The following is a 57,671-nucleotide window of genomic DNA, read 5'->3' as shown; positions in this document are numbered from 1 at the left end:
CTCCTGCATCCTGATTGAAGGAGGCATTTGAAAGAGACAGGACAGATGAGAAACTGGATATTTTCCCAGTATCTTTTGAAAATCGACACAAGCCACTTTCTGTTCCAAGCCAGTAATATTCATTTACTCTGGTAATACTATTCACAAAATTACTTGACAAGCCGTCACTTACTGTATATTGATCTGCTTCACCGCTTTCAAGATTGTAACTTACAAGCCCTCCTCCGCTGGTAGCGCACCATACAAGTCCGTTATCTATGAGAAAATCATGAATAATATAACCATTGAGCAAAACGTTTATTCCCCCCTCCTCGGTGTTCATCATTACCAAACCGTAAGAACAACCGAGTAAGATTTGATCTTCATCAATCTGCTCAAGCACATAAACAGGTTGAGAGCCATAACGCCTATACCTGCCTGTCTCACTTTCATAACGAACAACGTCTTCCACCACCCCGCCAATCCACAAATCCTCTCTCTTTCCAGCTGCAATATCAAAAATAAAATCTCCCACATCGCCGTTTTGAGCAGATTTGCCTCCGGGTTGCATTAGCTCATTTCCCGTCTCTCTATCAAAAACAAATATACCTGCCCCCCAGGTTCCTGCCCACATACGTCCCTGATTGTCCTCAAAAAGGGAAAGAAATACCCTTGCCTCTCCACTGGTATTCTCAAAAAAGGTGCTCCAGTTGTCTCTTTCTACATCCCACTTGCTGATGCCATTATTGGTGGCAAACCATATATTATTTTCACTATCCTCATAAACATCATTCACCACATTGTTTACAAGAGAGTTTGAATTATTGATCTGATGCTTTATCTCTTTTACAGTGCGAGCTGTCTGTTCATAAAAGGATACTCCCCCGCTATAGGTGCATATCCAGACTCTATTCTGTCTGTCCAGAAAAATGTCATAAACCCCGTTACCTGCCAACGAGTTTTGATCATCCACATCTTCCCTGTAAACATTCAGCACTTCTGTGCCTCTTTTATTCAATTCCCATACACCCTGACCATCGAAACCCAACAACATTGTACTATCTGTGTTGGCTTCAATAGCCAAAACCGGCTGATTAGGAAAATTGTTTATTTCAACAGACATTAACCGATCAAAACGAATATCATATAGAAATACATCGCCTGAATTGGTGCCAATCCACAAGTAGCCTGTAGCTTTATCAAAATAAAGCATTGACATTTGCATGGATGCACGATTCTCAAAGGTGTGTAAAAGTTCTGTTTTTCCTGATTCAGCCTCCACAATATGCAGACTTCCCGGGCGACCCAGAAAGAAATAATCCTCATCATACCACTCTACAAAATGCTCTTCCTGATCAGACTCACTCAGAAGATCGAGTTCGTTGTTTCCGGAATACTTATACAAGCCAAATGTGGTGGCAATAAAAAAGGTGCCGTCTTCATCAATGAGTGTATTCTGAACTACCAGATAATTATTATTCAGCACACTTCGCATATCCAAAGTCAGATCGAAACGATCAAATAAAGGATCATATTGAAAAAACTGACCGTTATTGGTATAAGCATACAGTGTAGAGTTCCTGTAGAGCAAATCCACACTAATTACATCCGGAGTTACATATGGTAACAAATACTGTCTTTTATCTTCCTCCGTAAACCTGTAAACACCTGCTTTCGAAGAAACCCAGATAAATCCTTTTTCATCTTCACATACCGAATTGGCTCCCCTTATAGAGATGTCATAGATATCATTAACATTATAAAAGACTTTATTTTGTGAAATGGCTGTAAATTCCACTCCCTGCAAAAGAAAGATCAGATTGATTATTAATAGTATTCTAAACATTTGTTTCTTTCTCATCTATAAAAAATTCTCTCTAATATAAAAATTTTATACTTCCCTCAATATCATTACAGCTATTGACAACCTCAAAAGTATTTAATTCTGTTTTAATCATCAATAAAACCCTAAATTAAATGTAATCTTTACTTTTCATTTTAATCAACCAGATTATCCAACCACATTCAAGAGTGACTTTCCCGATATTTCAGCCAACACGCTCACAATCATCCTTCATAAGGTCTCAAAATTATAGATTTCAGTCATAATGATTTCGAATTCAGCTACGGGCACAAATCGTTAACAAAAAAAAACAATACAACATTCCCAAACCACCAATAAACATCTCTATTTCCGGCTCCGTCTATTTTACTCAAATGACACACAATCAAAGATAAACAGCCAAATCAAAATATCCACATACTTAATAATCATATCTGAATTCCAAAATGGAAAATTAAAGTATAGGTTACTTTTGATTAATATTTTTTTTGATTTGTTGATGCTTTTTGACGACTGCTTAATAATACCAACTACAAACCCTTAAAATCTCTTCACAAAGCACAATCGATCGTAAAACTCTTCAAATCAAATATTTTGTCTTACTAATTCTTTAAACCTAAAGTTTATGAAGAAAATGAAGTATTTGAAGAAGGAAGCACTAACTTTTGTTATCTTCTTTTTATGTTTTAGTATCAGCATACTGGCACAAAATGTCAGTATAAGCGGAACTGTTAATGACAACACCGGGCAACCACTGCCAGGAGTGAATATCATTGTAGAAGGAACCACCAGAGGTACAATTACCGATATTGATGGCAACTACTCACTGGAGGCGCCTTCAGATGGAGCATTGGTATTTAATTTTATTGGTTTCTCATCTCAGACTGTTCCTATTAATGGAAGAACAGAAATCGACGTTGTTTTGGAACCAACCGATGTTAGTTTGTCAGAGGTTGTAGTTGTTGGTTATGGAACACAACGAAGAGAAAATTTAACAGGCGCTGTTACAGATGTTCGTGCCGAACGAATGCAAAACAAGCCGGTTAGCAGTCTCACATCGGCACTTCAGGGTGAAGCAGCAGGTGTTTCCATTGTAAATAGTGGTGGCCCGGGACAGGAACCCAACATAAGAATAAGGGGGATTGGCTCCGTAAATCTCTCATCTTCACCGCTGTTTGTCGTAGATGGCATGCCTGTGGGAAGTATTGAGGGTCTTGACCCCAACTCCATACAATCAGTCTCCATCCTTAAAGACGCATCGTCAGCAGCCATTTATGGTTCGCGTGCAGCCAACGGAGTTCTTCTGATCACAACAAAGAAGGGAAATCGTGGCGGAGAAATAACCATCAATGTTGATGCATCTACCGGAACACAGGAAATGTGGAAAACACTGGATCTAATGAACCGGGAACAATACATGGATTTTGCAACGGAATATTTGACCAACGCCGGATCTGATTTGCCCGCAAGATTTTCAAATATGAATGACCACGTTTATCCGGGTGCATCGCAAACTTTTGCTGAAACGGATACCGACTGGCAGGATGAATTGTTTCGTAGCGCCCCAATCTCAAAGGTCAATGTTGACCTGACCGGTGGAAATGACAAATTCCGTTTTTTTACCTCTTATGGTTTCATCGACCAGGAAGGAATCATGGTTGGAACAGACTACACCCGACACAGTACAACTTTCAATGCCGAATTTAAAGTAAACGATTTTCTGACCATTGGAGAAAATGTGACCGGATCTTACGGTATAAGAAACAACGAAAAAGAATCGGGTGGTCGGACGATGATAAAACACATTGTCAACCAGATACCCTACATCCCCGCCAGTGTTCCAGTTGGAACAGAGGGTTATGAGCATGGATATCGCACAACATCGCAGGTGGACGATACTGACCCTGAAAACCCGTTAAGAATCGCGGAACAGGATAAAAACATTTACAAAAGAGCCAATATTATTGGTAATGCTTATGCCGAATTGTCTTTTACGGATTGGTTGACATTTAAATCTGTTTTTGGAATGGAGTACACCAGCGATCAGACAATTATTGACAGTCCAAAGTATAAAGACGACTACAATGAAAGAGTAAATCATGAACTGGAGGACAACCGCTATAAATTCTATTCTCGTATTTACACAAATCAACTCACCTTTGACAAAAGTTTTAATCAGCATGACATCAACGCAGTTGCAGTTGTTGAAGAACAAATTACAACAGGAAGCAGACTCATAGGCCGGGGTGAGCATGAAACCAACCTGCTAAACCAGCTGGATGGCACAATCAATCAATCGGTTGCAGGAAACCTAAATGAGACAATGCTTATTTCTTACACAGGAAGAATAAACTATTCTTTTGCCGACAAATATTTGTTAAGCGCTTCATTCCGCAGAGACGGTTCGTCAAAATTTGCACCTGGAAATAAATGGGGAGACTTCCCCGGAGCTTCCATTGGTTGGGTATTAAGCAAAGAAACCTTTATGCAGGATATAGATTTAATATCTAATCTAAAATTCCGTGCAAGTTACGGAAAGGTTGGAAACAATGCTCTTGGAGCCTACGACTGGCAATCTACCATCAATCAGAATACCTGGGCAGTCTTTAACAGCAATGCTGAAAATAACCCGGGCGCATACTATGGCAAACTTCCAAACGAAGAGTTGGAGTGGGAGATTACCACCATGCAAAACTTTGGTTTTGATTTATCTTTATTAGATTATTCAGTCACCTTTTCTGCTGAATACTTTAAAAGAGAGGTTGATAATCTGCTTTTGCAAAAGAATCTGCCTGCGTCACTTGGATACATTGATAACCCCTGGACCAATGTGGGTGCTATGGAGAACTCGGGATTTGAGTTCAGTGCAGGTTATCACAAGCGCGATGGTAATTTTCAATTCTCAGTGATGGCCAACCTTGGAACCATCAATAACGAGGTAACTGACCTGGACGGGAAAGTGTATGATCAGGTCGCCGTCACAGGAGACTATGGAGGAGGCACCATTACAAGAACACAAGAGGGACATCCCGTTCAGGGTTTCTATGGTTACAAGGTTGACGGCATTTTCCAGTCACAAAATGAAATTGATGCATTAAATCAAACAGCATTACAACAATACAATGAAGGAAATGTCACCAAGCAAGTTTACCAAAATGAAGGCACATCGCCTGGTGATATCAAATTCAAGGATCTGGATGGAAATGGAGTTATCAACGAAGAAGACCGGACTGTAATCGGTAATTTTCTGCCTGATTTCAGTTATGGGCTCAACTTCTCGGGATCATACAGAAACTTAGATTTCTCAATGCAGCTCCAGGGTGTATATGGAAATGATATCTACAGCGGAACCAAAGTACTGACTCAGGGTATGATGCGGTTGTTTAACTCAGATGTTGCCGTTTTGGATGCATGGACTCCCTCAAATACAAATACCGATATCCCCCGTGCTGTAAATGCTGACCCCAACAACAATGCCCGTACATCAGACCGGTTCATCGAAGATGGATCATATATGCGCATTAAGAACTTAACCATAGGTTACAATTTCTCAGACAATGTTCTGTCCGGTATATCAGGCAACTCTATCAAGGGGCTTAAACTTTATGTTACAGCACAGAACCTGCTCACTTTAACCGATTATTATGGTTATGATCCGGAAATTGCACACCGTGGTGACAATAACATGATGAATGGTGCCGACTTTGGGCAATATCCTCAACCACGCACATTCCTCTTTGGGATTAAGGCAACTTTTTAATGATAAAATGAACACTAAAAACCAATAGTTATGAAACTAAAATATATTCTATCAATTCTGATTGCAGGCCTGCTGTTTTTTCCTTCCTGTGATGAGGAAGAACTTGATAAAACCAATCCTAACGGATTTACCACCAGCTCTTATTATCAGAATGGATTGCACCTTGAGAAAGCAACCAACGCCATATATGGTCAATTCACAGGTGCCGACCTTTATGGCCGAATGATAAAGTATCTGTCTGCCTGTCGTTCTGACGAACATGCATCAGGCGGCCCTCAGCTTGAAGTTCATAACGCTCAACTAATTGCAGGCACGTACGACAACACCATTTACACTCTGACAGGCCCATGGCAGGGACTGTACCGCTTAATTCACCGGGCAAATGCTGTTATAGAGTTCGGACCAGCCATTGAAGATCCGACTCTCGATGAGGATATTAAGGCACACCGTATTGCCGAAGCAAAATTCCTGAGAGCCTTTGCCTACTATTACCTCGTGGTTTATTGGGGAGATGTACCTCTTTATACCGAAACAGTTAAAACTGCTGATGGAGAGAAAGCAACCTCTCCGGAATCGGAAATTTATACACTACTCGAAAATGACTTAGGTGAAATCATCCCCGTTCTAAATGTTTCTCACGATGACAATAATCTTGGCAGGGCTACCAAAGGAGCAGCCCAGTTATTACTGGCCAGAGTTTTAATGCATCAGGGGAAATATGGAGCAGCGCATACGGTTCTACTCGACATTTACAACAATGGCCCCTACGAGCTGGTTGACAATTATGCAGAAAATTTCCAGGAAGAAACTGAATACAATGAGGAATCCATATTCGAAATCGGATTTGCAGGAAGTAACTTTAACTGGTGGGCCGATGGAAACGGAGATTCACCTGCCGATAAGGGTCATGTGATGTTTCAGGATGTAAGTCCTGTCGGGTGGAGAAACCTGGTTCCTTCAGAAAAACTGATCAATGATTTTGAGCGCGTATCAGATGGAGATGCTAAGGATGACCCTAGATTATCCGAAACAGTGATCTTTAGAGGAGACGCTTATGGAGCTGAAAAAACTGACACATTGAAGGAGTCTGACTTTGGTTGGTATAAATATTCACCTATGTACAAATTAAATCCGGGTGGATACTATATTTCAACCATTAACTACCGGAATATGCGATTTGCAGAAGTACTCATAAAACTTGCTGAATGTGAGAATGAAGTTGGTACCCCTGCCAATGCTATTGCCTACTTGAATGAAATCAGAAATCGTCCAAGTGTGGATATGCCGGATTATCCGACAGCCAATTATCCATGCGACTCTAAAGATCAAATTTACAGGGCAATAATGCATGAGTCTCTGGTTGAGTTCTCTAATGAGTTGTACAGGGCAGTTGAATTGGCCCGATGGAGGAAAAACGGAAAGTTCTCGGCACTCAATCCGGAGCCTATCGAGTACATAGCAACAAATCCGAATAAAGCAATTCTTCCCATTCCAAGCAACGAAGTAGATAACAACTCATTAATTGATTAATTTTTTTCATAGCCGCAAGGTTACTTAACCCTTCTCAATTAATTGAATGAGCAAGGGCTGTCCGAGGTGTAGAAGGCAGCCCCTGTTTTTTTTTACAGACCACTACGGCGATTTAATAATTCTCGACGGGAAAACCTAACCTGGATTAAGACTGCTGGTCATTAGTCACCCATAACATCCGTGGGTGACTTGCCGTAATACTTTTTAAAAGCGTAGCTGAAGTATGCCACACTGGTAAAGCCTGTTTTTTCGCTGACCTCGGTCACATTATGCGCTCCCGATCGCAATAATTCCAATGCATAATTAAGCCGGACAGAACGGATAAAGTCAGAAGGGGATTGATCGGTTAGCGTTTTTACTTTTTTGTAAAGTAATGAAGGACTGACATTCATTGCGGATGCAAACTCTTCCTTGCCAAATTTCAGATTTGTAATATTTGATTTAACAACTTCCAATGCTCTCTTAATAAATTTGTCATTAAGTTGATTATTAAAAAGAGGTGTCTCACTTTTAAAATCTACAATTTTCAAAGCTTTATCCCGGACAGCTTTACGGTTCAAAACAATTGATCTTATCCTCCCTTTAAGCAAATTCATATCAAAAGGTTTGGCCAAATAAGCATCGGCACCGAGGCCCAGTCCTTTCAACTGCAATGCCTTTGTGGAAAATGCCGTTAACAAAACAACGGGGGTGTGAGACGTTTCAAAATCGCTCTTTATTCTTTTACACAACTGAAAACCATCCATTTTTGGCATCATTATGTCGGAAATCACAATATCAGGATGTTTCTCCTGCACAAGTGTCAAGGCTTCCAGTCCATCAGAGGCAGTTAAAACGTTATAATCCTCGCTCATTGAAAGCTCAAGAAAGTTCCTTAGCTTTTCATGATCTTCCACAATCAGGATGGTCATCATTTTTGAGTCGCTACTTTTACCAGTCCCCACCCCATAATGCGCAGAAACATCAGACAGCATATACGATTCGTGAAGATGGTCAAGTTCTTCTTCAGTATCAGGAGTGTACTTTGTCACTTTTTTTGCGGGTATCTCAATGGTAAAGACAGATCCCTCGTTCTCTTTGCTCGCAAAACGAACCTTTCCACCATGCATCTCAGTATAATTTTTTACCATCAACATACCAATTCCGGAACCAACAACACCTGAATTGATAGCATTCTCACTTCGATAAAACTCTTTAAACAATTGTTTTTGCCCTTTTATACTAATCCCAATTCCATTATCTGTTACTCTCAGAAACCAAAATCTCCGGTTATGCCATATCTCAACCTTTACCTTCCCATCTTCATGTGAATACTTGATGGCATTGGAAAGCAAATTATCCACCACTTTCTCTATCATCCCGGCATCAACTCCTGAAGAGAATTCTGTATCATTGCTCACCACCGACAAATCTATATTTCTCTGTTGTGCAAAAGATTCAAACATCATGACCCGGTGCTCCACCAATTGCGTAATATTAGCCATGCGAAGATTTACCTGTGCTTTTCCCCTATCTATTTTCTGAAAATCGATCAATTGCGATGCAGCATTCAACAAGCTCTTCACCTGTTCATTGGCAAGAGAAATAAAATGCCGGGCCCTGGGAGAAAATCCGGATTCTCTTGTAATTTCTTCAAAAGGCCCGCTAATCAATGTCAGTGATGTTCTCAGCTCATGAGCAGCATTGGTGAAAAAACGGATCTTCTCTCTGGAATGCAATTGCTGAATCAAATTAAGATGATAACGAAAAATGAAATAAAGAACCCCCACTACAAAAACGACTAAAATGAGGTAAAACCACAATGTACTCCAAAATGCAGGTTTTATTACAATGATCAAACTTCGCTCATCTATAACATCAGACAGAGAGTTATTAAACATTCTAACTTTCAGCTCATACTCCCCATCTGCCAGATTGGCAAATGAAAACATTCTGTTTAATGCAGGCTTACTCCAGGTTTCACCCAAACCTTTCAGTTTCCATGATAGCTTTGTATGCGGTTCAGAAGCCCCAACCGGCAACAATTCAACCGTCAGGGTGTTTTTGTGATAGGGAAGCACAATCTCGCGAAGACTGTCAACTGGAACAGCCAGGTCATAAATTGAAGAATCTCTAATGGTACGACCGGCAATCAAAATATCCTGAAAAAATATCTTCCCTGTCAAGTTGTTTTTTTCTTCGATCTCTTCAGGATCAAACATAAGAATCCCCTGGTTTGTACCCAGAACCAATTCTCCGGATGATAACATTATTCCGGCATCCTGATTAAAAACAATATTGGCAAGAGGCAAATTCGAAGAATAAGAAAAGGTTTTACCTTCTTTAGGAGAGAACCGACACAAACCTTCTTCTGTTCCAAGAAACAAACAATCCCCAACCCGGGTAATACTATTAACAAAATTACTTGAGAGTCCATCAACAGCAGTAAATTCATCCTCAACGAACCGTTCTTCCAGATTAAACTTTACCAGCCCTCTGCCACTGGTAGCACACCACACAATTTCTCCATCCAATAAAATATCATGTACAATATATCCATCCATCAAAACATCTACCGCCCCATCTTTTTTGTTCACAGAAATCAACCCGTATGGGACCCCCATAAGCATATTGTTATCGGAATATTCATCGACAACATATACTGGTTGAGTTTCAAACTTAGAGGCTTCGTCCGTGTCAACATTATAACGCACAATATTCTCAACAATTCCGGCAATCCAAACATTCCCGTCTTCATCATTCCTGATATCAAAAACAGAATTTCCAAGATTATCAAACCTTTTAAATTCCCGTCCAGAATCCCTGTGAAACAAAAACACCCCGCTTTCCCAGGTCCCCGCCCAGATTCGTCCTTTATCATCTTCAGCAATGGAAAGAAAGACACGCGACTCACCCGGTTTATTCTCATAAAAAAAGTTATTCCACCGGTCCTGCTTGACCTCCCATTTACTCAATCCATTATTGGTTGCAAACCAAATGTCTCCATTACTATCTTCAAAAACATCATTTATAAAATCATTTACAAGAGAATTAGGTATATTGATTTGATGTTTGATATGCCTTATACTTTGTGGCGTTTGTTCAAAAAAAGAAACCCCTCCGCTAAAAGTACAAACCCAAATGCGATTCTTATCATCTTTGAAAATGTCATATACCCCGTTACCGTTTAACGATTGCGGATTATCGACATCTTCCCTGTGAATATTCAGAACCTTAGTTCCCTTTCTGTCAAGTTCCCACAAACCATGACCGTCATATCCCAACATTATGGTACTGTCGGTATTGGCCTCAATGGCAATAGCCGGCTGCGAAGGCAAATGATCAATATCCACCGCAACAAGCCGATCAAACCTTACATCATAATAATATATTCTACCTAAAGTTGTCCCAATCCACAACTGTCCTGTTTTGCTGTGAAAATACAACTGAGATATTTCAGGACGTGTATCAGAATTTATGGCAAACAGATGATCCTTTTCGCCTGTTGAAGAGTCAACAAGGTACAATTCTCCGGCATGTCCGTGAAAAAAATATTCATCATCGTACCTTTCAATAAAATGATCTTTTTCATTCGTTTCCGTAATTAACTTCACGCCCTTTTTATCAGAATATTTGTATAACCCAAAGGTGGCAGCAATATAGAACGATGAGTCATCACATAATAAAACATCACTCACAACAAGACGATCATTTCCCAAAGACACTCTTAAATCAAATACAAAGTCAAACCGATCATAAACAGAATTATACTCAAAAAACTGACCATTATTGGTATAGGCAAAAAGCCTTGAATTCCGGAACAGTAAATTAACACTAATCACATTTGCAGTCACATATGGTAATTCATATTGTCGTTCATCATCCTCCGTAAAACGAAAAACACCGGATTTAGATGAAACCCAGATAAAACCATTATCATCCTCACAAACAGAATTAGCCCCCAAAACCGAAACACCATGAATATCACCGATATTATAAAACACGCGATTCCCGTTACCGGCCCACAAATCTGAACATATGAAAAGCAGCAGAATATTAACTATAGAAAAAAGAGGGAAATAAATCTTGCTCATCTGCAAATAATCTTTTCCTTGAGTAATGAACCTTTTGAGCGACCTAAAAATGCTTTTTTACATCTTTCTGCTTTTCTGCTTCATATTTTTCAAAAACCACGGTTATATTTCACCTTAGATCTCTTGTTCATGATCTTATAACCAGCTAACAAAAAAGATACTTAACAATAAAAGGCCGAATGGCTTTCTTACCGAATAATGGAACTAGTTTCAATTGAAAACAAGAATACCAGAAAACCTGGAATACTGTTTTCTAAACTCAACATTATGTACAAAAAGTACATAGTTTAACATTGCATCACCAAAAGTATTTAATTCTGTTATAAATATCAATGAAATATTAAATTAAACGTTGTTTTTACTTTTTATCATTGGTATCCGGTTAAAAAATTGAAATTGCTTCACTACGTCCGCAATAACGGGCCTTTGCAGGATATTGAGGATTGGTAGGGGTTGATTTTCGGCTTTGCCGAAAATCAACCCCTACCAACCCGACTAACCACTTTAAGACCGAGTCATTGCGAGCAGAGCGAAGCAATCTTCTTTCAAAATAATAATTTTTCCGGGACATTAGTGATTTTTTATATTGTCCTCCCCCTAATTACAGGACAACCAGCAACTTCCCTGTTTAAACCACGAAAAATCAGCAGAAACGATTCCTTCATCATTACTTTATTATATCTGGTTTTTAAAATCAAATGTCCAGAATCAAAACTCCCCTGAGTAAAACCTGACTATTTTTGTTAACAAAGAGGGTCATTAAATTCTCAACCATTAACATTCGGCAATAAACCAATCCGCAGAAACATTGTCAAAGCTGATATTAAAATCTGACGGAGAGAAAGTTCATGTTCCCGCAATTTTGCCATCAATAGGTTTATCACAAGAAACCACTTAAAATTTGGAAAACATACTCAATAAATATTAAAATTCTACATCAATGAAAAAACGTAACACATTCTTTCTTGCAAGCATCTTTCTTGCCTTTGTTTTTTTATCTTCATGCAACAGAACAGAACAGCGCAATACAGACTCACTTCAGGAGGCATTTAAGCCATACTTTCATATAGGGACTGCACTCAATTTCCGACAGGTAATGGGGCATGATACTGCCACTATGGAAGTGGTAAAAAAGCACTTTAATTCCATTGTTGCAGAAAACTGTATGAAAAGTGGAATGATTCAACGAGAGGAAGGGGATTTTAACTTTGAACTCGCAGATCAGTTTGTGAAATTTGGAGAAGAAAACGATATGTTCATCATCGGACATACGCTCATCTGGCACTCCCAGGCCCCCCGCTGGTTTTTTACCGATGAGGATGGGAATGATGTTTCCAGGGAAGTACTCATCGAAAGAATGAAGAACCATATTTACACGGTAGTTGGACGCTACAAAGGGAGGGTCCATGGTTGGGATGTGGTAAATGAAGCCATCGTGGATGACGGTTCATTCCGAAAAAGCAAGTTCTATGAAATCATTGGTGAAGATTTTATAAAACTGGCATTTCAATTTGCGCATGAGGCAGACCCGGATGCAGAACTGTATTACAACGATTACTCCATGGCAGTTCCAGGAAAAAGAAACGGGGTGGTAAAAATGGTGCAGAAATTACAGGAACAAGGAGTGAAAATTGATGCCATAGGAATGCAGGGGCATATTGGACTGGATTATCCGGAAGTTCAGGAATTTGAAAACAGCATTAAAGCTTATTCCGATCTTGGTGTTAAGGTAATGGTAACAGAGCTGGATCTGTCTGTACTTCCAATGCCGGACTGGGGAGCAGGTGCAGAAATCTCCAAAGATTATGAATACCAAAAGGAACTCAACCCCTACACAGAAGGGCTCCCGGATTCTGTAAATGTGCTTTTTGAAAAACGTTATCTCGATTTTTTTAATCTTTTCCTTAAACATCAGGATGTTATTTCAAGAGTAACATTATGGGGGGTAAATGACAACAACTCATGGAAAAACAATTGGCCGGTGCGGGGAAGAACCGACTATCCCCTGTTATTTGACCGGAATAATGAGCCAAAGCCTGTGGTGGATAAAATAATCCAGGAAGCTTTAACAAAAGATCGTTAGATTTTTAGAGGTTAGTGACAAAAAAGGCAGAAGCTAAAGAGGCAGAAGGCAAAAGAAAAAATATTGAACCAAAATCACGACGCATATGAACCATTCCGAAAGAATAGGATTTCTAATTCTCCTTGCTTCGCTTTTGGCACCAGTCAAGGCGCAGAATATTATCGAACTCAACACAGGAAACATACTTGATGTTGAAAATGATGACACTTATATTAAAAACCAACATGGATTAATAACGGAGGTTTTTTCTCCGTCCATTGAGATGTTTTTACCAACAGAGAGCGACTCCCTATGTCCTGCGGTCATCATATGTCCCGGAGGAGGTTACAGCGTCATTGTTTATGAGGGAGAAGGCATTTCAACGGCAAAAGAAATGGCAGCAAATGGCATTGCAGCTTTTGTTTTAAAATACAGGTTACCTGGCTCGTCTGCAGATGACGGGAAAAATCTTCCGTTAAAAGATACCCAAAAAGCCATTAAATTCATCAGAGAAAAAGCATCAAAGTGGAATATTAACTCCGAAAAAATAGGAGTCATGGGGTTTTCGGCAGGAGGGCATTTAGCATCAACCTTAGCGACTCATTATCGCCCCATTATCGACAATCCGGAAAACACAAGTCTGCGTCCTGACTTTCAAATATTGGTTTACCCTGTCATCAGTATGCAGGACAGTCTCACCCATTTGGGAACCAGAAATCAACTTTTGGGTAAAAACCCGGACGCTGAAGACATCCGCAACTTTTCATCCGAACTACAGGTGGACAGCAATACACCTCCCGCATATATCACACATGCAACGGATGACATTGTTGTAGATGTAGATAACAGCATTTTCTATTTCGAAAAATTAAGACATCATAATGTACCCGTGGAAATGCACATTTATCAAAAAGGAAATCATGGCTTCATTTTCAATCACGAAAGCTGGACAGAACCGCTCTTGCAATGGATGAATAGTTCAGGATTTCTCAACAACTAATTGATTATAATCCAATCACACCGTACATCTAAATGATTCATAATGAAAACACTATATCAAAAACAACTCCCAAAAACTTTTTTGGCATTGATACTTTGTTTTTCTCTGTTCCCCGCTTCTTCAATCGGACAAAAACAAAAAAACACCCGCAATCTGTTTTTGGAAGCGGGATACAGTCAGGAAGAAATCGATAAAAAGGTAGAAAAAGCTTATTACGACCTCTTTGAAGGCCCGGACCGTATCTATTTCGAAGTTGGCGACTCTATGGGTTACGTATCAGACATCAAAAATCATGATGTACGCACAGAAGGCGTTTCATATGGAATGATGGTGGCTGTTCAACTAAACAAAAAAGAAGTATTTGACCGGATCTGGCGTTGGTCAAAGAAATATCTCCAACATCAGGAAGGTCCGGGGAAAGGCTATTTTGCATGGAGCTTTGACCCCCAAAAAATGAAAATCAACTCGCCCGGAAGTGCATCAGACGGAGAATTCTATTTTGTCACCACATTGCTGCTTGCATCTAACCGTTGGGGTAATGATACCGGAATCGACTATTATGCCGAAGCCCGGAATATTCTGGATGCGATGTGGGAAAAAGAGGGGAACGGGTACGTCCAACCCTTTATCAATCTGGAACACAAACAAATTTCTTTTGTTCCGGGAGGAGATGGCTACAATTGGACAGACCCCTCTTATCATGTACCAGCATTCTACGAAATATGGGCCGAATACGCCAACGATGGCCATGAACAATTCTACCGTGACTGTGCTGACACTTCCAGAGTTTTTCTGCACCGTGCCTGTCATCCTGTTACCGGCTTAAATTCAGATTACACAGAATTCAGTGGGGAACCTCATCCAACACGCTGGATGAAACCGGGATTCAGATACGATTCGTGGCGCGTACCCATGAATATTGCCATGGATTATATTTGGTACGGAAAAGATAAAGAATGGCAGGAAGATTACGCTGAGCGTTTTCAAAGCTTCCTGAGATCTGAAGGAATAGACTCTTTCAAAGACCAGTATAATCTTGATGGCTCAAAACCTGAATGGATTCTCCCTGCAGGCGATTATCCTCCAAAGCTCAGACATTCACTGGGCCTGATATCCACAGCCGCCACCGCCTCTCTCATCAATATCAACAATAACGAAAACAGCATGGATTTTGTCCATAAAATCTGGAACGAAAAGCTGGAACCTTACGAAGACGGTTACTTCGATCCATATTATGACGGATTATTATACCTTTTCAGTTTGATGCATTTAAGTGGAGAATACAGGATCATTACTCCCACTGGAAATTAAAACTGAAATATTATCAATCAACAGATCGTTAGATTTTTAGATTTAAGAGAAATCGCAAATTACTAACAACCTGTATTTTAACACAATAGAGCCGTGACTTCTAATCAGCTAATTAAAAGCATGTCACGAGAACTTAACGGACTATTAATCAATAACTAAACCCGATAAAATGAAAAACATACTTCTTTTCTTCTGTTTGTTCTTCACCAATTACGCCTTTGCTCAAAGTCCCGTCAATCCGCCTTCCGATGGTTTTGACATTTTTATAGAAAGCATTCCGCATGGAAAAACAGACACCATAACCTATCAGTCAAAAACCGTAGGGAACGACAGGAATGCTCTTATTTACACACCCCCTGGATACGACAACAGCAAAAAGTACCCGGTTCTTTATCTGCTGCACGGTATTGGAGGTGATGAATTTGCCTGGACCAACAATGGAAATGCCGGAACCATTCTGGATAATCTGTATGCAAAGAACAAATTAGAACCCATGATTGTGGTGATGCCCAATGGAAGGGCCATGAAAAATGATCGTGCCGAAGGCAACATTTTCAGCCCTGAGCGCGTGGAAGCATTTGCAATTTTTGAAAAAGACCTCATCAGCGATTTAATTCCTTTCGTTGAAAAGAATTATCCGGTTAAGAAAGACCGCGAAAACAGGGCCATAGCAGGACTATCCATGGGCGGAGGCCAATCACTCAATTTCGGACTCGGCAATCTCGACAAATTTGCCTGGGTGGGCGGGTTTTCATCAGCCCCAAATGCAAAAAAACCCACCAAACTGATTCCGGATCCTTCCAAATTAAAAAGTAACCTCAATCTATTATGGCTGTCATGCGGGGATAAAGACAATCTGATTCCCATCACTGAAAACGTTCATAATTATCTGAATGAATCAGATGTTCCGCATATCTATTATGTGGATCATGGCTATCACGATTTCAATGTTTGGAAAAACAGTTTGTTTATGTTTTCCCAACTACTTTTCAAACCGGTGGAAGAAGCAACGTTCGATGACATAAGCAATGTGGGCCGTCCAGCCGAAACAAGTATTCGTTCATCAGAATTTCCTAAGGTTCATCCTGATGGAACTGCTACTTTCCAAATTAAAGCACCCGAAGCTGAGAAAATTCAGTTGGATCTGGGACGAAAATATGACATGAATAAAACCGAAGAGGGCATCTGGCAGGTAACCACAGATTCTCTCGGAGAAGGGTTTCATTACTATTCATTGCTGATTGACGGAGTGGCTATAGCCGATCCTGCCAGCGAAACCTTTTACGGCATGGGACGCATGGCCAGCGGCATCGAAATTCCTTTTAAAGGAGACGATTACTACACCATCAAAAATGTTCCTCACGGCGATATCCGCATTAAACGATACTATTCCGAAGTTACCAACAGCTGGAGAGAGTTTTACATTTACACGCCTCCGGGGTACGGAAATACAGATCAGGAATACCCGGTTCTGTATCTTATGCATGGCGGCGGTGAAGACCAGCGGGGATGGGCCACTCAGGGCAAAACGGATATCATCCTCGATAACCTGATTGCTGAAGAAAAAGCCAAATCCATGATCATTGTAATGGTGGATGGCAACATACCTGCACCGGGTTTTGGCGAAGCCACACTTACCCTTTTCGAGAAAGAACTTACGGAAGCAGTTATTCCTTTTGTGGAGAACAACTACCGCACAAAAACAGGTGCCGAAAACCGGGCCCTCGCCGGTTTATCCATGGGTGGTATCCAAACCCTCTATGCAGGAATTTACAATACAGATTTATTTTCAAGCCTGGGTGTTTTCAGCTCAGGATGGATTATTGGTGCACACAACGATATCGCAAGTGCGCAATACGAGTTTATGGGTAAAAATGCCGAAAAAATTAACACCAACCTTAATAACTTCTGGATTTCAATGGGCGGCAAAGAGGATATTGCCTGGAAAAACTGCCAGCTGATGATGGCTAAATTCGATGAACTCAATATCGATTACACCTACAGTGAATACCCTGGTGGCCATACCTGGCCGGTCTGGCGCAACAATCTTTATAATTTCGCCCAGTTGCTTTTTAAATAGTGCTTGCAAGAAAGCGGCAATTGCTGCGTTATGCTCGTCTTCAAAACAGTCATTTACGAAAAGTAAACTCCTGTTTTTCAGTCATCGCAAGCCTTGCACTTGCAGCCTTCTTATCAAGCGCTGGTAAAAAAATGAGTTTCTTGTCGGAACTAAATAATTTGAACGAGTGAAACGAGCATGGCAACGGTTGCCTCAAAAGAGGATGTAAACAATTAACCATGCGAGTTCCATCAGACCAATAACTTAGATAAATTATTTACTGATGAAACGAGCATGGCAACGATTGCCTCAAAAGAACATGTATAAATTCTTGAATGCGAGTTCCATCCGACCTTAATTAATAAATTTTATACGGATGAATATAAAAGAGATAAATATCCCGTTTTGTTTTTTATTGAGCTTTTTGATAATCAACGGAACTTCATTGTTTGCACAAAAACTAACACTCAATAAAAAAGAGTATTTCGAAAAAACCGGGCTTAATGTTTTGGTTTTCAACAATGAGTACAACGGCTTCTTTTTTGACGAAAAAACAGCCGGAATTGAGCTCATTCATCATGGAGTCAGAACCTCCACAGGAGGAGCCGTTAGACTGCAAAACACGCCTGAACAATGGGACTTAATACCTACATTAGTAGAAAAAAATGTTGACCAGGCCAACAAAAGCATTGCATTTACACTTCGGTATGATGCCTATGATTTTGACTCAAAGATAACCGTAACCCCGGAAGGAGATGGTTTTCAAATTGTTATTTCCTTAGATCAGCCGGTTCCTGAATCATTGAAAGGAAAAGCAGGATTTAATCTTGAGTTTTTACCTTCTGCCTACTTCGAAAAAAGTTATTTGGTTGACGGAAAGCCTGAAACCTTCCCGCTTTACCCTTCAGGAAATACAGCCATTAAATCATCGAAAAACAAAATACCCCAGTTTGGCGGTCACAATACTTTTGATGATCGCGGACTGGATGAATACATTATACCCAGGCCACTTTCGCAGGGAAACACCCTGGTGTTGGCTCCCGAAGATCCGGAAAGATATGTAAAGATTAAATCGGATTCGGAAATAATGCTTTTTGATGGTCGCAATCTGGCACAAAACGGTTGGTTTATTGCCCGAAGTATTTTACCAGCCAACCAAACCGGAGAGGTTCTGAAATGGTACGTAGAACCAAATACCATCGAAAATTGGGTTCGCGAACCCAACATTGGTTTCTCTCAGGCTGGATATCACCCGGATCAAAAGAAAGTAGCCGTTATTGAACTCGACCAGAATGACACTCCCCTGAAAGAAGCCTCCATTTTCGAAGTAACTCCATCAGGCGAAAAAGTAAAACAGCTGACTGTTGACACAGAAGAATGGGGGAAGTATCTGCGCTACAACTATCTGAAAGCGGACTTCAGTTCAATCACAGAACCAGGTTTGTATTGCATCGAATATGGTGACCAAATAACCAATACCTTCTCTGTTGATGAAAATGCATTAAAAAATGTATGGCATCCTACATTAGATGTCTTCCTTCCGGTGCAAATGGATCACATGAAAGTAAACGAAGCTTATCGCACATGGCATGGAGAACCCTTTAAGGATGACGCATTACAGGCTCCCGTAAACATCGAATTCTTTGATGGTTACAGCATGGACTCGGTAACCGATACCAAATACAAACCATTGGAGCGGATACCCGGATTGGCAGTTGGTGGCTGGTTTGATGCCGGCGACTATGATATCCAAACCGGCACTCATTGTCGTACAATCCAAAGCCTCGTGGATTCGTGGGAGTACTTCAAGGTTAATCGTGACCAAACTTTTATTGATCAGGAAACACGATATGTGGACATCCATCGTCCCGATGGCGATCCCGATATTCTTCAGCAAATAGAACATGGCACATTGAACCTTGTGGCACAGATTGAAAATATCGGCCATCCTGTTCGGGGTATTATTGTGCCCCGATTGCATCAATACCATCATCTGGGTGATGCTTCTACAGAAACAGACAATCTGCCATACAATCCGGATCTTGAACCTTACGAAACAGATGGAGTTAGTTCAGGAACGCTGGACGACCGCTGGGCTTTTACCAATCGCAACTACAGGCTTGACTTTTCAACTGTTGCGGCGCTCTCTGCAGCTAACAGAGCATTAAAAGACTACAACAGTAAACTGGCTGATAAGTGCCTCCGTCTGGCCAAAAAACTTTATACCGAAGCCCGGGAGATCATGAAAACAGCCAAACCCGACAGATATTCACGATGGGGACGTTTTAATGAAATCGCTGCCGCACTTCAACTCTATATTGCTTCGGGAGACAATGCTTATGCCGAGCGCTACGAGGAATTGATATGGCCGGCTTTGGAAGAATCATCAGAATGGACACTCTCGATTGCACTTAATGCCCTTCCCCACATGGATGAAAACTTTAAAAAGAAGCTGAAAAAGTACGTCGTTAAACATAAAGCGGAAATTACAGCATTAAAAGCCGATAATCCATACGGGGTGCCAATTTCGACAAGGGGATGGGCTGGTAATTCAGGTGTTATCGAATGGGCAACCACTAATTATATGGCATATAAAGCTTTTCCTGAAATTATGGATAAAGAAGATGTTACCAGAGGCCTGGATTACTTGTTTGGATGCCACCTTCATTCCAACATCTCATTTGTTTCGGCTGTGGGAACCCGCTCAAAAAAAGTAGCCTATGGTAGCAACCGGGCCGACTTTAGTTTTATTGCCGGAGGGATTGTACCAGGAGTGTTGATATTGAATCCTGATTTTCCGGAAAACAAGGAAGACTGGCCGTTTTTCTGGGGAGAAAATGAGTATATCATCGATATTGGTGCAGCTTATATTTATTTAGCCAATGCAGTTAATGAACTGCTGCATGAAAATTAACCACTAACCAAACCATAGAAGCTATGATACGCCTTAAAACCTTATGTTTATTCACATTAATATGCTGCTTGTTTTTAAGCAATATTACCGCACAAGAAACCGCATTGATAAAAATCGACCCCGCCCGAACCATTGACACCATTGATCCCAATATCTATGGAGCCTTTGTGGAGCCCATCCGAACTGTTGTTTATGGAAATATATATGATCCCGAGTCACCATTTGCCGACGAAAATGGCTTTCGGAAAGATTTCATTGACCTTATCAAAGAACTAAACATCCGCAACGTACGGTGGCCCGGAGGAAACTTCGTGTCAGGGTACAACTGGGAAGATGGCATCGGCCCCAAAGACCAGCGGCCGGCAAAACTTGATTTGGCATGGAAACAAATTGAAACCAATCAGATGGGAACCGACGAATACGCCAAATTTTGTAGTCTGATTGGTGCGGATAATTTTTTGTGCATCAACGGCGGAACAGGCACACTGGATGATGCACGCAACTGGGTAGAGTATTGCAACTATGAAAAGGGGACTTACTATTCAGACCTGCGAAGAAAATATGGCAATGAAGAGCCGTTTAATGTAAAATACGTAGGCCTTGGAAATGAAATAGACGGGCCTTGGCAGATGGGACAAAAATCAGCCGAAGATTATTGCAAATTCGCACTGGAAGCCGGAAAACTTATCGAGATTATCGATGAAGACATTAAGCTCGTTGCTTCCGGTTCTTCACTATACCGTCCAGGGAATAAATGGGTTGATTGGAATGAATATGTGCTGGATCAAATGGTGGGTAAAATAGACTACATCTCAATACATCGATATGCCAGCGAAGCCCTTCCCGGAGGCAGAGAAAACGACGTTTTTTCGGATCACATGTCCCTCGGGCTGGAAATAGATGAGAAAATAGAAACCACACAGGCTTCCATCAAAAAAGCAATGGTAAAATCCGAATCCGAGCGTCCGGTTTACATCTCCTTTGATGAATATTCACCCGGTTTTGGAGGGATTAGAAGTGCTTTATTGCTTGCACAGCACCTGAACTCATTTATCAGACATGCCGATATTGTAAAAATGGCCAACATTACCATGATCACAAACCTTACAGGCAATTCGCCCGAAGGTGTTTTCAAAAACTCACTGTTTCACACATTCAATCTCTATTCTAATAATGCCCTTGGCAACGCTTTGGATGTTTATACTGATGGACCATCTTATGACAATGAAATATTCGACAACATCCCCTATTTAGATGTAACAGCAATATATAACGAGTCGGAAAAGAAAGTAATTGTGAATGTGGTAAACAGGCACGAGACTGATGAAATTGAGACAAAAATCGATTTACAAGCCGGGAAATACGCTGGCAAGGCCACTGCTAAAGTAATTAATGCCGATAATCTGGATGCCCAAAATACCCTTGACGAATCGCCTGTTTCGGTTGAAACCAGGCAAATGAGCTTCAAAGGAAATGTCATCCAACACACTTTTCCTGCGCATTCATTCACTCAAATAGAAATCGCGACGAAATAAATCTTCTAATTTTTTGTCATGCAACGTACAATAACAAAACTGATTCTTCTAAGCATTGTCGGTGTTTCCATTATGGCTTTCATCCCCGGCGGGGAGCATAGTCAAAAGCCCATATATCTGAACACCGCCTATTCATTTGAAGAAAGGGCAGCTGATCTGGTTTCGCGGATGACTCCCGAAGAAAAACAAAGTCAGTTTGGCAATACCATGCCCGCCATTCCGCGACTGGGAATCAACTCATATAATTTCTGGGGAGAAGCTCTGCACGGAATAATGGGCCGAAATAACAACAGCGGAATGACGGCCACCTCATTTCCAAATAGTGTAGCAGCTGGCGCCACCTGGGACCCTGAATTGATTAAGCGGGAAACCGAAGTCATTTCGGATGAAGCCCGGGGGTTCAACCATGATCTGATTTTCACCCTTACCTACTGGTCGCCAGTTATTGAACCTGCCCGAGATCCACGTTGGGGAAGGACTGCCGAGACATTTGGTGAAGACCCGTACCTGGTTTCGGAAATAGGAAAAGGATTTATTCAGGGCATGATGGGGGATGACCCACGATATCTAAAAACTGTTCCCTGCGGGAAACACTATCTGGCCAACAATACCGAGTTTAATCGTCATTCGGGGAGTTCCGAACTGGACCAGAGGGACATGTATGAATACTACCTCCTTCCCTACCGGACCCTCATTCGCGATTACAATCTTCCGTCAATAATGACCTCTTACAATGCAGTGAACGGGGTTCCTGTATCAGCAAGTAAGTTTCTGGTCGATACCATTGCCCGTAAATTATATGGGCTGGAGGGATATGTAACCAGCGATTGTGGTGCCATCGACGACATTGTGAGAGGCCACCACTATGCCGACAATTACACAGAGGCTGCTGCAATGGGCATCAGCGCAGGTGTGGATATCGATTGTGGCGGAGTTTATCAGAATCATGCACTAAAAGCATTGGAAGCCGGATTAATTACCCAGGGCGATATAGATAAAGCGCTGATAAATATTTTCACAATCAGAATGCGCACCGGTGAATTTGATCCCAAAGGCATGGTGCCTTACGCCGGAATCAAACCCCATAAAGTAAATGATCCTTCGCACAATGACCTGGCCATTGAAATGGCAACAAAAACACCTGTCCTACTGAAAAACAATGAAGTGTCAGGAGATAAAGCATTGCCCATTGACTTGACTCAAATTAATAAAATAGCCGTTTTAGGGCCTCAGGCCGATTTAGTAGAATTGGGAGATTATTCCGGCCCTGTAGAACCCCATTTGAGAATCACTCCGCTGGCCGGAATTCAAAACTACATTAAAGTACATAACCTCGATACAGAAGTTGTTTCCACCTCGGACGGTAACACTTCCAAAAACACAGACTTTTATACAATTTCAGGTTTCTCTACTGTCACCACCGATGGCAAAATCAAAGAATATGATGCCACCAACTTTGATCAGTCAGCCAAAGGGGTGATTGCATCCGAGCGCTTCGGCAGATCTGCTGTAAGAGGAATTAAAGATGGTGACTGGACTTTATACGATAATATTGACATTACCGATGTGGATTCCATCCGCTTCAACATGACCATCGCACAAGAAGGTGGGCTGCTGGAGGTTCGTGTCGGGTCTGCCACCGGAAATGTGCTGGCATCCAAAGAAATTGTTTCCGGCAACCAGGAAAATAACAATTCATGGTTCAGACGCCCGGAAACAATCCCTGTTAAAATTAACACTCTGGGAATAACAGGACCACAGACCCTCGTTTTGGTTTATCATGAACCTGAACCCGACGGCACCGACCAGGAAACGCTGGATATGGCAGCATCCGCTGATGTAGCGCTGGTATTTGTCGGAACCGATCAATCCACCGGAAGAGAAGAGTCAGATCGCTTTGCTATCACACTTCCCGGCAATCAGAATAAACTGATTAAAGATGTGGCTGATGCCAATCCCAACACCATTGTGGTGATGCAGACAATGGGAATGGTAGAAGTTGAGGAATTTAGAAACCATCCCAATATCAAAGGTATCATCTGGACAGGATACAACGGTCAGGCACAGGGAACGGCAATGGCAAAAATCCTTTTTGGCGAGGTCAATCCGGGAGGAAAACTCAATGTCACCTGGCATAAATCGCTCAATGATCTGCCCGAATTCAACGATTATACCCTGAGAAAAGGAAAAGGAAATGACGGACGAACTTACTGGTATTTCGATGACAAGGTATCTTATGAGTTTGGTTTTGGTCTCTCCTACACCACATTTGCATACAGCAATTTTGCCATAAGCCGGAACAGTATTACTCCCAACGATAAAATCACGGTTAGCGTGGATGTAAAAAACACCGGTAAAGTGGATGGTGATGAAATCGTTCAGGTTTATGTAAAAACACCTGACAGTCCGGCTTCGTATAACAGGCCCATTAAACGACTAAAAGGCTTCCAACGGGTGACCATTCCTAAAGGCCAGGTAAAAAGAGTACACATTGATATCGATTGTGAAGACCTTTGGTTTTGGGATGCCGAAAATGATCAAATCACTTTTGACCAGGGAAAATACATTTTCGAAATTGGTGCCTCTTCAAGAGACATCAAAGGCCAGGTAGAAGCCACCATGCAAGGCAGTTACAAACCTGAACTCGTCAATATTGTGGCCGAGAGTGACAGGATTGTTCTGGAGCCGGGTGATGTCATCCAAACCAGCGTAACCGCTGCAATGACCGACGACAGCTTCTACAACATTAACAAAGTCAGGGTCACATACCGAAGCAATAATCCTGATGTGGTAAGTGTTGACCCAAAAGGTGAAGTAACGGCAACGGGTATCGGTGTTGCATCAGTTTTTGCAGATGTTACCATTGATGGCAAAACGGTATCCGACAGTTATCCGGTGAAGGTAATGCCCGATTTAACACCAGGATCTATTTTGGTAAATGGTAAAATCATTCCCGAGTTTAACCAGGACATTAAAGCCTACAGCTACCTGCTAAAAAAAGGCTCAACGGTGCCAAAAGTAAAAGCTTCAGCGGTCAGTAACCAAATCAGGGTAGATATTCAACAAGCGAAAGATATCCCCGGAACTGCCGTGGTAACGTTGGTTGATGACATTACTCTGGAAAAAAATATTTACTATGTGAATTTTGATGCTAAATCTGTCAGTGATGAGTTTAATGGATCCGAGATTAATTCCCAATGGAAATGGTTACGCGAAAACCCATCTGCTCACTCCCTTACGGAGAAAGAGGGAGCACTTACCATTACAAGTGAACCCGGTGGGGTTTCGGAAAGAACCAACAATGCAAAAAACATTCTGTTGCAAAGTGCCAATTCCGACTGGACGATAGAGACGAAACTGGTGGGATCGAGGATGCCATCCCAGCCTGAAAACGCGGGAATCATTGTTTACCAGGATGATGAAAATTTCATTAAACTGGTACACAGGGCAGTAATCAAGACTACCCGCATCAGAGAACCTCAACCGGGAACCATCGACCTGGTTATAGAAGAGAACGATATCTCCAAATCACTGGCTTCCTTTAAACTCAAAGACCCCATAACAGGAAGTAATGAACTGATTCTTAAATTAACAAAAAAAGGAAGCATGTACACCGCTTATTACTCTGTGGATAACGGTGAAAACTTTGAGAACCTGGGAACAGCCGATCTCCTGCTCAAAGATATCAGAGCAGGATTGATGGTGGCAGACGGTATAATATCCAATTATATGAAAAGTACATTCTGGTTTGATTCTGATACCACAAAGCCGGACACACCCTTTGATATTTCGTTTGATTATTTCAGAATTGAATCCAATGGAAATAAATAGTGTCTGTCCATAAGATACCACTTGCCGCATCAAACTTGCCGGCAGGTGATTAGATGTAAGCTATATAGCAAATAAAAATGCAAAAAATATTTACTAACCAAATAATCAAGACTTATTATGAACCACAAAATCAAAACACTTTTAGCAATATTTCTGATCTCCGGCAGCTACAGCTTTGCCCAGTCAGATGATAAAATAATCGAAGATTTTGAACCTTCGTCAGTAAACCAACCTGGCCATGAATACCCGATGGTCAACTCTGAAGGCCGTGTGCGGACACAAATATTTGCACCTGACGCCAATTACGTAAAACTCGACATTGGCGGAGTGAAATACGATTTGGTAAAGAACGAAGAAGGAATGTGGATAGGAGAATCAGCCCCCCAGGATGTGGGTTTCCATTACTATCAGTTGAATATTGACGGAGCATCGGTGCCCGATCCCGGAACGCTCTTTTACTTTGGCGCTTGCCGATGGGGTAGCGGTATTGAAATACCTTCCGATGATCAGGACATTTTTGCAGTTAAAAATGTTCCCCATGGGCATGTTCATGAAATCCTTTTTCCGTCGGAAAGCACACAAACATCCCGAAAAGCATTTGTTTATACACCTCCGGGGTATGAAAAAGAGACTTCGAAACACTATCCCGTATTGTATCTGCAACACGGCTATTGCGAAAACGAGACATCATGGGCCAGACAGGGACATGCCAATTTAATTATGGACAATTTGATTGCCGAAGGGAAGGCCAAACCATTCATTATTGTGATGACGTATGGAATGACCAACGAGATTGAATTTGGCGGTCTGCGTGAGTTTGACATCACCCCCTTCCAAACCGTTTTAGTTGATGAGCTCATTCCTTACATCGATTCCAATTACCGCACCCTTAAAAATCAGGAAAACAGGGCAATGGCAGGCTTGTCCATGGGTGGCTTCGAAACAAAGTTGATTACCCTGAACAGACCTGACGTATTTTCCTATTATGGCCTTTTTAGTGGTGGTGTATATAATCCTGAGGAGATTAAAAATCATAAAAACCTGAAGCTCGTTTTCATTAGCTGTGGAAGTAAAGAACGTCCTGATGGTGTAAAAAATGCTGTATCTGAGCTACAAGAAGCAGGATATAATGCTGAGTCTTACATTTCGGAAGGAACGGCTCATGAATTCCATACCTGGAGGCGAAGCTTACATCAGCTTGCCCAGCTATTGTTTAAATAATTCTTACAAATTAGGTTTATGAGATACATACATTTATTAATAATCTTATTCCTGTTAAGCAGTAATTTTGTTACTGCCCAAACAGAGAAGGTTAAGGAGGATTTTAAGCCTTCATCGGTAAATCAATTGGGCAAAGAGTTCCCTCAAGTCAATTCTGAAGGTCGTGTTCGTGTTCGCATTGAAGCTCCGGGGGCCAACAATGTTCAACTGGACATTGGAGCAGTAAAATATGACCTTACAAAGGATGAAAATGGCGTTTGGACAGGAGAATCATCGCCCCAGGATGAAGGTTTTCATTATTATCAGCTGAATATTGATGGGGCATCTGTCCCGGACCCGGGAACCAAATATTATTACGGTGCAGGCCGATGGGGCAGCGGCATTGAAATTCCCGCCCATGACAGGGATTTCTATGCATTAAAAAAGGTTCCACATGGCCTGGTCAGCGAAAACCTTTATTATTCCGATATTACCGAATCCTGGCGACGCTGTTTTGTTTATACTCCTCCCGGATATTATGAGGATATAAACAAACGTTACCCCGTACTTTATCTCCAGCATGGTAGCTTTGAAGATGAAACCGGCTGGTCAAGCCAGGGACATGCCAACCTCATCCTGGATAATCTGATTGCCGAGAAAAAGGCTGTTCCGATGATGATTGTGATGGATAACGGCTATGCATTCAAAGCACAAGACAAAGACGCAAAGGGGCGCCCGGCGATGGTCTTTGAAGAAGTGATGATGCAGGAAATAATTCCCATGATTGATGCCCGCTTCCGAACCCTGGCCAATCGCGAACACCGGGCCATTGCCGGCCTCTCGATGGGAGCCAACCAAACCATGCGAATTGCCATGAACAACCTGGACCATTTTGCATACTATGGTGGTTTTAGTGGCACAGCAAATTATCCCAGTTCCGACGAAATTGATGTGAAAACATTTTTAGACGGTGCCTTTGCAGATGATAAAAAAGTGGATGAACAGCTAAAAGTCCTTTGGCTGGGGTTGGGTACAAAAGAACCGGACCCTTTTCCCGGCTCAATAGGTGCATTCACAAATATGCTGAAAAAACAGGGGATACAGTACGAGTATTACGAATCGCCCGAGACTGCACATGAATGGCTCACCTGGCGCCGAAGTCTTTATCAGTATGCCCAATTATTATTTAAGTAGTTTATTTCAATTTTATGAACAAACACTGGACTTATATCCTTGGTTTGCTATTGTTTACACATTCGGTTTATGCACAGCAAGCCAACGTTAATTTGGAGTATAACCCTCAGGAAAATACTGAGGGTTATACCCCGTTTAGTGCACAGGTTAATTCACCGGAAGTGCACAACGACGAGACCGTAACCTTTCGCATTAAGGCACCCAACGCGGAAAAAGTTGAATTACCTGCCGGTGCCATTCACACTGCTCTTGACAAAGGACGTGAACCAATTCCTTTCACCAAAGGAGAAGATGGTATCTGGACATTAACCATTGGCCCATTAAAACCGGATATGTATGCTTACCACCTGCTGGTTGATGGTGTGCAAATTGCAGATCCCAATAACACTTACGCTGCTTTCACGGCTATGCCTCCCTACAGCCAGTTAATTGTTCATGGCGATAGCCCCGCCTATTACGATGCCCAAAATGTGCCTCATGGAAATGTTACACGTCATATTTATCATTCTGATGTAACCGATGGCGAACGCGAAATTTACGTTTACACTCCTCCGGGATACACCTCTGAAAAGAAATACCCCGTCCTCTATTTATTAGGTGGAAGTGGTGAGCTGCCCTCCAACTGGGTGTACGATGGCCGGGTAAATTTCATTATGGATAATCTGCTGGCCGAGGGCAAAGCCAGGCCGATGCTCATTGCCATACCCAACAATCAGATAATTCATCGCAATCACCCTAAACACGCTGACCTGACCTTCGATATCTTTGAAGAAGAACTCCGAAATCACATCATTCCATTGGTTGATGAAAATTACAGCACAGTTCAAACGCCTTCGGGAAGAGCAATTTCCGGTTTATCCATGGGCGGTCGTCACAGTATGTTTATCGGTTTCCGATCACTCGATAAATTTGCCAACTTTGGAATCCTCAGTGCCGGTGACGTTGATGCTGAGACATCACTTAAAGAATTTTTAAACGATCCTGAGGTAAACGGGAAAGTTGATTACCTTTTTGTCGGGCAAGGAACAAAAGAAGCCGAAAGCTTTTTTAATCACCGATGTCAGGCTCTTCATGATGCATTAACCAACCATGATATCGAACATGATTACTATATAGGCGGAAACGGCGGACACGATTGGTCCACCTGGCGGCACCTTTTGTATTACCGGTTTCTACCAAACCTTTGGAAAGACAACAACAAATAGCAGTTAAAAAACACATAAAAGACGAACAATAAGCTAACTAACCCTAAATAATTTAACACAACATTCAAAATTTAAGAATACTGTACATGCCGTAATTGTTAAAATATGGCTGTTCAAAAGCTTGCTATTTAGACTGAACAAACTTTACTATCTGAAAGGCGCGGTGGCCTGTCCGTTTTCCGGGCCGGCGGATTGCGGAAAACCAAAATGGGAGAATTTCAGGGCTTGCGCAATGTCCGGAAATTTTGGCTTTCGCGGGTGGATAGGTTTAAACGGACTAGCCCTTTTTCGTTCTTTTTGGGGCAATGCCAAAAAGGACATTAAAGAATAAATTAAAAATTGGCCTGCTGACTTTTTCAGCAGGCCATAATAAACCCACATACCAATGAAACGAGCATGATATTTTTTAAATATAAATATCACAAGAGAATATGTTTAAAAGAATATTATGCGAGAACGAAGCGGTTCCATTCGTTCTCAAATTTTTAATTAGTTCTTTATCACATAATTACAAAATTTTAAAAGGATGAAACGAGCATGATATTTTTTAAATATAAATCACAAGAGAACATGTTTAAAAAATATTATGCGAGAGCGAAGCGGTTCCATTCGTTCTCAAATTTTTAATTAGCTTTTTATTAGATAATTACAAAATTTTAAACGAATGAAAAACACAAAGACATTAATCTTCATACTTTTGGCTTTTTGGATGATCTCATGTACCAGCCAGCAAGAACCCGGCCAGGTAGAAGTCGAAGGCGGTACCATTCAGGGAACAGTGACCGAAGACCTGACCATTTTCAAAGGCATCCCTTTTGCAGCTCCCCCGGTGGGAGATTTGCGCTGGAAAGCACCACAACCCGTCGAAACATGGGAAGGGGTCAAACAGACTACCGAATTTGCCCCGGCACCCATGCAGGGCGGTAATCCTCCTTCCGGAAAAAGCGAAGATTGTCTTTACCTGAATGTCTGGACTCCAGCCAAAACAGCAGATGAGAAACTCCCCGTAATGGTTTGGATCTACGGCGGAGGCTTCAGTTTTGGCTCCACCTCGGAACCAGTCCATAATGGAGAACATCTGGCCCGCAAAGATGTGGTGTTGGTGAGTGTAGCTTACCGGGTAGGACAAATTGGTTTTCTGGCTCTTCCGGCACTCAGTGCTGAAAGTCCCAACGGAGTGTCTGGTAACTATGGGCTACTAGACCAGATCGCCGGATTACAGTGGGTACAAAACAACATCGAAGCATTTGGAGGCGATCCTGATAACGTGACCATCTTTGGGGAGTCCGCCGGAGGCATCTCGGTGAGCATGCTTTGTGCCTCTCCTTTAGCCAAAGGACTATTTCAAAAAGCCATTTCGCAAAGTGGTGGTTCTTTTGGCCCCACAGGTTCGACTACCTACCCCGGTGAAAACATGAAAACCCTTGCGCAGGCCGAGCAGGATGGCGTTGAATATCTGGAAAAATTTGAAGCGTCGTCAATCGATGAACTTCGGGAAGTTGATGCCGAAGAATTAATTCCCCAGGGTTGGACAATGCCGGGAAGCTGGCCAATTGTTGATGGGTACGTTATTCCCGATGATCAATATAATTTATATGAAAAAGGAAAGTACAACGATGTACCCGTATTGATTGGGTATAACTCAGATGAAGGCTTAAGTTTTCCTGCAGGCCGTACTCCCGAAGAATACATTGAAACGGTAACCAAACGATTTGGACCCTATGCTGACTCTCTGCTTCAGGCTTATCCGGTGGGAGAAAACACAGTGCCCAGAAGTGCCCGAAACTTGATGCGCGATGCAGCCTTCGGATGGCCTACCTGGAGTTGGGCCCGCTTGCAAACCAAAACCGGAAAATCTCCTGTTTATCTTTACTATTTCGACCAGCATCCCGAATATCCGGAAGACTCACCCCAGGCGGATCATGGAACACCTCATGGTGTGGATGTTCCCTATGTGTTTATGCACATGGATCAATCCAATCCCAACACAACAGAGGCTGATGTGAAAACATCGAAAATCATGGGAACCTATTGGACCAACTTTGCAAAATCCGGTAACCCCAATGGAGAAAATGTTCCTCAATGGCCTGTTTTCAGCAATGATGACCCCAAATTAATGATTCTGAAAACAGAACCTGAAGTTGCACCGATCCCTGATGAGGAGTCATTAAAAGTTATGGATGCTTACTTTGAATGGAGACGAACACCGGAAGGTGAAGAATGGGCTAAATAAAACCACAAATAATTAAACAGTCTATCATGAGCAAATTAAAAATTTCACTTAAGACACACTTTTTTTCATGGCTCATTTTGGCCACATCTTTGTTCTCATGTTCCAACACAAAAGAGGGAAGTGACGAGCAAATCTATGTATCAAAGAATTCACAGTATGTCCACCATGCGGCAGGAAACCCCTATCTTCCGCTATGGGAACATTTACCCGACGGAGAACCCCGCGTTTTTGAGGATCCGGATAACCCAGGGAAATACCGGGCTTACATCATAGGGTCTCACGATGTTCGCTATGAAAGTTACTGTGGCCCAGACATCAGAATGTGGTCAGCCCCGGTGGAGGATTTATCAACCTGGCGTGATGAAGGCCCGATTTTCACTTATGAAATAGAGGGACAATGGGATGTGATGTATGCACCGGATCTTGTGGAAGTTAAAAGAAAAGACGGCACAAAAGAGTACTATCTTTACCCGCATAGCAGAGGGCCGAATCGTGAAGCCATGGTTGCCAAAGGATCGCGTCCTGACGGTCCTTTCACGCCCATAAATTTAACAGAAGATGGAACCCGCACAGTTCCGGGAAGCATCCTGGGGTTTGATCCCGCGGTATATATTGAATATGTGACCGACCCCAACGATCCCGATTATGAAATTGGCTTCAGAGCATATGGATACTGGGGATTTCAAAGATCGATGGCCGCTCAGCTGGACCAGGAAACCATGTATTCAGTTCGACCGGGAACAGATGTGATTGACTACTTCCTGCCTGCAAGTTCCAGATACGGAGAGATCCGGGACCCAGAAGGCACCGAGTACCCATGTATTTATGAGGACGAAGATTTGGGGAGGTTTAATTTCTTTGAAGCTTCCTCCATCCGTAAAGTTGGAAACAAATACATCACTGTTTACAGTGGTTATTCAGGCCCCGACTACGGAGTGGGTAGTTCCAACTCCACATTGCGCTATGCTGTTGGCGATTCTCCCCTGGGACCATGGAAAAGTGGCGGAGTTCTGGTGGACTCGCGTGGAATAGTTCCGAATCGTGACGGGTCAGGATTACAAACTACCAACGGAGGTCACAACACCCATGGAAGTATAGAATTGATCAACGGACAATGGTATGCATTTTACCACAGACCTCCACGCAATTTTGGTTTTGCCCGTCAGGCGGTAGTGGCCCCTGTCACTATTGAATGGGACGAAAAACCGGTAGCTGAAGGCGGAGGTGCCAGAATAAGAGCTTTTGATCCCTATGCTGAGGATCAGATCTGGACCGCCAAAGACAGTCAGGGAAATGAATATACAGGAGCAGAAGTAACATCGGAAGGTTTCCACATCTATGGATTGGATCCTTATCAGTATTATTCTGCCGGATATGCTTGTTATCTTTCCGATGTCAATCTTCAACAGGATTCATGGGATATCTGGGACAACCACATGCCCATCGCCAATGTAAAAAATGGAAACATTATTGGGTATAAATATTTTGGTTTCGGCGGACTCGATGAAGATAAAAAAGGGCTGAAAGCTTTTGACGGTACAAAAAAAGGAAACGAAACAGCCTTTAATCTTTTCCTCACACCCAAAACCGACAAATCTTTTAAAGTTAATGTTTGGCTGGATGGCCCTTGGGACAATGAAGTCTGGAACGGAACCAAAATTGGTGAAATTGTTGTTCCTGAAAATTCTTCAAAAGAATCAACCAGATTTACTATTGATGTTTCAGAATTCGTCGATAATCTGGATGAAAAACACGCAATTTTCCTTGTGGCAGAGAGTGATAGCCAGGATAAACTTTTCGATTTAGCCGGACTTGGTTTCAGCAAGAAAGGAACTGAATTAAAACGTCCTGTACCCCCTACTGTAAGCATCGCAGTCAATGGTGAAGCCATAGAGGTACCGGAAACTCCCGTCAGATCTACAAATGCTAACGGAATTGTCGGTTACGACCAGTATGAAACCACGGTGATGTTACCATCAAATACACCCGGAATTCCGGAAGTGACAGCCACATCAGATAACGATGCTGTCAAATTTGAAATCCAACAGGCTCATTCAATAACCGGCAGAGCCATCGTGCATTGTGATTACAACGGAGTTGTGAAAACTTACAATATTTTGTTTTCAGGCAAATAATATCTGTCAACAAAAAAATGGTCACAACCACCAAAGTGACAACTTACAAAGCCCGAAAACGACTCTTTGACCAAGAATAAATGGTCTTTTCGGGCTTTACAAGCATTATATCCGGATTCAACAAGAATAAAAAAACAACATAAAATTCATCTGTATATATTTTAATTATTAAGACCGGATGGAATTCGTCCCGAACAATCTGGACTCATTTCATCCGTATAAAATTAATTTCTCAAGGTCGGATGGAACTCGCATGGTTGATTGTTTACATTCTCTTTTGAGGCAATCGTTGCCATGCTCGTTTCATTTAAGAATATTAACCTCACCCTCTTTACTATAAGATCAAAAAACCTGAAAAAAATTAAACAAATAGTATTATGAAGTTAATTCAGACATCCCTGATCCTGGCTCTGTTTTTTTTCAATTCTCTTCTTGCACACGCAGTAGGCGATACCAAATATGTATCCGACAATAAGAGTGAAAACTCTTTTACCATTGCTGAAAAAGGAGAATCAGCAGAGATGTTGATTGATTCAAAGGACGACTCCGGTGTCATCAGGACATTTAACGACCTGCAGGATGATATCTTTAAAGTAACCGATATCAGGCCTGTGATGAATACCGAAAAAGTTTCCGGAGCAAAAAATGTCATCATTGCCGGGACCCTTGGTCACAGTAAACTGATCGACAAGCTTGTTTCCAAAAAAATTATCGATGCCGATGAATTGGAAGGCAAATGGGAAAAATTTATCATCAAAACCGTGAAAAACCCATTGCCGGGCATCGAAAACGCACTTGTAATTGCGGGTAGCGACAGAAGAGGAACCATCTATGGTATCTACGACCTTTCGGAGCAAATAGGTGTATCTCCATGGTACTGGTGGGCCGATGTTCCAATAAAAAAGAAAGAGAACATCTTTGTAAAAGCAGGTACATATACAGATGGTGAACCCGCAGTACAATACCGTGGAATCTTTTTAAATGATGAAGCTCCAAGTCTTACAGGATGGGTAAAGCACAGATATGGAACCGATTATGGCGACCATCGTTTTTATACCCGTGTATTCGAATTAATCCTGCGTCTTAAAGGTAATTACCTGTGGCCTGCCATGTGGAATTGGGCCTTCTATGCCGATGATCCGATGAACAGCAAAGTGGCCGATGAAATGGGCGTGGTTATCGGCACATCCCATCATGAACCCATGGCACGTAATCATCAGGAGTGGGTGCGAAATCGCGATGAATACGGTGCATGGAACTATTCCACCAATCAGGAAGTAATTGACGAATTCTTCCGCAAAGGAATTGAACGGGTCAAGGACACTGAAGACATTATTACTATTGCCATGCGTGGTGACGGCGATGAAGCCATGTCGGAAGAGACCAATGTGGAACTGCTTGAAAGGGTCGTTAAAAACCAAAGAGAAATTATTGAAGAGGTAACCGGCCGTCCGGCAGAGGAAACACCACAGGTGTGGGCCCTTTACAAAGAAGTACTCGATTATTACGACCAGGGCATGCGCGTTCCCGAAGATGTCATCATTCTTTTGGCTGACGACAACTGGGGAAATGTACGTCGTTTGCCAAACGAGGAGGAACTAAAACACCCGGGAGGCTGGGGAATGTACTACCATTTTGACTATGTAGGTGCTCCCAGAAACTCCAAATGGCTTAATGTAAGCCCCATTCAGCATATTTGGGAGCAGTTACAACTGACCTACGACTATGGCGTGGACAAACTTTGGGTGGTCAATGTGGGCGACCTCAAACCTATGGAATACCCAATTACATTGTTTATGGATATGGCCTGGGAGCCTACACGCTATACTGCTGACAACCTATTGGAACATCCCCGTCAGTTCGCCGCTCAGCAATTTGGCAAAGATCAGGCTGATGAGGCAGCGCGTATTCTGAATCTTTACAGCAAATACAACGGGCGCGTAACACCCGAAATGCTTGATCGCCACACTTACAATCTGAAAAACGGAGAGTGGAAACAGGTTTCTGATGAATACCTTAAACTGGAGGCTGAAGCCCTGCGTCAGTATTTAAGTCTGGAACCTGAGTATAGAGATGCTTACAAGCAATTAATCCTGTATCCGGTTCAGGCAATGGCTAACTTGTACGAGATGTACTATGCACAAGCCATGAACCATAAACTTTATGCTGAAAACAATCCAAAAGCCAATTACTGGGCCGACAAAGTTGAAGAAACATTCAAGAGAGATTCAGTACTGAGTCACGATTACAACAATGTGATGTCAGACGGAAAGTGGAAAAATATGATGTCGCAGAAAAAAATCGGTTACACCTCCTGGAACGATAATTTCCCCGCTGACAAGCTTCCGGAAATACACCGTATAAAAAACCCGGAAGAGGCTGTGGGCAATTATGTTTTTACCCCCAAGAATGGCTTTATCTCTATTGAGGCACCACATTATTATGAGCTAAAAGACGCCGAAAAAGCCGAATGGGCTGTTATTCCTCATGTTGGGCGTACATTGGGTGGCATTGCTGTTATGCCATATTCTGAGCCCGTGGAAGGAGCTTCCGTATCGTACAAAATGGAATTGCCCGAGGATGTCAGTTCGGTAACTGTTCATGTGGTGGTCAAATCAACGTTAGCATTTAAGCGCCTCGATGGGCACCGATATAAAGTCGGTTTTGATGGTGCTGATGAGAAGGTGATCAATTTCAACGATGACCTGAATGAGAAACCCGAAAATATCTATACCACATTTTACCCAACCGTGGCTCGCCGGGTGGTAGAGAAAAAGGTTGACCTGCAAGTTCCCGAAACATCGGATGGCAAGCAGACTCTAACGCTCACGCCTATGGATCCGGGTATTGTATTCGAAAAAATCGTGATTGATTTCGGAGGATATGAAGAATCATATCTCTTTGGTAACGAATCTCCTAACAAGAGGATAATTAATCAATAATAACATAGTGTCGTATCCTTTACAAATTGGTTCTCTGATCCATAAACAAACCATCTTTGTAAAAGGTACGGCACTTTCCAAATTTCCACAAAAATGAAGTTCAAATCATTCCTGTTAATTATGACACTGGTTGCATTACTTTCGTCATGCACTCAAAAGCAGTCTGAAAAATCTGATTTCCACGTTTACCTCTGCTTCGGACAATCCAATATGGCAGGTGCTGCCAAAGCTGAAGCACAGGATTCAGTCGTTGACTCACGATTCTTAATGATGAGTACAATGGACTGCCCGGACCTGAGCAGAGAAAAAGGAAAATGGTACACTGCCACGCCCCCGTTGGCAGACTGCCATGCGGGCCTCTCTCCTGCCGATTATTTCGGACGCACAATGGTGGAAAATCTTCCCGAAGATGTAAACATCGGAGTCATCAATGTGGCCGTTGGGGGATGCAAAATTGAATTGTTTGACAAAGACAATTACCAGGCCTATGCGGATTCAGCCCCAGAATGGATGAAGGGATGGATCGCCAATTATGGCGGTAACCCTTATGGAAGACTGGTCGAAATGGCCAAACTGGCACAAAAAGACGGTGTTATCAAAGGCATTCTTTTGCATCAGGGAGAATCCAATCCCAACGATACCCTATGGACACGGAAAGTAAAAGACATTTATGACAACCTCATTACAGACTTAAATCTGAATCCCGGTGAAGTCCCACTTCTGGCAGGTGAAACTTTAAGCGCAGAATTCGATGGAAAATGCGCGGCTTTTAATCAATTCATCAACCAACTACCTCAGGTACTCCCCAATTCTTTTGTCATCTCATCAGCAGGATGTCCCGGACAGGCCGATGGGCTGCACTTCACAGCAGAAGGCTACCGGATATTGGGGAAACGATATGCAGAAAAGATGTTGTCGGTTACCAATTAACCGTAGGATTATTCCTCTCTTCACAAAAAACGCAGGCTTGTATTCGGAAGCACCAAAATACTGCCTGCGTTTTTTTTATCCGAAATTCAACCTCTTTATTCACAAATAATTTTTCCGATGTCCAACTACCTGCGAAAGCCAACCGTCCTCAATAAAATGGATTTGAAAATAATTCATGAATCGAAGATCGACGAAGTCAATAAAGCAGGTCAATTGGTCTTTCAAAAGCAGATTGGAAATATCCGGTTTTTAAAAACATCCACCACCAGAATTGATTTTTTCCACTATTCCCGTAAACTTTTATCTGAATTTGAAACAGGAATATCTAAAAAAGAAAATCCATAACCCAAAGCCCCCTTAATTTTGTTTCAGTAACTGTATTACATTATCTGTTTCATTTTATTAATCTTAGCACGAGATAAGATATTCACATTCCAAAAATGCAGTGAAAAACCTTTCCGAAATCAAAGACTCCCCAAAATTAACAACCTCTGCTGTTCATCTTTGGCAGAAATACAAACATATTTTAATAATAATACCAATTAAAAATGAGAAAGATCAAACTACAATTATTCAAACAAAAAAACGGGCAGGTAATGATCATGTCACTTTTCATGGTTCTCTTTGCTTTTTCAGGACTAAATGCCCAGGGTAAGAAAAATGCTCCGGTATTTTCAAACTTTGTCTATCAGGGAAACGATGATGTTTATAAAGAATTTCCACTCGAAGAGGACGAATTCTACAGCCCGATTCTTCAGGGATGCTATCCCGACCCTGCCATCATTCGTCAGGGCGACGATTACTTCATGGTACACTCATCATTTGCCATGGCTCCCGGGGTGCCAATTTTCCATTCCAAAGATCTGGTCAACTGGAAACAAATTGGCCATGTTCTGGACCGTCCTTCACAACTGCAGGTACAGCACAGTGGAATCAGTGCAGGAGTTTATGCACCTGCCATCAAATACAATCCACACAACGAAACCTTTTATATGATTACCACCCAATTTGCAGGTGATTTTGGTAACATCGTGGTTAAAACCAAGGATCCATTCAAGGGATGGAGCGACCCCTACAAACAAAAATTCAACGGCATCGATCCATCATTGTTTTTTGATGACGACGGGAAAGCCTATGTGGTACACAACGATGCTCCAGACCCGGGCAAGGAGCTTTACCAGGGACATCGTGTTATCAAGATATGGAACTATGATCTTGAAAACGATCAGGTAGTAGAAGGTACTGATAAAATCATTGTCAATGGCGGCGTTGACTTGTCGGACAAACCCATCTGGATTGAGATGCCGCACATCTACAAAAAAAATGACAAGTATTATTTGATGTGCGCTGAAGGCGGAACAGGAGGCTGGCACAGTGAGGTGGTCTTTATCAGCGATAACCCAAGGGGACCCTATAAACCTGCGCCATCTAACCCCATTCTTTCGCAAAGATATCTAAATCCGCACCGCGATAATAAAGTGGATTGGGCCGGACATGCCGATCTGGTTAAAGGGCCTAATAATGACAAATACTATGGTGTTTTTCTGGCCATTCGTCCCAATGAAAAAAACCGCGTAAACACCGGCCGTGAAACATTTATACTCCCGGTTGACTGGAGTGGGAAATGGCCGGTTTTCGAAAACGGACTTATTCCTTTTGAGCCAAAATTAAAAATGCCGGAAGGTGTTGAAAATAAAACCGGACAGGAAGGCTATTTCCCCAACGGAAACTTTACCTACCAGGAGGACTTTACCTCAGAAAAATTAGATTACCGTTGGGTGGGTGTGAGAGCTTTCCCCCAAGAATTCGTCTCAACCTCTAAAAAAGGACTGACCATAACACCTTTTGAAGAGAACATTAAAGCTGTGGCTCCGGTATCCTCGCTGTTTCACAGACAGATGCACAAAAGCTTTTCTGCCACAACGACGATGGAGTATAAACCCAAATCGGAAGAGAATTTAGCAGGATTAACTTGTTATCAGAGTGAAAACTTCAACTATGTATTTGGAATAACCAAAAAAGACAAAGAGTACTTCCTGCTTCTTGAAAGAACTGAAAAAGGTAAATCCACCATCGTTGCAAGTACCCCCGTTGATATCAAAAAACCAATTCAACTGCAGGTAGTTGCGGACAATGATGATTACCGGTTCAACTACTCCGTGGATGGAGAAACCTTTCAAAATCTGGGAGGAACGGTTTCGGGAGATATCCTTTCAACCAACGTAGCAGGCGGATTTACAGGAGCTATGATCGGTTTATATGCCACTTCGGCAAATGATGCGCATCCTGAATAAGGTCAACATTTATATAACATTAGGAATGGAGGAGTGAATTGGTTCTCGAAATTGCCGAAAACCAACTCACTCCTCCTCTTAAACCCGTGAAGACTCGTTATTGCCAACAAACTGAAGTCCCCCATATAAGAATATCACATCAGAATTACTGATCTGCAAATTATTACAAAAACCAATACCTTTAATAACCCAAAAAAGAACCTCATCAGTCATGAAAAAAATCCTCTCAATAATCCTCCTCACCCTGATTCCGGTTTTATCATGGGCCCAAAACCCGAAAGTGACCTCTCCAAATTCAAAAATCAGAATTGAATTAGGCAGTGGGAATGATAATAATTTCGATGAATGGCACCTGAAAGTGTATTATAAAAACAACGATACACCAGCTGTAATTATTCCCAAAATTAAATTAGGAATTACCAGAAATGATCAGACATTTGATGAAAATCTGAAGCTTCTGAAATTCAGCAAACCAAACCGAATAAGCGAAGAATATACTGCCCTGCACGGGAAACGATCTCTTCGGAAAAATTCAGCCAATGAAGTAGTTGCTTCGTTTGAAACCCCCGAAAAAGACCGTTTAAATATTATTATCAGAGCCTACAACGATGGAATCACTTTCAGATATGAATTTCCGGAAGGAAACAGAAACTTCACAGTAACCGATGAGCTCACATCTTATATCGTTCCCGACAGTGCCGTGCGGTGGCTACAAAAATTCGACCTCTCAAATGAGAATATATATAACAAAATGAATGCTGACCAGGAACAGCGGAACTGGAGTTACCCTGCTTTATTCCAGACTACTGACAGTTCGTGCTGGTATCTTGTACATGAAGCTGATGTTAACCGGGATTATTGTGCCACCAAACTCAGCAATCTCAATAAAAAAAACAGCTACAAGGTTACCCTCCCTGGCGCCCATGAAGGCGAAGGAGAGGCATTGCCAACCATTTCTCTACCATGGAAATCTCCCTGGAGAGTCATCATTTTAGGTCAGTTATCCGACATCGTTGAATCTACCCTGGTGGAAGATGTATCCACCCCATCAATCCTTGAAGATACTGACTGGATCAAACCGGGACTAGTTTCATGGAACTATTGGTCGGATAACCACGGCACCCGGGATTATCAAACCGTTAAGAAGTTTACAGATTTAGCTGCTGCGATGGACTGGCCTTATACCCTTTTCGACTGGGAGTGGGATGCCATGACCAATGGTGGCGATGTGGAAGATGCCGCAGCGTATGCCCTTTCCAAAGAAGTAAAGCCTTTAATCTGGTACAACTCAAGCATGTTCAAATGGATTACCGCAACCCCCCTTGACCGCATGAAAACACACGAAAACCGTGTGGAAGAATTTACCTGGTTGAAAAACCTAGGCTTTGCCGGCGTTAAAGTGGACTTTTTTCTGAGCGAAAAGCAGTATATGATTGATTACTATCTTGATATTTTAGAAGATGCTGCAAAATTCGAGATGATGGTCAATTTTCATGGAAGCATGGTTCCCCGCGGATGGGCCCGCACCTACCCTCACCTGATGACCATGGAAGCAGTCCGCGGGGCAGAATGGTACAACAACAATCCGGAATTAACTACCACCGCACCTGAGCACAACACAGTGATGCCTTTTACCCGAAATGTGGTAGGATCAATGGATTACACACCGGTCACCTTCACCAATTCACAGCATCCGCACATCACTTCTTACGGACACGAACTGGCCCTGAGCGTTGTATTTGAATCCGCTCTTCAACACATGGCCGACCGCCCTGAAGGCTATTACAATTTGCCTGATGCCGCAAAAACATTATTACGGGAACTACCTGCCGCCTGGGATGACACAAAATTCATGGATGGATATCCCGGCAAAGATGTCGTTATTGCCCGCAGAAAAGGTGATATTTGGTACATTGGAGGAATTAATGCAGAAAACGAAGAAAAAAACAAACAGGTGGATCTGAACTTCCTGAAAAAGGATACAAAGTACAAACTCACCCTCATTGCAGATGGGGAGCACGATATGGATTTCTCAACAAAATACAGTGTCGTTGAGAAATCCTCAAAAATAGATATTAAACTACTGAGACGTGGCGGTTTTGCGGCCGTTCTGGAACCCATACAATAACAACCTAAAACTTTTGTCATGAGAGCAAATACCATAAAAACGGCCTCCCAAAAAGTAATCCTGCTTTTTACCGGAGTATTACTATCGATATCCTCCATTGCTCAGGGATATGAGTACCCGTTTCAAAACCCTTCACTCAGTTTTGAAGAACGTGTCAAAGACTTAATCTCAAGGCTGACTGTAGAAGAAAAGGCAGCACTTTTGTGCGACCAGTCTGATGCAGTTCCCCGCCTTGGTATCGAAAAGTTTAACTGGTGGAGCGAAGCGCTGCACGGTTATGCCAATAATGACAGCGTCACCGTTTTTCCGCAGCCGGTAGGAATGGCCGCCTCCTTTAACGATGAATTGGTATTTGATATTTTTAATGCCACATCGGACGAAGGACGGGCCAAATACCACCAGGCACAGCGCAGAGGCGAGGAAAACCGCAGATTCCTGAGCCTTTCAGTCTGGACCCCCAATGTGAATATCTTCCGAGATCCCCGCTGGGGACGTGGCCAGGAGACCTATGGCGAAGATCCTTACCTCACATCGCGCATGGGTGTTCAGGTAGTTAAAGGACTACAAGGCCCGGATGATGCGAAATACCGCAAACTACTGGCCTGTGCCAAACATTACACCGTGCATTCAGGCCCCGAATGGAGCCGGCACGAACTGAATGTCAACGATGTCAGCCCCCGTGAATTCTACGAGACCTACATGCCGGCTTTTAAAGCACTGGTTCAGGATGCTGATGTAAGACAGGTGATGTGTGCCTATCACCGCCTGGATGATGAACCATGTTGCAGCAACACCCGCATTCTGCAGCGCATCCTTCGCGATGAATGGGGCTATGAACATCTGGTTGTTGCAGATTGCGGCGCCATAACCGATTTCCATACCACTCATGGTATATCTTCCACTCCTGTTCACGCAGCCGCTACCGCGTTGCTTGCAGGAACAGATCTGGAATGCATCTGGGACAATTATCATTACAAAATGTTGCCCGAAGCATTGGAAAAAGATTTAATCAAAGAAGAGCACATCGACAGTAGTCTGTTCCGCGTATTAATGGGACGATTCGAACTCGGAGAAATGGACGATAACGCCATTGTTCCCTGGGCACAAATTCCTGCTTCAGTCTTAAACAACAAAGAGCACAGGCAGTTGGCTTATAAAATGGCCCAACAGTCGATGACTTTATTGCAAAATAAAAACAGCGTCCTTCCTTTGGATAAATCATCCACAAAAAAAATTGCGGTAATTGGCCCTAATGCCGATGATGAAAAGGTCCTTTGGGGGAACTATAACGGCACCCCCATCAGAACCATCACCATCTTGGACGGAATAAAATCCAAAACAAACCCCGACCGGATATTTTACGACAAAGCGGTTGACCTCGTTGACAATAAAGTGATGGTCAGCTATTTTTCAAAAGTAAAATCTGACAATAAGCCGGGTTTCAAAGCCACCTATTGGAATCATCCCAATTTTGAGGGAGACCCCGTCGTTACCCAACAAATGGTTAATCCAATTAGAAAAACTGCCGCCGGACAACATGAATTTGCACCCGGCGTAAAACTCGAGGATTTTTCTGCCGTTTTCGAAACCAAATTTACTCCCACAGTGTCCGAAGAGATTGTCTTTAAGGGAGGGGCTTCCGGATTTTTTGAAGTAATCGTAAACGGTGATACCCTGACCAGTTACACCAACTGGAGAACAATACCGGCAAGATTCCCATTTAGAGCAGAGGCGGACAAAACCTATGACATAGAGATCCGCTATGCCCAGCGTGAAAACTGGGAAGCCAATATCGAGCTTGATTTTGGAAGAGAAGAAGCTGTGGACTATACAGATCTGCTGAAAAAGCTTGAAGGTATCGAAACAGTAGTCTTTGCCGGTGGTCTTTCAGGTTCTCTCGAAGGAGAGGAAATGCCTGTCTCCTACCCGGGTTTCAAAGGAGGCGACCGCACGCACATAGAGCTTCCTGCCGTGCAACGAAATGCGCTCAAAGCATTGAAAGAAGCCGGCAAAACCGTCATTTTCGTGAACTGTTCCGGTTCAGCAATCGCATTAGAGCCTGAAACCGAATCGTGTGATGCCATTCTTCAGGCCTGGTATGCCGGAGAATCAGGCGGACAGGCTATTGCAGATGTACTTTTTGGCGATTACAACCCGTCAGGAAAACTTCCGCTTACTTTCTATCGGAATTCAGAAAATCTTGGGGACTTTGAAGATTACTCCATGGAAGGCCGGACTTACCGTTACACTACCGATCATCTGTTCCCCTTTGGTTTCGGACTTAGTTACACCAATTTCGAGATTGGGAATGCCAAATTGAGTAAGACAACCATAACGCCGGATGAGACAATCAGCATAAACATTCCGGTAAAAAATACCGGCAAACGCGATGGAATTGAAATCGTGCAGGTTTATGTCCGTAAAGTGAACGATATAGACGGGCCCATTAAAACCTTAAAGGGTTTTAAACGAGTGGAAGTTCCTGCAGGAAAAACCACTCAGGCGAACATCAGTCTGCCTTCTTCTTCATTTGAGTTTTACGACTGGAGTCAACGCAAAATGGCTGTGACTTCCGGACAGTATATTGTCTATTACGGCAATAGCTCAGATGACAAAAACTTAAAACAGTTAGAAGTAACCATCCGATAATCAGAATCATCATGAATCGCATTTTCACATCATTATTGATACTCTTTGCTTTTTTCTCCGTTGGAAGTGCTCAGTCGTATATAAAAACTGACCTTGGAATAAAAACTTCCATTAACAAAATAGCTTACGAGATTCAGTTTTTCAGCCCTTCAATTGCCAGGGTCGTAAAATGGCCTGAAGAATCGTGCTTTAACAAAGAAAGTCTTTCCGTTACCAGGAAGCCTCAACATACGAACCTTAATGTCAGCATTAACGGAGAAAATTTAATTTTGAAAAGCGATGAACTTATCGTACACCTTAATACGAAGAGTGGGACTGTTAGTTTTGAAACTACTTCCGGCCAACCACTCTTAAAAGAAAAGCAAGCAGGCGCTGAGTTTACCGCTTTTAACGATGCGGGAAATGCAACCTACAACATTTCACAATCTTTTGCACTGGAAAAGCATGAAGCCATATATGGTTTAGGCATCCTTCAAAACGGTAAAATGATTCAGCGTGACCTTGAAGTTCACATGATACAGAACAACACGCAGGATTTTATACCTTTTTTCCAGTCGAACAAAGGCTATGGCTTATTCTGGGATAACTATTCTCCAACTATATTTAGCGACAATCAGGAACAAACGACATTTAGCTCAGAAGTTGGCGATGGTATCGATTACTATTTTATGTATGGAGAGAATGCCGATGGTGTGGTTGCCCAAATGCGCGAATTAACCGGACAGGTGCCTATGTTTCCTTTGTGGACTTATGGGTATTGGCAAAGCAGGGAACGCTACAAAAGCCAGGATGAAACAGTTGGTGTGGTAAAAAAATACAGGGAGCTGGGTGTTCCCCTCGATGGCATTATCCAGGACTGGCGGTATTGGGGCAATAACTATCTCTGGAATGCCATGGAATTTCTTAATGAAGAGTTCTACGATCCGCAGAAGATGGTTAATAATGTTCATAACCTGAATGCACACATGATCATTTCCATCTGGAATTCTTTTGGTCCTGAAACCAAACCTTACCGGGAACTGGATAGCATTGATGCGCTCATGGACTTTAAAACCTGGCCGGAATCGGGTTCCTTTAAATGGCCGCCCAACCCTGATTATCCGTCAGGAGTGCGCGTTTATGACGCCTATAATCCTGAAGCCCGCGACATTTACTGGAAATATCTGAATAAAGGTATTTTTTCTCTTGGGATTGATGGATTTTGGATAGATTCTTCCGAGCCTGATCACTTCGATCCAAAACCATCAGATTTTGACAATCAGACTTATCTCGGGTCTTTCCGCAAAGTGCGTAATGCCTACCCGCTAATGACCGTGGGCGGTGTTTACAAACATCAGCGCGAAGTGACTTCTGATAAACGTGTTTTCATCTTAACACGCTCGGTATTTGCCGGACAGCAGCGTTATGGCGCCAATACCTGGTCGGGCGATGTGGTGGCATCCTGGGACGCCTTACGCAAACAGATATCTGGCGGTTTAAATCTTACATTATGTGGTGTTCCTCACTACAATAGCGACATAGGCGGATTCTTCCTTTGGGATTATCAAAACCCTCTGCAAAATGCTGATTATCGCGAACTGTATGCACGGTGGGTTCAGTTTGGTACCTTCTGCCCCATGATGCGCTCGCATGGTGCCGATGCCCCACGTGAAATATACCAATTCGGAAAAAAAGGCGAACCTGTTTACGACGCCATCGAGAAATACATCAACCTGCGCTACAGCTTATTGCCTTACATCTATTCCACTTCGTGGGATGTTACAGCCAATCAGTCAAGCATGATGCGTCCTTTGGTAATGGATTTCCCATCAGACAAAAAGGCGCTCAACATTGATGACCAGTACATGTTTGGCAAGTCAATCCTGGTTTGTCCGGTAACCAAAAGCATGTATAATAAGGATGGACAGGCTGATTTTAGCACCATCAAAAAGCGGAAGCTTTATCTGCCTTCCGGCACCAAATGGATTGACTTTTGGACAGGAGAAACTGTGGAAGGCGGTCAAACCATCGCAAAGGAAACGCCAATCGACATTATGCCCCTTTATGTCAAAGCAGGTTCTGTCATACCAATTGGCCCTGATGTTCAGTATGCCGAAGAGAAACCCTGGAACAACCTTGAAATAAGGGTTTACAAAGGTGCTGACGGCGAATTTACTTTGTATGAAGATGAGAATGACAACTACAATTACGAAAAGGGCTTGTATTCAACCATTAAGTTTATTTGGGACGACTCGGAAAACACACTTATCATAAGTGACCGTAAAGGCAGATTCCCCGGAATGCTGACTGATCGAGAATTTAAAATTGTTATGATATCCGGGAAAAACAATTTGGATTCAGAACATATTATCCCAGTGAAATATAGTGGCAGAAGAACTTCAATGAATCTATAAAACAGGAACAATGACCAACAGAATACTTTCATTATTAACAATCTGTCTTTCAATAACATTTAGCGGGTTCACACAAACCAACATGCCTGCCCAACGCCCCATCATCCAGACAGAATACACTGCCGATCCTGCTCCAATGGTACATAACGACACGGTGTTCCTTTACACCAGTCACGATGAAGATGACGCCATGGGTTTTAAAATGGAAAATTGGTTGCTCTATTCATCTACCGACATGGTAAACTGGACAGGCCACGGCATTGTGGCATCATTAGATAATTTCGATTGGGTACCTTATGACAATGGAGCCTGGGCGGTGCAATGTGTTAAGCGTAACGGCAAATTTTATCTCTACTGCCCCATGCCAGGAGGTGTTGGCATTGGAGTTCTGGTGGCTGACAGTCCGTACGGCCTTTTCAAGGATCCTATTGGAAAACCTTTAATTCAAAACAGCAATCACGACATTGACCCGACTGTATTAATTGACGATGACGGGCAGGCATACATGTACTGGGGAAACCCCAAAGTCTATTACGTAAAGCTGAACGAGGACATGATCTCCTATTCAGGCAAGATTATACAGGAACCCACAACCCCCGAAAATTACCAGGAAGGCCCCTGGGTATGGAAACGCAATGGTCATTACTATATGGCCTACGCCTCTACCTGCTGCCCGGAAGGAATTGGATATGCCATGAGCAGCTCTCCGACTGGACCCTGGGAGTACAAAGGCATGATTGTAGATGCCTCAGAACTTACTCGTGGCAACCACCCGGGTATTATCGAATACAAAGGAAAATGGTACTGTTTCGGCCACAGCTATGACCTGTTGAAAAAAACCACACCAAAGTTTTATGAGCGTCGTTCGGTTGACATGGATGAAATGATGTACAACCCCGATGGAACCATTCAAAATCGCGATTACTGGTCGGTCGAAGGCCCCGAACAAGTAGAACCTCTAAATCCTTTCAAACGGGTTGAGGCAGAAACAATGTCCTGGAGCGAAGGGGTAAAAACCAGATTTGAAACAGAGTGGGAAGGCGATTTTGATTGGGCACGGGGAAATAAAATTGCCGACCGTCTATTTGTAACGGATATCAATCATGGCGATTACATAAAAGTTAGTGGTGTTGATTTTTCCGATGGAGCTGAATCAGTTGAAGTGAGTGTATCCCCCATCTATGGTGGTGAAATAGAAATACGAGTCGATAAAATTGACGGCCCGGTGATCGCAACGGTGGACATAAATTCAGCGCGAAAAGAAGGCATTTGGAGTTCTTTTACTTCAACAGCCAGCAACATCGAGGGCATACATGATGTCTATTTTGTCTTCAGAGGAGAAAAAGACTTGTTTTATTTTGACTGGTGGAAGTTTAACCGGAATGAGGCATCATACAATTAAGGATTGAAATTAGGATCAAAAATCAAGTTTAAACCAATAAAACAACCTACCATGAAAAGGCTTTTTAACTTCAGAAAGAACTGTACTGCAATAAGCATTCTGGCTTTCATGTTCCTGATCAACATAGGCGCCGTCTATGCACAGAAAAACACTCCCGTAAAAGTAATTATTAGTCCCGGGCAGGATGGGCCAGTGATCAACAGACATATATTCGGTCATTTTGCCGAGCACCTGGGGACCGGGATTTACGGCGGTATATGGGTAGGCCCCGAATCAGACATCCCCAACACACGAGGAATCCGCAACGATGTGGTGGAAGCTCTGAAAGAACTTAAAGTCCCTAATGTACGCTGGCCGGGCGGCTGCTTTGCCGACCAGTATCACTGGCGCGATGGAATTGGTCATCCGGCGGAACGAAATACCAGAATTAACGTCAGCTGGGGCGGAGCTCCCGAACCAAACACATTTGGAACGCATGAGTTCTTTGACTTCATAAACCAGATCGGATCGGAAGCATTTATATCAGCCAACGTAGGATCCGGAACGGTTCAGGAATCAGCCGACTGGCTGGAATACCTGACTGCCACCGGATCAACACTCGCTGAAGAAAGAGCCATTAATGGACATCCGGAACCTTACGATGTCGAATTCTGGGGAATCGGAAACGAAGTCTGGGGTTGTGGAGGCCCTTTCACACCGCAGGAGTATATTACCGAACTAAAAAAGTTCGCCACTTTCACCACCAATTACAATACCGATGTGAACACAAAGTTTGTAGCCGTAGGGCCCGATTCCTTTGATGAATTCAGCTTTGGATACACAGAAGCAATTATGGAAGCATGGGCAAACCGAACATGGACATGGAATATTCAGGGCCTCTCTCTGCATAATTATACCCGTGGCGGCTATCCACCGGAAATCCCCGCCACAGACTTTAATGAAAAACAGTATGCCGAGGTAATTCAGGAAACTCTTGGAATGGATGAGTTTATAGCTGAAAACAGGGCAATTATGGATAAGTACGACCCTGATACAGAAGTATCTATCCTGGTTGACGAATGGGGGGCCTGGTATGCCCCTACCGAGGGAACGAATCCGGGCTTCCTGCAACAGCAGAATTCGCAGCGCGATGCCATTATTGCTGCGTTGAACTTCAACATTTTCATGCGTCATGCCGAACGGGTTCATGGTGCAAACATAGCCCAAATGATCAATGTTTTACAAGCGGTGATTCTTACTGAAGATGAGAAAATGGTTCTTACACCTACCTATCATGCCTTCCGCATGTATGTGCCATTCCAGGATGCGACCCGTATTCCTGTTAGTTTTGATGCAGGTCAATATCAGATCGATGACATTGAACTTCCACGTGTTGATGCCATTGCTGCCAAAGGTAAAGATGGCCGGATTTACGTGGCAATTACCAATATTGATCCAAATAACAAAGCATCGTTTGAGTTACCTTTAGAGGATTATTCTATTAAAAGTGTAGAAGGCGAAACCCTTTATGCTTCTGAGATTGATGCCATCAACACTTTTGAAAAGCCCGATAATGTGGCGCCTGAAAAAATAGACACGAAAGTGTCCGGAAACAAAATATCTGTAACCGTGCAACCGCAGTCTCTGACAGTACTCGAAATAAATATAAAATAACAAATTATATGAATATCAGGAAACTATTAATCATATCATTGACTCTTGGGATTTCCATCTCAGGCATTTCCCAAAATCCCATTGTACAGACCTATTTCACTGCCGACCCCGCACCGCTTGTGCACGATGGCACCGTTTACGTTTATACCTCGCACGATGAGGACACTACAGTCAATAATTTCTTTACCATGTACGACTGGCGGTGCTATTCGTCTGACGACATGGTAAACTGGACCGATCATGGAACAGTTGCTTCACTTAAAGACTTCGGGTGGATGGATAAAACAAATGGAGCATGGGCACCCCAAGCGATTGAGCGTAACGGTAAGTTTTATTTATATGTACCTATTCATGGGGAAGGGATTTCCGTACTTGTAAGCGACTCTCCCACGGGTCCGTTTCACGATCCTCTGGGACACAGATTAATTTTGGACAGTGAAGATGTATGGACGGATATCGACCCTACCGTTTTTATTGATGACGACGGACAAGCTTATCTTTACTGGGGAAATCCGTCTGTATATTATGTAAAACTCAACGAAGATATGATTTCCTACGACCGCAGCATTGGTAAAAAGGGGATCGTGCCTGTGGAAATGAATACCGAATCATTTGGTGAAAGTCCGTCCAAAGATGGAAGACATCACTCCAACTATACCGAAGGGCCATGGATCTATAAACGAAACGACTTGTACTACCTGATTTATGCTGCAGGAGGAATTCCGGAATACATTGCTTATTCCACTGCCCCAACGGATGAAGGGCCATGGACTTATCAGGGATATATCATGGAAAGAGCCCCTCACCTCGCCTTCACCAACCATCCCGGGATCATCGACTTTAAAGGAAATTCCTATTTCTTTTATCACGATCAGGATTTGTCAGGTGGTGAAGGCTTTAAACGCTCAGTGAGCGTGGAACAATTCGAATACAACGAAGATGGTTCCATCCCGATGCTTACACCAACGAAAGAAGGAGTAGAAGAAAGTGTCGCAAATCTGAATCCCTTCAAAAAAGTAGAAGCCGAAACCATAGCGTGGTCCGAGGGGCTGAAAACTTTATCTGATGATCAAGCAGGAATTTATGTTACCAACATCCACAACGGCGATTACATAAAAGTTCGCAGTGTTGACTTTGCCAAAGGAGCCAAAACATTCAAAGCTCGTGCAGCAGTTTTAGAGGGAGGTAATATTGAAATCCGCCTGGATGCAAAAGACGGACAGCTGTTGGGAGTTTGTGAAATAACAGAAAATGACGGCAGCTGGCAAACATTCACCATCAAGACAAAGAAACAAAAAGGTATTCATGATTTATTTTTTGTTTTTAAAGGAGGTAAAGGGGAGTTATTCAATTTTGACTTCTGGGAGTTTAATAAATAAAAAAGCCTAAACGCAACTGGTACGACCCGCTTTGGGGTCGATTTTCTTGTAAACATTACATCTATAAATATTTGACCCGCTTCGGGGTCATTTCTATATATTTGAGTGAAACAGTGCCTGAGGGGCTCATATGTTTATAGTTTTCCAAAATATACAATATCGACGCTGAAGGTGTCGTATGCTTTTGTGTATTGTTAGAAGTATCTTTTTAAAGCAGGAACGCAGACTTGTACTGAATCAAAAATCATAACATAAGATTAAAGAAATTACTATGAAAAACATTATTCCAGGCATAATAACCTTATGCTTTGTATTATTCTCTACAGCAGCCTATTCGCAAGTGGCCGAGGTAGAAAGTCCCGACGGGAAGCTTCAGCTAAGTGTCGATATTGAAAGCGGAAACCCGGTTTACTCAGTCACCTACAACGGACAAACCATGCTCGAAGATTCTCCACTGGGACTGACCACCAACGAGGGTGATTTTACAACCGGCATGAGTTTTACTGAATCCTCCACCGGTAACGTTGAAAAAGCATATACACAAGCCAAAATTAAGCAATCATTTATTCGGTACCGGGCAAATTCCCTGAAATGCACTTTTTCCAACGCAGATAAGAAACAAATATCTGTCCTTTTTCAGGTAAGTAACAACGACATTGCTTTTCGCTATGAACTGCCAATGTGGGGCGATACCAAAGCGATTGTAGTAAAATCCGAAGCAACCGGATTCAGGTTTCCCGATAAGACTAAAAGCTTTCTGTCGTACATGATGAGACCTATGGAAGGATTTGCTCGCACTTCACCAAGCTACGAAAGCGGGTATCAGGCCAATGTTTCAATGTACGAGAACCAGTCGCCTGAGGGATATGTATTCCCGGGCTTGTTTAGGATTAATGACAACGGATGGGTATTATTGTCCGAAACCGGCGTAAGAAGCCTCTACTGTGCCTCCCACCTGAGCAGCTTCAAAGATGGCGTTTACACGGTTGAATATCCAAATCCGGGACAGAACAATAGTTTTGGAAGTACCGGAGCACAAATAGGACTTCCCGGTGTGACTCCCTGGCGTACCATTACAGTAGGCGGAACACTTAAACCAATAGTTGAAACCACCATTCCCTGGGACGTGGTAGAACCACTTTACGAACCCTCACAGGATTATCAATACGGGCGCAGCACCTGGAGCTGGATCATCTGGCAGGACAACAGTATGAATTATGCCGATCAGGTAAAATACATTAACCTGGCTGCAGCTATGGATTACGAATACATTCTGATTGATGCCTGGTGGGATACAAACATCGGTTATGAAAAGATGGAAGAGCTTATCAGATATGCTGAAGACAAAGGGGTTGGAGTCTTTTTGTGGTACAATTCCAATGGCTCGGCCAATGATGCTTTCCAAACACCACTGAATAAAATGAACACTTCCATCGCCCGAAAGAAAGAGATGAAATGGCTGAAAAAGATGGGTGTAAAAGGTCTGAAGGTTGATTTTCTGGGAGGCGACAAGCAGGAAACCATGCGTTTGTACGAAAACATTCTTTCCGATGCCAACGATCATGGATTGATGGTTAATTTCCACGGAGCTACCCTCCCCCGCGGTTGGGAACGGATGTATCCAAATTTTGTGGGCGCAGAAGCGGTATTGGCATCAGAAATGCTCGTATTCGTTCAGGATGTGCGCGAAAAGGAAGCATTCTATGCCTCCCTACATCCATTTATGCGCAACACAGTTGGCAGCATGGAATTTGGTGGTGTAATTCTGAATAAATATCTGAACAAAGGAAATAAAGAAGGTCAAAAACGATTAACCACCGATATTTTCCAACTGGCAACCGGAATTCTCTTTCAAAATCCAATTCAGTTTTTTGCGCTTACTCCAAATAATCTCACTGACCTGCCGGAATTTGAAGTCGAGTTTATGCGCAACATACCCACTACATGGGATGAAACCCGCTTCATTGACGGTTTCCCCGGCAAGTACAGCGTACTCGCCCGCCGGAATGGCAACAAATGGTATATAGCAGGAATCAACGCTGAAAAAGAGGTCAAAAAACTCGACCTGAAACTCCCTATGCTTGCCGGGCAGGAAGTATCTTTCTACAACGACAAAAAAGATGGATCTCCGTCTATGGCGACGGTCACCATTCCTGAAAACGGAGAATTCTCAGTTAACATTCAGCCAAACGGTGGGTTTATTCTGAAACAACAATAATACAAATATCATTTCATTACTCCTCCCCCTCGTTTCCAATCGAGGGGGTTTCATATCTCTCGTCTCTGACGAGTTAGTCTAAAATTAATCGGAATCAAGGAGCAGGATCCTGACAGTGTCGAATACTCCTTTCGTGTGGGTTTCCGAATCCACACGATTATATTTCGCGGATTTGAAATCCGCCCAAACATAAAAACATTACACAAATGAAGACACATTTTTCAATAATCATTATGCTGATTTCCGGCTTGTGGTTGAGTTCATGCTCCGGGAAAAATCAGAAAAAACAACAAGAACCCCAAATAACAGCGCAAAACCCGGTAATTTTTGCCGATGTCCCGGATATTTCCATCATTCGTGTGGACGACACTTATTACATGAGCAGCACCACTATGCACATGAGCCCCGGCGTGCCCATCATGAAATCCAAAGATCTGGTAAACTGGAAAATTGTCAACTATGCCTATGATACGCTGGCCAACAATGAAGCACTACGTCTTGAAAACGGAAAGAATGCTTATGGCAAAGGTTCCTGGGCCAGCAGCCTGCGTTTTCAAAACGATACATTTTACGTATCCACTTTTTCGGCAACTTCCGGAAAAACGCACATCTACAAAACCAGAGACATTGAAAACGGGCCATGGGAAGCCATTACTTTTGAACCAGTATTGCACGACAATTCCCTTTTCTTCGATGATGACGGAAAAGTATATTTGATTTATGGTGGTGGCGATATCCGGATTGTTGAACTGAAAGAAGATTTATCGGGTGTCAAACCTGACGGTATAAATCAGGTAATCGTTCCTGATGCAGGTAAAGTCGCTGCGGAAGATTTGATGCTGCATGCCGAAGGTTCACAGGTCATCAAACACAACGGCAAATATTACATTTTCAATATCACCTGGCCACAGGGAGGAATGCGCACAGTTGTGGTACACCGGGCCGATCAGATCACCGGGCCTTATGAAGGAAAAGTAGCCCTTCAGGACCGGGGAATAGCTCAGGGAAGCATTATTGACACTCCCGAAGGCGACTGGTATGCCTACATGTTCCGTGATTATGGTTCTGTTGGAAGAATGCCATACATTATGCCCATGAAATGGGAAGATGGATGGCCGGTTCTGGGAATTGACGGGAAAGTGCCGGACACCTTGGATATTGCAGTTCAAAACATTGGGGCATCAGGTATTGTAACATCAGATGATTTTGACGGAGATAAACTGCCACTTGCATGGCAATGGAACCACAACCCCGATGATCGCTACTGGTCATTGACTGAAAGGGAAGGATTCCTGCGCATGACCAATGGACGTATTGATGACAATGTGGAGCAAACCAGAAATACTCTGACACAACGCACCTTCGGCCCAGTTAGTTCTGCTTCCACCCTGCTTGAAGTTAAGGGTATGAAAGATGGAGATATCGCCGGGCTGGTAGCATTACAAAAAAGATACGGATTTGTAGGTGTAAAGATGGAAAACAACAGTAAATCAATTGTAATGGTAAGTGCAGAAACTGAAGAACCTGTTGAACTGGAAACCATCCCGCTGGAACAGGATAAGGCCTGGTTAAAAATCGACTGCGATTTCAGAAACAGAACAGATAAAGCCCGGTTCTATTACAGCTTGAATGGTAATGAGTGGAAAAAAATAGGAGAACCACTGCAAATGGCCTATTCCCTACCCCAACATTTTATGGGATATCGTTTTGGCTTGTTCTCTTTTGCCACCGAAAAAACGGGCGGTTATGTGGATTTCGATTACTATACAATAGGTGATGAGATAACAGAATAGAGAATTAACAGTTCTTAAAAATCCTCATCAGAGACGAGAGTCAAACACCCCCTCGCTCGGAAACGAGGGGGAGGATTTTGCCACTAAAGAAACAGAAGGGGAAGACTACCCACCGACCCTGCTAAACCCTATAAAACAGAGTCATTGCGAGCAATGCGAAGCAATCTTCTTCCCTTATTACCATTCGTCTCTGACGAGAATATACCGCGAAAGCAGAGGGCAAATCTCATAAATCATATGATATGCAATCAATCATGAATTCATTAAGAAAAATTTTAATTATTGCTTTTAGTTTTCTCCTCCTGGGAGCTTGCACCAAAGACACCCCACAGGAAAGCGACCTTAAACTATGGTACGACAAGCCGGCTGAAAACTGGAATGAAGCACTGCCCGTTGGCAACGGACGCCTGGGGGCCATGGTGTTCGGCGATCCTGCCAATGAAAACATCCAACTGAATGAAGAAACTTTCTGGTCGGGCGGCCCGTCACGCAACGATAACCCCAAAGCCCTGGAGGCCTTGCCCAAAGTGCGAAAGTTGATTTTCAACGGCCAATACCACGAAGCGGAAAAGATGATCAATGAAAACATGGTAGCAGAGCAACTGCATGGCTCCATGTACCAGACTATTGGCAATCTCAACCTCACTTTCGAAGGACATGAGAATTATTCAAACTATTACCGGGAGCTGAACATTGAAAAAGCCCTGCACACTACTTCCTACACCGTCGATGATGTGAATTTCAAACGAGAGATTTTTGCTTCCTTCCCCGATCAGATCATTGTGGTAAAGTTATCTGCCGACCGACCGGAAAGTCTGTCTTTCACTGCCAATCTAATCGGCCCATTGGCAAAGAACACCAAAGCGGTAGATGCCAGCACTCTCGAAATGACCGGCATTTCCGGCACTCATGAAGGAGTCGAAGGAAAAGTAGAATTCAATACCCTCGCCAAAATACTCAACACGGATGGCGCAACATCTGCTGATGGAGACAAAATCACTGTAAAAAATGCCAGCGAAGTGGTCATTCTAATATCTATGGCTACCAATTTTGTGGATTACAAAACATTAACCGCTGATGAGAATGAAAAGTGCCGGAAATTTCTTACTGCCGCCCAAACAAAAGCGTATTCAGAAATCAAAGAAGCCCACATCAGGGACTATCGCAAATATTTCACCCGGTCGTCGCTGGATTTGGGTACAACTCCGGCTATACAGCGGCCTACAGACGTAAGAATCAAAAACTTTTCGCAGACCAATGATCCGGCGCTGGTATCACTCTATTATCAGTTTGGCCGTTATCTGCTGATTTCCAGTTCGCGCCCGGGCGGGCAGCCTGCCAACCTTCAGGGAATATGGAATGGCAGTACAAATCCTGCATGGGACAGTAAATACACCATCAACATCAATACCGAAATGAATTACTGGCCGGCTGAGAAAACCAATCTTCCGGAATTGCACGAGCCATTGATTGAGATGGTCAGAGAGTTGTCTGAAGCAGGCTCACAAACTGCTCAGAATATGTATGGTTGCAACGGATGGGTAACTCACCACAATACAGATATCTGGCGCATTACCGGAGTAGTTGACGGCGCATTCTGGGGTATGTGGCCCATGGGTGGTGCCTGGCTTACTCAACACCTCTGGGAAAAGTATCTCTACAGTGGCGATCAGGAGTATCTGGCATCAGTTTATCCGATTATGAAATCGGCCTGCCGGTTTTATCAGGATTTTCTTGTGGAAGAACCTTCCAACGGTTGGTTGGTGGTCAGTCCTTCCAACTCACCGGAAAATGCACCCGCCGGTCGTCCGTCAGTTACTGCCGGAGCAACCATGGACAATCAGATCCTGTTCGATCTTTTTACAAAGACAAAAAAAGCAGCCATCCTGCTTAATGAGGATGAAAAACTAATCAACGATTTTCAAAAAATCATTGACCGGCTGCCACCTATGCAAATTGGGAAGCACGGGCAATTGCAGGAGTGGATGGAAGACCTGGACAGTCCCGATGATAAACATCGTCACAT

General features: G+C 42.8%; 29 protein-coding genes (2 of these 29 cut by a window edge). 27 read left to right on the top strand and 2 right to left on the bottom strand.

Features of this window, described 5'->3' with window-relative positions:
* Positions 1-1,840: the 5' end (the start) of a response regulator gene (locus tag BY457_RS14005; protein ID WP_258176741.1), read on the bottom strand. Its footprint begins 2,087 nt before the window's first position; the window shows 1,840 of its 3,927 coding nt (coding positions 1-1,840); its start codon is at positions 1,838-1,840; its stop codon lies beyond the left edge, outside the window.
* 607 nt (positions 1,841-2,447) lie between these two features.
* On the opposite strand from BY457_RS14005, the gene BY457_RS14000 reads away from it, so the two are divergent.
* Both BY457_RS14000 and BY457_RS13995 read left to right on the top strand, forming a co-directional pair.
* Entirely contained in the window at positions 2,448-5,582 is a 3,135-nt protein-coding gene (locus BY457_RS14000) for a SusC/RagA family TonB-linked outer membrane protein (RefSeq protein WP_106153952.1), read from the top strand.
* 30 nt (positions 5,583-5,612) lie between these two features.
* Entirely contained in the window at positions 5,613-7,112 is a 1,500-nt protein-coding gene (locus BY457_RS13995; protein WP_106153951.1) for a RagB/SusD family nutrient uptake outer membrane protein, read from the top strand.
* Positions 7,113-7,273: 161 nt separating this feature from the next.
* Here the strand turns inward: BY457_RS13995 and BY457_RS13990 are convergent, their stop codons facing one another.
* Positions 7,274-11,185 carry a hybrid sensor histidine kinase/response regulator transcription factor gene (locus tag BY457_RS13990; protein WP_106153950.1) on the bottom strand — a complete coding sequence of 1,304 codons (3,912 nt, stop codon included), beginning with the start codon at positions 11,183-11,185 and terminating at the stop codon, positions 7,274-7,276.
* A gap of 940 nt (positions 11,186-12,125) precedes the next feature.
* Here BY457_RS13990 and BY457_RS13980 point away from each other — a divergent pair.
* The 25 genes from BY457_RS13980 to BY457_RS13855 all read left to right on the top strand — a co-directional run.
* Positions 12,126-13,268, top strand: a complete 1,143-nt coding sequence (locus BY457_RS13980; protein ID WP_106153948.1) for an endo-1,4-beta-xylanase — start codon at positions 12,126-12,128, stop codon at positions 13,266-13,268.
* Between the two features lie 85 nt (positions 13,269-13,353).
* On the top strand, positions 13,354-14,247 hold the full coding sequence (locus BY457_RS13975) for an alpha/beta hydrolase (protein WP_106153947.1): 894 nt from the start codon (positions 13,354-13,356) through the stop codon (positions 14,245-14,247).
* A 42-nt stretch (positions 14,248-14,289) separates the two neighbouring features.
* Positions 14,290-15,558 (top strand): glycosyl hydrolase family 8, encoded by a 1,269-nt coding sequence (locus BY457_RS13970; RefSeq protein ID WP_258176740.1) that lies wholly within the window; start codon positions 14,290-14,292, stop codon positions 15,556-15,558.
* A 169-nt stretch (positions 15,559-15,727) separates the two neighbouring features.
* Positions 15,728-17,638: an alpha/beta hydrolase-fold protein gene (locus BY457_RS13965; protein WP_106153946.1), complete on the top strand. Its 1,911-nt coding sequence runs from the start codon at positions 15,728-15,730 to the stop codon at positions 17,636-17,638.
* 355 nt (positions 17,639-17,993) lie between these two features.
* Entirely contained in the window at positions 17,994-20,531 is a 2,538-nt protein-coding gene (locus tag BY457_RS13960; RefSeq protein ID WP_106153945.1) for a glycoside hydrolase family 9 protein, read from the top strand.
* 23 nt (positions 20,532-20,554) lie between these two features.
* Positions 20,555-22,066 (top strand): alpha-N-arabinofuranosidase, encoded by a 1,512-nt coding sequence (locus tag BY457_RS13955; protein WP_106153944.1) that lies wholly within the window; start codon positions 20,555-20,557, stop codon positions 22,064-22,066.
* 18 nt (positions 22,067-22,084) lie between these two features.
* Complete coding sequence (locus tag BY457_RS13950) at positions 22,085-25,897, top strand: glycoside hydrolase family 3 C-terminal domain-containing protein (RefSeq protein WP_106153943.1); 3,813 nt, start codon at positions 22,085-22,087, stop codon at positions 25,895-25,897.
* A gap of 117 nt (positions 25,898-26,014) precedes the next feature.
* Positions 26,015-27,118 carry an alpha/beta hydrolase-fold protein gene (locus BY457_RS13945; protein ID WP_106153942.1) on the top strand — a complete coding sequence of 368 codons (1,104 nt, stop codon included), beginning with the start codon at positions 26,015-26,017 and terminating at the stop codon, positions 27,116-27,118.
* 18 nt (positions 27,119-27,136) lie between these two features.
* The gene (locus BY457_RS13940; protein WP_106153941.1) at positions 27,137-28,291 is read left to right on the top strand and encodes an alpha/beta hydrolase-fold protein; all 1,155 of its coding nucleotides are present in this window, start codon (positions 27,137-27,139) and stop codon (positions 28,289-28,291) included.
* A 14-nt stretch (positions 28,292-28,305) separates the two neighbouring features.
* Positions 28,306-29,496: an esterase gene (locus tag BY457_RS13935; RefSeq protein WP_106153940.1), complete on the top strand. Its 1,191-nt coding sequence runs from the start codon at positions 28,306-28,308 to the stop codon at positions 29,494-29,496.
* 664 nt (positions 29,497-30,160) lie between these two features.
* The gene (locus tag BY457_RS13925; protein WP_106153939.1) at positions 30,161-31,729 is read left to right on the top strand and encodes a carboxylesterase/lipase family protein; all 1,569 of its coding nucleotides are present in this window, start codon (positions 30,161-30,163) and stop codon (positions 31,727-31,729) included.
* Between the two features lie 26 nt (positions 31,730-31,755).
* Entirely contained in the window at positions 31,756-33,864 is a 2,109-nt protein-coding gene (locus BY457_RS13920; RefSeq protein ID WP_106153938.1) for a hypothetical protein, read from the top strand.
* 377 nt (positions 33,865-34,241) lie between these two features.
* Complete coding sequence (locus BY457_RS13915; RefSeq protein ID WP_106153937.1) at positions 34,242-36,806, top strand: glycosyl hydrolase 115 family protein; 2,565 nt, start codon at positions 34,242-34,244, stop codon at positions 36,804-36,806.
* 93 nt (positions 36,807-36,899) lie between these two features.
* Positions 36,900-37,736 (top strand): sialate O-acetylesterase, encoded by an 837-nt coding sequence (locus tag BY457_RS13910; protein WP_106153936.1) that lies wholly within the window; start codon positions 36,900-36,902, stop codon positions 37,734-37,736.
* A gap of 117 nt (positions 37,737-37,853) precedes the next feature.
* Entirely contained in the window at positions 37,854-38,081 is a 228-nt protein-coding gene (locus BY457_RS13905; RefSeq protein WP_106153935.1) for a hypothetical protein, read from the top strand.
* Between the two features lie 203 nt (positions 38,082-38,284).
* Positions 38,285-40,030: a glycoside hydrolase family 43 protein gene (locus BY457_RS13900; RefSeq protein WP_106153934.1), complete on the top strand. Its 1,746-nt coding sequence runs from the start codon at positions 38,285-38,287 to the stop codon at positions 40,028-40,030.
* A gap of 211 nt (positions 40,031-40,241) precedes the next feature.
* Positions 40,242-42,158: a glycoside hydrolase family 97 protein gene (locus BY457_RS13895; RefSeq protein ID WP_106153933.1), complete on the top strand. Its 1,917-nt coding sequence runs from the start codon at positions 40,242-40,244 to the stop codon at positions 42,156-42,158.
* Between the two features lie 18 nt (positions 42,159-42,176).
* A complete protein-coding gene (gene xyl3A, locus BY457_RS13890; RefSeq protein WP_106153932.1) occupies positions 42,177-44,807 on the top strand; it encodes a xylan 1,4-beta-xylosidase in 2,631 nt (876 codons plus the stop codon).
* An 11-nt stretch (positions 44,808-44,818) separates the two neighbouring features.
* On the top strand, positions 44,819-47,200 hold the full coding sequence (locus BY457_RS13885; protein WP_106153931.1) for a glycoside hydrolase family 31 protein: 2,382 nt from the start codon (positions 44,819-44,821) through the stop codon (positions 47,198-47,200).
* Between the two features lie 10 nt (positions 47,201-47,210).
* Positions 47,211-48,602, top strand: coding sequence for a glycoside hydrolase family 43 protein (locus BY457_RS13880; RefSeq protein ID WP_106153930.1), 1,392 nt, complete (start codon positions 47,211-47,213; stop codon positions 48,600-48,602).
* Between the two features lie 51 nt (positions 48,603-48,653).
* On the top strand, positions 48,654-50,255 hold the full coding sequence (locus BY457_RS13875) for an alpha-N-arabinofuranosidase (protein ID WP_106153929.1): 1,602 nt from the start codon (positions 48,654-48,656) through the stop codon (positions 50,253-50,255).
* A gap of 8 nt (positions 50,256-50,263) precedes the next feature.
* Positions 50,264-51,634: a glycoside hydrolase family 43 protein gene (locus BY457_RS13870; RefSeq protein WP_106153928.1), complete on the top strand. Its 1,371-nt coding sequence runs from the start codon at positions 50,264-50,266 to the stop codon at positions 51,632-51,634.
* A gap of 271 nt (positions 51,635-51,905) precedes the next feature.
* A complete protein-coding gene (locus BY457_RS13865) occupies positions 51,906-53,852 on the top strand; it encodes a glycoside hydrolase family 97 protein (protein ID WP_106153927.1) in 1,947 nt (648 codons plus the stop codon).
* Between the two features lie 206 nt (positions 53,853-54,058).
* On the top strand, positions 54,059-55,645 hold the full coding sequence (locus tag BY457_RS13860) for a glycoside hydrolase family 43 protein (protein ID WP_106153926.1): 1,587 nt from the start codon (positions 54,059-54,061) through the stop codon (positions 55,643-55,645).
* A 242-nt stretch (positions 55,646-55,887) separates the two neighbouring features.
* Positions 55,888-57,671 carry the 5' portion of a glycoside hydrolase family 95 protein gene (locus BY457_RS13855; protein ID WP_258176739.1) on the top strand. The gene runs 700 nt beyond the window's last position, so only the first 1,784 of its 2,484 coding nucleotides appear in the window; the start codon lies at positions 55,888-55,890; its stop codon lies beyond the right edge, outside the window.

This window comes from Marinilabilia salmonicolor, from assembly GCF_003003035.1.
In the GTDB taxonomy this organism is placed as follows: Bacteria; Bacteroidota; Bacteroidia; order Bacteroidales; family Marinilabiliaceae; genus Marinilabilia; species Marinilabilia salmonicolor_A.
This window is presented reverse-complemented; position numbering and strand designations above follow the sequence as displayed.

Excerpts from the sequence above, each read along its gene's own strand:
- BY457_RS14000 (WP_106153952.1), top strand. The coding sequence starts at position 2,448 with ATGAAGAAAATGAAGTATTTGAAGAAGGAAGCACTAACTTTTGTTATC.
- BY457_RS13995 (WP_106153951.1), top strand. The coding sequence starts at position 5,613 with ATGAAACTAAAATATATTCTATCAATTCTGATTGCAGGCCTGCTGTTT.
- BY457_RS13990 (WP_106153950.1), bottom strand. The coding sequence starts at position 11,185 with ATGAGCAAGATTTATTTCCCTCTTTTTTCTATAGTTAATATTCTGCTG.
- BY457_RS13980 (WP_106153948.1), top strand. The coding sequence starts at position 12,126 with ATGAAAAAACGTAACACATTCTTTCTTGCAAGCATCTTTCTTGCCTTT.
- BY457_RS13975 (WP_106153947.1), top strand. The coding sequence starts at position 13,354 with ATGAACCATTCCGAAAGAATAGGATTTCTAATTCTCCTTGCTTCGCTT.
- BY457_RS13970 (WP_258176740.1), top strand. The coding sequence starts at position 14,290 with ATGAAAACACTATATCAAAAACAACTCCCAAAAACTTTTTTGGCATTG.
- BY457_RS13965 (WP_106153946.1), top strand. The coding sequence starts at position 15,728 with ATGAAAAACATACTTCTTTTCTTCTGTTTGTTCTTCACCAATTACGCC.
- BY457_RS13960 (WP_106153945.1), top strand. The coding sequence starts at position 17,994 with ATGAATATAAAAGAGATAAATATCCCGTTTTGTTTTTTATTGAGCTTT.
- BY457_RS13955 (WP_106153944.1), top strand. The coding sequence starts at position 20,555 with ATGATACGCCTTAAAACCTTATGTTTATTCACATTAATATGCTGCTTG.
- BY457_RS13950 (WP_106153943.1), top strand. The coding sequence starts at position 22,085 with ATGCAACGTACAATAACAAAACTGATTCTTCTAAGCATTGTCGGTGTT.
- BY457_RS13945 (WP_106153942.1), top strand. The coding sequence starts at position 26,015 with ATGAACCACAAAATCAAAACACTTTTAGCAATATTTCTGATCTCCGGC.
- BY457_RS13940 (WP_106153941.1), top strand. The coding sequence starts at position 27,137 with ATGAGATACATACATTTATTAATAATCTTATTCCTGTTAAGCAGTAAT.
- BY457_RS13935 (WP_106153940.1), top strand. The coding sequence starts at position 28,306 with ATGAACAAACACTGGACTTATATCCTTGGTTTGCTATTGTTTACACAT.
- BY457_RS13925 (WP_106153939.1), top strand. The coding sequence starts at position 30,161 with ATGAAAAACACAAAGACATTAATCTTCATACTTTTGGCTTTTTGGATG.
- BY457_RS13920 (WP_106153938.1), top strand. The coding sequence starts at position 31,756 with ATGAGCAAATTAAAAATTTCACTTAAGACACACTTTTTTTCATGGCTC.
- BY457_RS13915 (WP_106153937.1), top strand. The coding sequence starts at position 34,242 with ATGAAGTTAATTCAGACATCCCTGATCCTGGCTCTGTTTTTTTTCAAT.
- BY457_RS13910 (WP_106153936.1), top strand. The coding sequence starts at position 36,900 with ATGAAGTTCAAATCATTCCTGTTAATTATGACACTGGTTGCATTACTT.
- BY457_RS13905 (WP_106153935.1), top strand. The coding sequence starts at position 37,854 with ATGTCCAACTACCTGCGAAAGCCAACCGTCCTCAATAAAATGGATTTG.
- BY457_RS13900 (WP_106153934.1), top strand. The coding sequence starts at position 38,285 with ATGAGAAAGATCAAACTACAATTATTCAAACAAAAAAACGGGCAGGTA.
- BY457_RS13895 (WP_106153933.1), top strand. The coding sequence starts at position 40,242 with ATGAAAAAAATCCTCTCAATAATCCTCCTCACCCTGATTCCGGTTTTA.
- xyl3A (WP_106153932.1), top strand. The coding sequence starts at position 42,177 with ATGAGAGCAAATACCATAAAAACGGCCTCCCAAAAAGTAATCCTGCTT.
- BY457_RS13885 (WP_106153931.1), top strand. The coding sequence starts at position 44,819 with ATGAATCGCATTTTCACATCATTATTGATACTCTTTGCTTTTTTCTCC.
- BY457_RS13880 (WP_106153930.1), top strand. The coding sequence starts at position 47,211 with ATGACCAACAGAATACTTTCATTATTAACAATCTGTCTTTCAATAACA.
- BY457_RS13875 (WP_106153929.1), top strand. The coding sequence starts at position 48,654 with ATGAAAAGGCTTTTTAACTTCAGAAAGAACTGTACTGCAATAAGCATT.
- BY457_RS13870 (WP_106153928.1), top strand. The coding sequence starts at position 50,264 with ATGAATATCAGGAAACTATTAATCATATCATTGACTCTTGGGATTTCC.
- BY457_RS13865 (WP_106153927.1), top strand. The coding sequence starts at position 51,906 with ATGAAAAACATTATTCCAGGCATAATAACCTTATGCTTTGTATTATTC.
- BY457_RS13860 (WP_106153926.1), top strand. The coding sequence starts at position 54,059 with ATGAAGACACATTTTTCAATAATCATTATGCTGATTTCCGGCTTGTGG.